The sequence below is a fragment of the Pseudomonas sp. 05N433 genome (assembly GCF_056396925.1).
Map to the genome: position 1 here is coordinate 49,248 of NZ_JBFTML010000037.1, position 48,002 is coordinate 97,249.

55 protein-coding genes, 4 tRNA genes and 1 rRNA gene are annotated in these 48,002 nt (G+C 56.0%); 8 read left to right on the forward strand and 52 right to left on the reverse strand.

Annotation, left to right across the window (positions count from 1 at the left end; all coding sequences use genetic code 11):
• Positions 1 to 115: 115 nt before the first annotated feature.
• The 7 genes from AC1DIS_RS19550 (at position 116) to AC1DIS_RS19580 (ending at position 7,132) form a co-directional block, all read left to right on the forward strand.
• Positions 116 to 679: a rhomboid family intramembrane serine protease gene (locus AC1DIS_RS19550; RefSeq protein WP_477744625.1), complete on the forward strand. Its 564-nt coding sequence runs from the start codon at positions 116 to 118 to the stop codon at positions 677 to 679.
• 71 nt (positions 680 to 750) lie between these two features.
• On the forward strand, positions 751 to 1,785 hold the full coding sequence (locus AC1DIS_RS19555) for an ion channel (protein ID WP_477744626.1): 1,035 nt from the start codon (positions 751 to 753) through the stop codon (positions 1,783 to 1,785).
• Positions 1,772 to 2,452 (forward strand): DUF2491 family protein, encoded by a 681-nt coding sequence (locus tag AC1DIS_RS19560; RefSeq protein WP_086945162.1) that lies wholly within the window; start codon positions 1,772 to 1,774, stop codon positions 2,450 to 2,452. Before AC1DIS_RS19555 ends, AC1DIS_RS19560 begins: the two co-directional genes overlap by 14 nt.
• Before the next feature lie 14 nt (positions 2,453 to 2,466).
• Positions 2,467 to 2,895, forward strand: coding sequence for a DUF350 domain-containing protein (locus AC1DIS_RS19565; RefSeq protein ID WP_007933682.1), 429 nt, complete (start codon positions 2,467 to 2,469; stop codon positions 2,893 to 2,895).
• 19 nt (positions 2,896 to 2,914) lie between these two features.
• Complete coding sequence (locus AC1DIS_RS19570; RefSeq protein ID WP_477748507.1) at positions 2,915 to 3,643, forward strand: DUF1190 domain-containing protein; 729 nt, start codon at positions 2,915 to 2,917, stop codon at positions 3,641 to 3,643.
• Between the two features lie 12 nt (positions 3,644 to 3,655).
• Positions 3,656 to 4,813, forward strand: a complete 1,158-nt coding sequence (locus AC1DIS_RS19575; RefSeq protein WP_086945160.1) for a glutathionylspermidine synthase family protein — start codon at positions 3,656 to 3,658, stop codon at positions 4,811 to 4,813.
• Positions 4,814 to 4,933: 120 nt separating this feature from the next.
• Positions 4,934 to 7,132 carry an OsmC domain/YcaO domain-containing protein gene (locus AC1DIS_RS19580; protein ID WP_477748506.1) on the forward strand — a complete coding sequence of 733 codons (2,199 nt, stop codon included), beginning with the start codon at positions 4,934 to 4,936 and terminating at the stop codon, positions 7,130 to 7,132.
• Between the two features lie 173 nt (positions 7,133 to 7,305).
• Here AC1DIS_RS19580 and AC1DIS_RS19585 read toward each other — a convergent pair whose 3' ends face one another.
• Together AC1DIS_RS19585 and AC1DIS_RS19590 are read right to left on the reverse strand one after the other, a co-directional pair.
• Complete coding sequence (locus tag AC1DIS_RS19585) at positions 7,306 to 7,824, reverse strand: single-stranded DNA-binding protein (protein ID WP_064620707.1); 519 nt, start codon at positions 7,822 to 7,824, stop codon at positions 7,306 to 7,308.
• Positions 7,825 to 7,833: 9 nt separating this feature from the next.
• Positions 7,834 to 9,231: an MFS transporter gene (locus AC1DIS_RS19590; RefSeq protein ID WP_019650831.1), complete on the reverse strand. Its 1,398-nt coding sequence runs from the start codon at positions 9,229 to 9,231 to the stop codon at positions 7,834 to 7,836.
• A gap of 191 nt (positions 9,232 to 9,422) precedes the next feature.
• Here AC1DIS_RS19590 and uvrA point away from each other — a divergent pair, with 191 nt between their 5' ends.
• Complete coding sequence (uvrA, locus tag AC1DIS_RS19595; protein ID WP_018925658.1) at positions 9,423 to 12,257, forward strand: excinuclease ABC subunit UvrA; 2,835 nt, start codon at positions 9,423 to 9,425, stop codon at positions 12,255 to 12,257.
• A 72-nt stretch (positions 12,258 to 12,329) separates the two neighbouring features.
• Here the strand turns inward: uvrA and bfr are convergent, their stop codons facing one another.
• The 50 genes from bfr to rrf form a co-directional block, all read right to left on the reverse strand.
• Positions 12,330 to 12,794: a bacterioferritin gene (gene bfr, locus AC1DIS_RS19600; protein ID WP_018925657.1), complete on the reverse strand. Its 465-nt coding sequence runs from the start codon at positions 12,792 to 12,794 to the stop codon at positions 12,330 to 12,332.
• A gap of 150 nt (positions 12,795 to 12,944) precedes the next feature.
• Entirely contained in the window at positions 12,945 to 14,399 is a 1,455-nt protein-coding gene (locus tag AC1DIS_RS19605; protein ID WP_477744629.1) for a catalase, read from the reverse strand.
• A gap of 238 nt (positions 14,400 to 14,637) precedes the next feature.
• Positions 14,638 to 15,024, reverse strand: a complete 387-nt coding sequence (gene rplQ, locus AC1DIS_RS19610; protein WP_007924175.1) for a 50S ribosomal protein L17 — start codon at positions 15,022 to 15,024, stop codon at positions 14,638 to 14,640.
• Between the two features lie 42 nt (positions 15,025 to 15,066).
• Positions 15,067 to 16,068 carry a DNA-directed RNA polymerase subunit alpha gene (locus AC1DIS_RS19615; RefSeq protein WP_003186012.1) on the reverse strand — a complete coding sequence of 334 codons (1,002 nt, stop codon included), beginning with the start codon at positions 16,066 to 16,068 and terminating at the stop codon, positions 15,067 to 15,069.
• 22 nt (positions 16,069 to 16,090) lie between these two features.
• Positions 16,091 to 16,711 carry a 30S ribosomal protein S4 gene (rpsD, locus tag AC1DIS_RS19620; RefSeq protein ID WP_003176404.1) on the reverse strand — a complete coding sequence of 207 codons (621 nt, stop codon included), beginning with the start codon at positions 16,709 to 16,711 and terminating at the stop codon, positions 16,091 to 16,093.
• An 18-nt stretch (positions 16,712 to 16,729) separates the two neighbouring features.
• Positions 16,730 to 17,119, reverse strand: coding sequence for a 30S ribosomal protein S11 (gene rpsK, locus AC1DIS_RS19625; RefSeq protein ID WP_002555466.1), 390 nt, complete (start codon positions 17,117 to 17,119; stop codon positions 16,730 to 16,732).
• 30 nt (positions 17,120 to 17,149) lie between these two features.
• Positions 17,150 to 17,506 (reverse strand): 30S ribosomal protein S13, encoded by a 357-nt coding sequence (gene rpsM, locus AC1DIS_RS19630; RefSeq protein WP_003186020.1) that lies wholly within the window; start codon positions 17,504 to 17,506, stop codon positions 17,150 to 17,152.
• Between the two features lie 130 nt (positions 17,507 to 17,636).
• On the reverse strand, positions 17,637 to 17,753 hold the full coding sequence (rpmJ, locus tag AC1DIS_RS19635; RefSeq protein WP_002555468.1) for a 50S ribosomal protein L36: 117 nt from the start codon (positions 17,751 to 17,753) through the stop codon (positions 17,637 to 17,639).
• Between the two features lie 27 nt (positions 17,754 to 17,780).
• Complete coding sequence (gene secY / locus AC1DIS_RS19640) at positions 17,781 to 19,109, reverse strand: preprotein translocase subunit SecY (RefSeq protein WP_003228718.1); 1,329 nt, start codon at positions 19,107 to 19,109, stop codon at positions 17,781 to 17,783.
• The gene (gene rplO / locus AC1DIS_RS19645) at positions 19,110 to 19,547 is read right to left on the reverse strand and encodes a 50S ribosomal protein L15 (RefSeq protein ID WP_003228720.1); all 438 of its coding nucleotides are present in this window, start codon (positions 19,545 to 19,547) and stop codon (positions 19,110 to 19,112) included. It lies immediately after the preceding gene.
• Positions 19,548 to 19,550: 3 nt separating this feature from the next.
• Positions 19,551 to 19,727, reverse strand: a complete 177-nt coding sequence (gene rpmD, locus AC1DIS_RS19650; RefSeq protein ID WP_003176408.1) for a 50S ribosomal protein L30 — start codon at positions 19,725 to 19,727, stop codon at positions 19,551 to 19,553.
• 2 nt (positions 19,728 to 19,729) lie between these two features.
• Complete coding sequence (gene rpsE, locus AC1DIS_RS19655; RefSeq protein ID WP_003186035.1) at positions 19,730 to 20,230, reverse strand: 30S ribosomal protein S5; 501 nt, start codon at positions 20,228 to 20,230, stop codon at positions 19,730 to 19,732.
• 3 nt (positions 20,231 to 20,233) lie between these two features.
• On the reverse strand, positions 20,234 to 20,584 hold the full coding sequence (rplR, locus tag AC1DIS_RS19660; protein ID WP_003186037.1) for a 50S ribosomal protein L18: 351 nt from the start codon (positions 20,582 to 20,584) through the stop codon (positions 20,234 to 20,236).
• Between the two features lie 10 nt (positions 20,585 to 20,594).
• A complete protein-coding gene (gene rplF, locus AC1DIS_RS19665; RefSeq protein ID WP_003176412.1) occupies positions 20,595 to 21,128 on the reverse strand; it encodes a 50S ribosomal protein L6 in 534 nt (177 codons plus the stop codon).
• A 12-nt stretch (positions 21,129 to 21,140) separates the two neighbouring features.
• Positions 21,141 to 21,533 carry a 30S ribosomal protein S8 gene (gene rpsH, locus AC1DIS_RS19670; protein WP_003186040.1) on the reverse strand — a complete coding sequence of 131 codons (393 nt, stop codon included), beginning with the start codon at positions 21,531 to 21,533 and terminating at the stop codon, positions 21,141 to 21,143.
• 210 nt (positions 21,534 to 21,743) lie between these two features.
• Positions 21,744 to 22,049, reverse strand: coding sequence for a 30S ribosomal protein S14 (gene rpsN, locus AC1DIS_RS19675; RefSeq protein WP_003176414.1), 306 nt, complete (start codon positions 22,047 to 22,049; stop codon positions 21,744 to 21,746).
• A gap of 13 nt (positions 22,050 to 22,062) precedes the next feature.
• A complete protein-coding gene (rplE, locus tag AC1DIS_RS19680; RefSeq protein ID WP_003210069.1) occupies positions 22,063 to 22,602 on the reverse strand; it encodes a 50S ribosomal protein L5 in 540 nt (179 codons plus the stop codon).
• A gap of 20 nt (positions 22,603 to 22,622) precedes the next feature.
• Positions 22,623 to 22,937: a 50S ribosomal protein L24 gene (gene rplX, locus AC1DIS_RS19685; RefSeq protein ID WP_007896770.1), complete on the reverse strand. Its 315-nt coding sequence runs from the start codon at positions 22,935 to 22,937 to the stop codon at positions 22,623 to 22,625.
• 11 nt (positions 22,938 to 22,948) lie between these two features.
• Positions 22,949 to 23,317, reverse strand: coding sequence for a 50S ribosomal protein L14 (gene rplN / locus AC1DIS_RS19690; protein ID WP_002555479.1), 369 nt, complete (start codon positions 23,315 to 23,317; stop codon positions 22,949 to 22,951).
• 23 nt (positions 23,318 to 23,340) lie between these two features.
• The gene (rpsQ, locus tag AC1DIS_RS19695; protein WP_003176419.1) at positions 23,341 to 23,607 is read right to left on the reverse strand and encodes a 30S ribosomal protein S17; all 267 of its coding nucleotides are present in this window, start codon (positions 23,605 to 23,607) and stop codon (positions 23,341 to 23,343) included.
• A gap of 2 nt (positions 23,608 to 23,609) precedes the next feature.
• A complete protein-coding gene (gene rpmC / locus AC1DIS_RS19700; protein WP_002555481.1) occupies positions 23,610 to 23,801 on the reverse strand; it encodes a 50S ribosomal protein L29 in 192 nt (63 codons plus the stop codon).
• The gene (gene rplP / locus AC1DIS_RS19705; protein ID WP_003228729.1) at positions 23,801 to 24,214 is read right to left on the reverse strand and encodes a 50S ribosomal protein L16; all 414 of its coding nucleotides are present in this window, start codon (positions 24,212 to 24,214) and stop codon (positions 23,801 to 23,803) included. The genes rpmC and rplP overlap by 1 nt, the downstream gene beginning before the upstream one ends.
• Positions 24,215 to 24,226: 12 nt before the next feature.
• Positions 24,227 to 24,913, reverse strand: coding sequence for a 30S ribosomal protein S3 (gene rpsC / locus AC1DIS_RS19710; RefSeq protein ID WP_003176422.1), 687 nt, complete (start codon positions 24,911 to 24,913; stop codon positions 24,227 to 24,229).
• Positions 24,914 to 24,926: 13 nt separating this feature from the next.
• Positions 24,927 to 25,259: a 50S ribosomal protein L22 gene (gene rplV / locus AC1DIS_RS19715; protein WP_003103908.1), complete on the reverse strand. Its 333-nt coding sequence runs from the start codon at positions 25,257 to 25,259 to the stop codon at positions 24,927 to 24,929.
• A gap of 11 nt (positions 25,260 to 25,270) precedes the next feature.
• Positions 25,271 to 25,546: a 30S ribosomal protein S19 gene (rpsS, locus tag AC1DIS_RS19720; protein WP_002555486.1), complete on the reverse strand. Its 276-nt coding sequence runs from the start codon at positions 25,544 to 25,546 to the stop codon at positions 25,271 to 25,273.
• 16 nt (positions 25,547 to 25,562) lie between these two features.
• On the reverse strand, positions 25,563 to 26,387 hold the full coding sequence (gene rplB / locus AC1DIS_RS19725; RefSeq protein ID WP_003186055.1) for a 50S ribosomal protein L2: 825 nt from the start codon (positions 26,385 to 26,387) through the stop codon (positions 25,563 to 25,565).
• Between the two features lie 14 nt (positions 26,388 to 26,401).
• Positions 26,402 to 26,701 (reverse strand): 50S ribosomal protein L23, encoded by a 300-nt coding sequence (gene rplW, locus AC1DIS_RS19730; RefSeq protein ID WP_002555488.1) that lies wholly within the window; start codon positions 26,699 to 26,701, stop codon positions 26,402 to 26,404.
• On the reverse strand, positions 26,698 to 27,300 hold the full coding sequence (gene rplD / locus AC1DIS_RS19735; RefSeq protein WP_003228735.1) for a 50S ribosomal protein L4: 603 nt from the start codon (positions 27,298 to 27,300) through the stop codon (positions 26,698 to 26,700). Before rplD ends, rplW begins: the two co-directional genes overlap by 4 nt.
• A gap of 12 nt (positions 27,301 to 27,312) precedes the next feature.
• Positions 27,313 to 27,948 (reverse strand): 50S ribosomal protein L3, encoded by a 636-nt coding sequence (gene rplC / locus AC1DIS_RS19740; protein ID WP_003186059.1) that lies wholly within the window; start codon positions 27,946 to 27,948, stop codon positions 27,313 to 27,315.
• Positions 27,949 to 28,028: 80 nt separating this feature from the next.
• Positions 28,029 to 28,340, reverse strand: coding sequence for a 30S ribosomal protein S10 (gene rpsJ, locus AC1DIS_RS19745; RefSeq protein ID WP_003186070.1), 312 nt, complete (start codon positions 28,338 to 28,340; stop codon positions 28,029 to 28,031).
• Between the two features lie 158 nt (positions 28,341 to 28,498).
• Complete coding sequence (gene tuf, locus AC1DIS_RS19750; protein WP_007933700.1) at positions 28,499 to 29,692, reverse strand: elongation factor Tu; 1,194 nt, start codon at positions 29,690 to 29,692, stop codon at positions 28,499 to 28,501.
• 30 nt (positions 29,693 to 29,722) lie between these two features.
• On the reverse strand, positions 29,723 to 31,828 hold the full coding sequence (gene fusA, locus AC1DIS_RS19755) for an elongation factor G (protein ID WP_007933703.1): 2,106 nt from the start codon (positions 31,826 to 31,828) through the stop codon (positions 29,723 to 29,725).
• Between the two features lie 30 nt (positions 31,829 to 31,858).
• Positions 31,859 to 32,329 (reverse strand): 30S ribosomal protein S7, encoded by a 471-nt coding sequence (gene rpsG, locus AC1DIS_RS19760; RefSeq protein ID WP_002555493.1) that lies wholly within the window; start codon positions 32,327 to 32,329, stop codon positions 31,859 to 31,861.
• 118 nt (positions 32,330 to 32,447) lie between these two features.
• Positions 32,448 to 32,819, reverse strand: a complete 372-nt coding sequence (rpsL, locus tag AC1DIS_RS19765; RefSeq protein WP_003186084.1) for a 30S ribosomal protein S12 — start codon at positions 32,817 to 32,819, stop codon at positions 32,448 to 32,450.
• A 218-nt stretch (positions 32,820 to 33,037) separates the two neighbouring features.
• A complete protein-coding gene (rpoC, locus tag AC1DIS_RS19770; protein WP_007933713.1) occupies positions 33,038 to 37,237 on the reverse strand; it encodes a DNA-directed RNA polymerase subunit beta' in 4,200 nt (1,399 codons plus the stop codon).
• Positions 37,238 to 37,301: 64 nt separating this feature from the next.
• Positions 37,302 to 41,375 carry a DNA-directed RNA polymerase subunit beta gene (gene rpoB, locus AC1DIS_RS19775; RefSeq protein ID WP_018925655.1) on the reverse strand — a complete coding sequence of 1,358 codons (4,074 nt, stop codon included), beginning with the start codon at positions 41,373 to 41,375 and terminating at the stop codon, positions 37,302 to 37,304.
• Positions 41,376 to 41,595: 220 nt separating this feature from the next.
• Entirely contained in the window at positions 41,596 to 41,961 is a 366-nt protein-coding gene (rplL, locus tag AC1DIS_RS19780; protein WP_018925654.1) for a 50S ribosomal protein L7/L12, read from the reverse strand.
• A gap of 78 nt (positions 41,962 to 42,039) precedes the next feature.
• Positions 42,040 to 42,540, reverse strand: coding sequence for a 50S ribosomal protein L10 (rplJ, locus tag AC1DIS_RS19785; RefSeq protein WP_018925653.1), 501 nt, complete (start codon positions 42,538 to 42,540; stop codon positions 42,040 to 42,042).
• Between the two features lie 198 nt (positions 42,541 to 42,738).
• Positions 42,739 to 43,434: a 50S ribosomal protein L1 gene (rplA, locus tag AC1DIS_RS19790; protein WP_007933725.1), complete on the reverse strand. Its 696-nt coding sequence runs from the start codon at positions 43,432 to 43,434 to the stop codon at positions 42,739 to 42,741.
• Complete coding sequence (gene rplK / locus AC1DIS_RS19795; RefSeq protein ID WP_007933726.1) at positions 43,434 to 43,865, reverse strand: 50S ribosomal protein L11; 432 nt, start codon at positions 43,863 to 43,865, stop codon at positions 43,434 to 43,436. Before rplK ends, rplA begins: the two co-directional genes overlap by 1 nt.
• Before the next feature lie 117 nt (positions 43,866 to 43,982).
• A complete protein-coding gene (nusG, locus tag AC1DIS_RS19800) occupies positions 43,983 to 44,516 on the reverse strand; it encodes a transcription termination/antitermination protein NusG (protein ID WP_007933727.1) in 534 nt (177 codons plus the stop codon).
• 9 nt (positions 44,517 to 44,525) lie between these two features.
• Complete coding sequence (gene secE / locus AC1DIS_RS19805) at positions 44,526 to 44,894, reverse strand: preprotein translocase subunit SecE (protein ID WP_007933728.1); 369 nt, start codon at positions 44,892 to 44,894, stop codon at positions 44,526 to 44,528.
• Positions 44,895 to 44,939: 45 nt separating this feature from the next.
• Positions 44,940 to 45,015, reverse strand: a tRNA-Trp gene (locus AC1DIS_RS19810).
• A 174-nt stretch (positions 45,016 to 45,189) separates the two neighbouring features.
• A tRNA-Thr gene (locus tag AC1DIS_RS19815) sits at positions 45,190 to 45,265 on the reverse strand.
• A gap of 26 nt (positions 45,266 to 45,291) precedes the next feature.
• Positions 45,292 to 45,365: transfer RNA gene (locus AC1DIS_RS19820), tRNA-Gly, on the reverse strand.
• A gap of 24 nt (positions 45,366 to 45,389) precedes the next feature.
• Positions 45,390 to 45,474: transfer RNA gene (locus AC1DIS_RS19825), tRNA-Tyr, on the reverse strand.
• 143 nt (positions 45,475 to 45,617) lie between these two features.
• On the reverse strand, positions 45,618 to 46,058 hold the full coding sequence (locus tag AC1DIS_RS19830; RefSeq protein WP_064620713.1) for a hypothetical protein: 441 nt from the start codon (positions 46,056 to 46,058) through the stop codon (positions 45,618 to 45,620).
• A gap of 7 nt (positions 46,059 to 46,065) precedes the next feature.
• Positions 46,066 to 46,815 carry a pantothenate kinase gene (locus AC1DIS_RS19835; protein WP_477744630.1) on the reverse strand — a complete coding sequence of 250 codons (750 nt, stop codon included), beginning with the start codon at positions 46,813 to 46,815 and terminating at the stop codon, positions 46,066 to 46,068.
• Entirely contained in the window at positions 46,805 to 47,764 is a 960-nt protein-coding gene (gene birA, locus AC1DIS_RS19840) for a bifunctional biotin--[acetyl-CoA-carboxylase] ligase/biotin operon repressor BirA (protein ID WP_477744631.1), read from the reverse strand. The genes AC1DIS_RS19835 and birA overlap by 11 nt, the downstream gene beginning before the upstream one ends.
• A 135-nt stretch (positions 47,765 to 47,899) precedes the next feature.
• Positions 47,900 to 48,002: ribosomal RNA gene (rrf, locus tag AC1DIS_RS19845) — 5S ribosomal RNA — on the reverse strand; the annotation flags it as partial.

Here is a 48,002-nt window from a genome sequence, read left to right on the forward strand (position 1 = left end):
TCGCGGCCCAGCGGGAGCAAGCTCCCTCGCCACAACTTTACTCAGTGCTTGTTCTATCTCTTAACTGGCAGGCATTAATTGATCGCCCTTCTTTACTGCCGAATTGAGGTCAAGGATGGATACCCTGAAGGGTTTCAAGACAGTCGCCGGCCTGGCCATCTTCATGGTTGCGCTGCAACTGCTCAATGTGGCGACCGGCTACAGCCTTAACGCCTTCGGCCTGGTTCCGAGAACCTTGCACGGACTGGTCGGCATCATCACCTCGCCTTTCTTGCACACATCCTTTGCGCACCTGAGTGCCAACCTGATTGCCTTTTTGATCCTCGGCACCCTGGTCATCGCCGAAGGGCTCAACCGGTTCATGGCCGTCAGCGCTATCATCATTTTGCTGGGCGGTTCGCTGATCTGGCTGTTCGGTTTTGCCGGCGTGCATATCGGTGCCAGCGGCTGGGTGTTCGGGCTGTGGGCGTATCTCCTGTCGCGCGCCTGGTTCCAGAGGAGCTGGAGCAACCTGATAACCGCCAGTGTCGTGGCCCTGCTCTATGGCGGGCTGGTTGTTGGCTTCCTTCCTCGCCGGGGCATTTCCTTCGAAGGGCATATTTTTGCTGCAATCGCCGGGTATATTGCAGCCAAGGTACTGTTATCTACGCCGCGCAGCAGGTTTAATGCCGCCCGGTAACCGCACTCGAGCACTTAGATGCCCGAGCGATTACGTCGCCAGGAATGAGCCCCCAAGGAGTCAGGGATGTAATGTCGATTTTCCTTTTATTGCGCGCGTACGCGGCGTCCTTCTTCCATCGGTTCGGCTGGGCAGGCCTGGCCATTGCACTGGGCGTGCACCTGACCACGGCCTGGCTGGGTCTGGTGCTTCTGGGCGAACAACACCTCACTACCCCCGCCACATTCACCTACTTCTATCTCACCACCACGCTCACCGTCGGCTACGGCGATCTTGCGCCACAGACAGCCGCGGGACGGATTTTCGTGGCTACCTGGGTCATGCTCGGGGGCATTGCGCTGCTGACGGCGGCCATCGGCAAAACCACCAGCAGTGTCATCGATGTATGGAGAAAAGGCATGAAGGGCAAAGGCGATTTCACCGGCAAGGTCGGCCATACCGTTCTCATCGGCTGGGAAGGCGCGTCCAGCGAGCGGGTTATTGAGTTGCTGCTGCAGGACGAAACGTCCAATGACAACCTGATCGTCATTTGCGATTGCGACCTCGAAGAAAACCCCATGCCGGGCAAGGCGGCCTTTATCAAAGGTGAAAGCCTGTCCTCTGTCGCGCTTTTGCTGCGTGCCGGCGTACCTGGCGCCGAACGCGTACTGGTGCGAACCCATTCAGACGATCTGACCCTGGCCACCGTACTGGCGGTCAATCAACTGAGCCCGGTCGGGCATGTGGTCGCCCACTTCAATGAAAGTGAAATCGCCGCGCTCGCCAGCGCCTACGCGCCCAGCCTGGAATGCACCTCAAGCATGGCCATCGAGATGTTGGTGCGCGCCTCCCAGGATCCGGGCTCGTCAGTGGTCATCAATGAATTGCTGTGCGTGGGCCAAGGCGCCACCCAATACCTGATGAGACTGCCCGAAACCTTTGAAGCAACGTTCGGCGATCTGTACGCACAGATGAAAGAACGCCATAACGCGACCCTTATCGGCTACCGCGCCAAAGGCGCCCGACAGCCTTCAATCAACCCGCCCGGCGCCACTCGCGTCAAGGGCGGCGAACTCTTCTACATCGCCTCTACTCGCCTCAAGGAAATCTCCAATGGGATGGTTTAAACAGTTGCTGGGGCTTGAGGCCCCGAACGCGGGCACGAATACCGATTCGAAATGGACAGCCAACGACAACCTGCCAGTCACCGGCCCGCTGGGCCTGGCAATGGGCAAGGGCGTGATGTTCGACACGACCCTGAAACTGTTGCTCGACGAAAAAACCGCGGTAACCATTCCCGGCTCCCAGCAAATCTGGAGCGCCGGCACCATTGAGCTCGGGCAGTCGACCTGGTTGTCGCGCTACTACATGAACGACGAAGACTACTGGCTGCAAGTGCACACCACCGGCGACATCGCCGGGCAGGTCGAGTCGGTGATCCTGTTCAACTACCTCAGTTACGTCACCATCAACAGTGAAGCGGAGCTGCGGCGGCTGGCCGGCCCTCAAAGCCTGATCGGGCTGCCGACCTACACCCTCAACGGTGTCGAATACACCCGCGAATGGGGCACCGAGAACGGCCAGACCGAACTGGTGCCGTTGAGCGAACACCTGAAGAATCCGGACGAAACATACAGCATCCAGCACTGTTCGATGTTGTACGCCCGCGAAACCGGCCTGACCGATCGCCGGGAATTCCTGCTGTTTTCCGTCGAAGAAGACGCCGAAGGCACCATCAGCTTGAGCACTTCGCTGGGTATTTCGCTGTACACCACCGACCTGAACACTTTTTAAAAAGGAAGAAGTCCATGCTTGAAGCGCTCTCTATCTCCCTGAACAAAGCCGCCGTGCTCGGGTTTGTTTTGTACATCCTCGGCGCCGCCGTGTTGTTCGCGCTGTTCCAGTTCATCTACACCCGCATCACACCGCACCGGGAATTCGAGTTGATCCGTGCGGGCAACGTTGCGGCCGCCATCGCCCTGGGCGGCGCCATCATCGGATTCGCCATTCCGGCCAGCAATGTGATCGCCTACTCGATCAGCATTCTGGACTTCGTCGTCTGGGCGGTGATCGCCGCTTTCGTACAACTGCTGGCGTTCCTGGTGACCAGCCTGGTGCTCAAAGGCGCCTCTGAACGCATCAAGAAAGGCGAAATCGCTGCGGGTATCTATGTCGCGGCAGTGGCCATCAGCGTCGGCATGTTGAACGCCGCGTGCATGACCCCTTCCCAGAACTGATTGCGTCACGGAGCCCCCCATGAAACGAAGCAAGTACGTTCAGCTCTCGCTGGCGGCGTCGGTCGCCATGGCGATATCCGGCTGCGGGCAGGCGGAAAAAACCTACGAGATACACAAAAAGTACAACTTCCAGTCCGTCCAGCAGTGCGCCGATGAAAAGCTCCCGGTCGACATCTGCTCTGACGCCTATATGAAGGCCATGGCCCAGCATCGAAGCATTGCGCCGGTGTATGACAACCAGGCTGATTGCGACGCCGACTTTGTCGCCGACTGGTGCCAGCAGGATTCCGCCGGCAAATTCATCCCCAAGCTCGGCGGTTTCGAACTGAGTGCCGATGGCGAGGTGACGCAGTCCGAAGTGGACGCGGCCAAGGCCAAATTGCCCGCATCGGAAGCGAATGCCGCAGGGTCGGGCTTCTCCGGCAGTAGCCTGCTGACGGGGCTGCTGATCGGCAACATGCTCAGCAGCAACCGCAACAGTTACTACTCCGAACCGGTCTACCGCTATCGCGATGATCGCGGTAACTACTCGTCCTCGACACTCAGTCAGCGGGTATCGTCAGGTTCAACCTTCAACAGGTCCAATCAGGCGCGCTACGGCAGCAGTGGCAGTTACACCGACACCATCACCCGCAGCAAGCCGGTGTCCGTTGCATCGTCCACCTCCCGCGGCGGGTTCGGCAGCCAGGCCAGCGCACGCAGTGGCTGGGGTGGATCAGGCAAGAGCTTTGGCGGTTCGAGTAGCTAAGGGAACAAGGCCATGAAGAAAATCCTCTGCGCAGAGCGTCATGACTGGAAACAGACCGCCGAAAGCCTCGGCTTCCTGTTCCATACCATCGACGACGAACCCTATTGGGACGAGAGCGCGTACTACCAGTTCACGCTCAAGCAGATCGAGAACGACCTCGAAGACCCGACCACCGAAGTTCATGAGATGTGCATGGACCTGGTGGCGCGAGTGGTGCAAAGCGAAGAGTTGTTGGAGCGCCTGAGCATCCCCGCGCCGTTCTTCGACATGGTTCGCACTTCATGGCTCGAAGGCCACCCGCACCTGTATGGGCGCATGGACTTCTCCTACAACGGCAGCGGGCCAGCCAAGCTGCTGGAACTCAACTACGACACGCCGACCAGCCTGTATGAGGCCGCGGCGTTTCAGTGGGGCTGGCTGGAACAATGCATCGAGCGTGGCTTGCTGCCCAGGCACGCCGACCAGTTCAACAGCATCGACACCAAGCTGCATCAGGCTTTTGCCCAACTGCAGCTCAAACAGCCCTTCTATTTCGCCTCGATGAAAGACTCGGTCGAAGACAAGGGCACCACCGATTACCTGCGCCTGGTCGCGGAAAAGGTCGGCATCGAATCGCGGCACATCGACATCGAAGACATTGGCCTCACCAGTGACGGACGTTTCGTTGACCTCGAAGATCGCTGGATCCCTCACCTGTTCAAACTGCATGCCTGGGAGTTCATCTTCCACGAACCCTTCGGCGCAGCGATTGCCCAGAGCGATACGCAGTTTTTCGAACCACCCTGGAAATCCATCATCTCCAACAAGGGCATCCTGCCGCTGCTGTGGGAGTTCAACCAAGGTCACCCGAACCTGCTCGCGGCGCACCTGGACTCCGATCCGAGTAAAGCGGTGCCCAAAGGTTGGGTGCGCAAGCCATTCTTCTCACGGGAAGGCGCGAACATTGAGCTGCAAACTGCCGATGGCCTGATCGTAAAAGAGGACGGCCCCTACACTGATGCGCCGTTTATCCTTCAGGAGTTTGCCCCGCTGCCGAAATTTGGCGACAGCTACACGCTGATCGGTTCCTGGGTGATCGGGGATCAGGCAGCCGGCATCGGCGTGCGTGAGGACAACAGTCTGATTACCAAGGATTCGAGCCGGTTCTTGCCGCATCTGATACTCGACTGAGCCCTCCATCGCCCACTAAAAAGGACTGGTGTCGACATATCGTCAGACACCCACAAGACTTACTGCGCAAATGCCGGATAATGGCGGCCATTCGTTTAGCCGTTATTCTGGTAATCCCCCATGGAAATCAAGGTCAACTTTCTCGACAACCTGCGACTTGAAGCCAAGTTCGATGACTTCACGGTGGTGGCCGATCAACCTATCCGCTACAAGGGCGATGGCTCGGCACCGGGGCCGTTCGACTACTTCCTGGCTTCGTCGGCGCTGTGTGCGGCGTATTTTGTGAAGTTGTACTGCAACACGCGCAATATCCCCACGGATAACATCCGCCTGTCGCAGAACAATATTGTTGACCCGGAAAACCGCTACAACCAGATTTTCAAGATCCAGGTCGAGTTGCCGGCGGATATCTCCGACAAGGACCGCCAGGGCATCCTGCGCTCCATCGACCGTTGCACCGTGAAGAAAGTGGTGCAAGCCGGGCCTGAATTTGTGATCGAAGAAGTGGACAACCTCGACGCCGACGCCCAGGCGTTGCTGATGCCTGCTTCCAGCTCAGAGGCGAGCACCTATATTGCCGGCAAGGATCTGCCGCTGGAGCAAACCATCGCCAACATGTCGGCCATTCTGGCGGACCTGGGCATGAAGATTGAAATCGCTTCCTGGCGCAATATCGTGCCCAATGTGTGGTCGTTGCATATCCGCGATGCGCACTCGCCGATGTGCTTTACCAACGGCAAGGGTGCGACCAAGGAAGGCGCGTTGGCGTCGGCGTTGGGCGAGTTTATCGAGCGACTCAACTGCAACTTCTTCTACAACGACCAGTTCTGGGGAGAAGACATCGCCGACGCAGCGTTTGTGCACTACCCGGACGAACGCTGGTTCAAGCCTGGCCGTAAAGATGCACTGCCGACCGAAATCCTCGACGAGTACTGCCTGAAGATTTACAACCGCGACGGCGAGCTGCGTGGTTCCCACCTGATCGACACCAACTCGGGCAATGAAGAGCGCGGCATCTGCTCGCTGCCTTACGTGCGCCAGTCCGACGGCGAGGTGGTGTATTTCCCGTCCAACCTGATTGAAAACCTGTTCCTGAGCAACGGCATGAGTGCCGGTAACACGCTGGCCGAAGCCCAGGTGCAGTGCCTGTCGGAGATTTTCGAGCGCGCGGTAAAACGCGAAATCATTGAAGGTGAATTTGCCCTGCCGGATGTGCCGGCTCACGTGCTGGCGAAGTACCCCGGAATACTGGCCGGGATTCAGGCACTGGAAGAGCAAGGGTTCCCGGTGCTGGTGAAGGATGCGTCCCTGGGAGGTGAATTCCCGGTGATGTGCGTCACGTTGATGAACCCGCGTACCGGCGGTGTGTTCGCCTCGTTCGGTGCGCACCCGAGCCTGGAAGTGGCGCTGGAGCGCAGCCTGACCGAATTGCTGCAAGGCCGCAGCTTCGAAGGCCTCAACGACCTGCCCCAGCCGACATTTGAAGGTCATGCGGTGACCGAGCCGAATAACTTCGTCGAGCACTTTATCGACTCCAGCGGCGTGGTGTCGTGGCGCTTCTTCAGCTCAAAATCGGATTACGAATTCGTGGAGTGGGACTTCTCCGGCCAGGGTGAAAACTCCAATGCCGAGGAAGCCGCGACCTTGTTCGGCATTCTCGAAGGCATGGGCAAAGAAGTGTACATGGCGGTCTACGAGCATATCGGTGCAACGGCCTGCCGCATCCTGGTGCCAGACTATTCGGAAATTTATCCAGTAGACGATCTGATCTGGGATAACACCAACAAAGCGCTGTTCTTCCGCGCCGACATCCTGAACCTGCATCGCCTGGACGAAGAAGAGCTGCAAGCGCTGGTTGAGCGTCTGGTGGAAAGTGAGCTGGACGACTACACCGACATCACCACCTTGATCGGCATCGAATTTGACGACAATACCGCCTGGGGTCAGCTGACGATCCTGGAGTTGAAGCTGCTGATCTATCTCGCCTTGCAACAATTTGAAGAAGCGAAAGAGGCGGTGGAAATGTTCCTGCAGTACAACGACAACACGGTTGAGCGCGGCTTGTTCTATCAAGCCGTGAATGTGGTGCTGGAGATGAAACTGGACGAAGACCTGGAACTGGAAGACTACGAGGCCAACTTCCGCCGGATGTTTGGCAACGAGCGGATGGATGCAGCGATCGGATCGGTGGACGGCAGCGTGCGCTTCCATGGCTTGACGCCGACCAGCATGAAGCTGGAGGGGCTCGATAGGCATTTGCGCTTGATCGAGAGCTACAAAAAACTGCACATGGCGCGGGCCAACATGACCGCCCTGTAGGAGCCGGCTTGCTGGCGATCCAGGCGCCGCGGTTAACCAGGCAAACCGAGTTATCGTTCATCGCCAGCAAGCCGGCTCCTACAATATGGTGCGCAAAAGAAAACCCCCGACCAGTCGAGAGGACTGATCGGGGGTTCCAGACCTAAACTTTACAAAAAAGTCTCAGGTAAGTCCTAGAACGGAATATCGTCATCAAAGCTGTCGAAATCCGGAGCCGGTTGCGGAGCAGCCTGCGGTGGAGCCGGGCGCGACTGTTGCGGTGCCGACTGCTGCGGACGCGGAGCCTGCTGGCGTGGGGCTGGAGCGGATTGCTGGTAGTTATTCCCGCCTTGTTGGTCGCCCTGTTGTGGACGGCCGCCCAGCAGTTGCATGGTGCCTTGCATGTCGACCACGATTTCAGTGGTGTAACGCTTGATACCGTCTTTTTCCCACTCGCGGGTCTGCAGCTTGCCTTCGATGTAGACTTGCGAACCTTTACGCAGGTATTCGCCGGCGATTTCGGCCACTTTGCCGAACATCGAAACACGGTGCCATTCGGTCTTCTCGACCTTCTGACCGGTTTGCTTGTCGGTCCACTGTTCGCTGGTTGCCAGACTCAGGTTGGTCACGGCGTTACCGTTAGGCAAGTAGCGAACTTCGGGATCCTGGCCGCAAGTGCCGACCAATATGACTTTGTTAACCCCACGGGCCATAACGTTCTCCTAGGCTACGCACGCTGCCTCGGCCGGGTTGTTCACCAGGCGCTCAAGGGTCGTGCGATCCAATAGTTCTGTGTCCAATTTGATGTAAATCGCCGCTTCATCAGCAACGATCACCGCATCTGTTACCCCTACGACGGCCTTCAGGCGCTCAACCAGACCCGCTTCGCGGATCGCCTCGGGCGACAACGGCAAGCGCAGGCTCGTGACGTAAGGTGGTTCACGCATGGTAACAGCAAAGGCCAGCCAAAGTGCAGCCAGCCCGGCACATCCCAGGAACACAACCGACAAACCGCCGTGCTGAAACAGCCAGCCGCCGAGGATCCCGCCCAGTGCCGAACCGAGGAACTGACTGGTGGAATAAACCCCCATCGCCGTGCCTTTGCCGCCTGCCGGTGAAACCTTGCTGATCAGCGACGGCAAGGACGCTTCCAGCAGATTGAACGCGGTGAAAAACACCACCGTGCCGATTACCAGAGCCCGCAAGCTGTCGCCGAACTGCCAGAAGAATAGCTCAGTGAGCATCAGCGTCAGCACCGCGCCCAATAAAACTCGTTTCATTTTGCGTTTCTTCTCGCCGTAGATAATGAACGGGATCATGGCGAAGAAGGAAATCAGCAGCGCAGCGAGGTACACCCACCAGTGCTGCTCCTTGGGCAAACCGGCTTTTTCGACCAGCGCCAGGGGCAATGCAACGAAGCTCGACATCAACATCGCGTGCAACACAAAAATGCCCAGGTCCAGGCGCAGCAGGTCCGGGTGCTTGAGCGTCGGGATCAGTGCCTGACGCGCGACACCAGACTCGCGGTGCTGCAATGGCCCGGTGGCGCGCGGCACCATGAACATCACGATGACGATACCGAGCAGCGCCATGCCGCCGGTGGCGAAGAACAGCCCCGAGAGGCCGAAGGCACGGGTCAGCAATGGCCCTACCACCATGGCAATCGCGAACGACAGACCGATCGTCATGCCGATCATGGCCATGGCTTTGGTCCGATGCTGTTCCCGGGTCAGGTCCGACAGCAATGCCATGACCGCCGCAGAAATCGCCCCGGCGCCCTGCAGGATGCGTCCGGCGATGACGCCCCAGATCGAATCGGCATTGGCCGCCAGCACGCTGCCCAGGGCGAAGACGATCAGCCCCAGGTAAATCACCGGACGACGACCGATGCGATCGGAAATGAAGCCAAAGGGAATCTGAAAAATCGCCTGGGTCAGGCCGTAAGCGCCAATCGCCAACCCGATGAGGGCCGGGGTCGCGCCTGCCAGGTCCATCCCATAGGTCGCCAGCACCGGCAACACCATGAACATGCCAAGCATACGGAAGGCGAACACTAGGGCCAGACCGCTTGCTGCGCGGGTCTCACTGCCACTCATGCGTTCGCTGTGGGGATCGTGCATGGAAAAACCTCATCTGAACCGGCGGCGATTCTACCAGTCCCATCGATTGACGGGGTATATAGCGACGCTATGACGCGCGCAGATGACGCAATCTTCATGCAAGGTTGCGCGCCCCTCATTTGATAGTGTGCATCCATCCAGTATTTGGCCGTATACTCCTACGTTTTCGACGCCCGCCGAGCGAGGCCACTTTGGACAAGATCCTGATTCGTGGGGCCCGAACCCACAACCTGAAGAACATCGACCTGACCCTGCCACGGGACAAACTGATCGTCATCACCGGCCTGTCCGGATCCGGCAAGTCGTCCCTGGCCTTCGACACGCTGTACGCCGAAGGCCAGCGCCGCTATGTCGAATCGCTGTCGGCCTACGCCCGGCAATTCCTGTCGATGATGGAAAAGCCTGACGTCGACACCATCGAAGGTCTGTCGCCAGCGATCTCCATCGAACAGAAGTCGACCTCGCACAACCCGCGCTCGACGGTTGGCACCATTACCGAAATCTACGATTACCTGCGCCTGCTCTACGCTCGCGTCGGTATTCCGCGCTGCCCGGACCACGACATTCCGCTGGAAGCCCAGACTGTCAGCCAGATGGTCGACCTGGTGCTGGCGCAACCGGAAGGCAGCAAACTGATGCTGTTGGCTCCGGTAATCCGCGAGCGCAAGGGCGAACACCTCTCGGTCTTCGAAGAACTGCGCGCCCAGGGCTTTGTGCGGGCCCGGGTCAACGGCAAGCTCTGTGAGCTGGACGAGTTGCCGAAGCTGGATAAACAGAAGAAGCACTCGATCGATGTCGTGGTCGACCGCTTCAAGGTCCGCGCCGATCTGCAACAACGCCTGGCCGAATCGTTCGAGACCGCGCTGAAACTGGCGGACGGCATCGCTCTCGTGGCGCCAATGGACGACGAGCCCGGCGAAGAAATCATCTTCTCCGCACGCTTCGCCTGCCCGATCTGTGGCCACGCCATCAGCGAGCTGGAACCCAAGCTGTTTTCCTTCAACAACCCGGCCGGCGCCTGCCCGACCTGCGATGGCCTGGGGGTTAAACAGTTCTTCGACACCAAACGATTGGTGAACGGTGAACTGACCCTGGCCGAAGGCGCGATCCGCGGCTGGGACCGGCGCAACGTCTATTACTTCCAGATGCTTGGCTCGCTGGCCGCCCACTACAAGTTCAGCCTCGAAGTGCCGTTCAACGAACTGCCGGCCGATCAACAGAAATTCATCCTGCACGGCAGTGGCTCGCAGAACGTCGACTTCAAGTACCTGAACGACCGCGGCGACATCGTCAAACGCTCGCACCCGTTCGAAGGCATCGTGCCGAACCTGGAACGCCGCTACCGCGAAACCGAATCGGCTTCAGTCCGCGAAGAACTGGCCAAATTCCTCAGCACCCAGCCTTGCCCGGATTGCCGTGGCACCCGTCTGCGTCGCGAGGCGCGACACGTGTGGGTTGGCGAGAAGACCTTGCCGGCGGTGACCAACTTGCCGATCGGCGATGCCTGCGAATACTTCGGCGTGCTGAAGCTGACCGGCCGCCGTGGCGAAATTGCCGACAAGATCCTCAAGGAAATCCGCGAACGCCTGCAGTTTCTGGTCAACGTTGGCCTGGACTATCTGTCACTGGATCGCAGTGCCGACACGCTGTCCGGCGGTGAGGCCCAGCGCATTCGCCTGGCCAGTCAGATTGGCGCCGGTCTGGTGGGGGTTCTGTACATCCTCGATGAACCGTCAATTGGCCTGCACCAGCGGGACAACGACCGATTGCTCGGCACACTCAAGCACCTGCGTGACATCGGCAACACGGTGATCGTGGTCGAGCACGATGAAGACGCGATTCGTCTGGCTGATTATGTGGTGGATATCGGCCCGGGCGCGGGTGTGCACGGTGGACATATCGTTGCCGAAGGCACGCCGGACGAAGTCATGGCTCACCCTGATTCGCTGACCGGCAAGTATTTGTCGGGCCGGGTGAAGATCGCCGTTCCAGCCAAACGCACACCCCGTAACAAGAAGCTGTCGCTGTCCCTCAAGGGTGCTCGCGGTAACAATTTGCGCAATGTCGATCTGGAGATTCCAATCGGCCTGCTGACCTGCGTGACCGGCGTGTCCGGCTCGGGCAAATCGACGCTGATCAACAACACGTTGTTTCCCTTGAGCGCTACCGCACTCAACGGGGCAACGACCCTGGAAGCGGCGGCTCACGACAGCATCAAGGGCCTTGAGCACCTGGATAAAGTCGTCGACATCGATCAGAGCCCGATCGGTCGCACACCGCGCTCCAACCCGGCGACCTACACCGGCTTGTTCACGCCAATTCGCGAGTTGTTCGCCGGCGTACCGGAATCGCGCTCCCGCGGTTACGGGCCGGGGCGTTTCTCCTTCAACGTGAAGGGCGGACGCTGTGAAGCCTGCCAGGGCGATGGCCTGATCAAAGTGGAGATGCACTTCCTGCCGGACATCTATGTCCCGTGCGACGTCTGCAAGAGCAAGCGCTACAACCGCGAAACCCTTGAGATCAAATACAAGGGCAAGAGCATCCACGAAACCCTCGAGATGACCATCGAGGAAGCCCGGGTGTTCTTCGACGCAGTTCCGGCCTTGGCGCGCAAGCTTCAGACGCTGATGGACGTAGGCCTTTCGTACATCAAGCTGGGACAATCGGCGACGACGCTGTCGGGCGGTGAAGCCCAGCGGGTGAAACTGTCCCGCGAGCTGTCCAAGCGCGATACCGGCAAGACCCTGTATATCCTCGATGAGCCAACTACCGGCCTGCACTTTGCGGATATCCAGCAACTGCTCGATGTTTTGCATCGCTTGCGCGACCATGGCAATACCGTGGTGGTGATCGAACACAACCTGGATGTGATCAAGACCGCCGACTGGTTGGTGGACCTGGGGCCGGAAGGCGGCTCCAAGGGCGGCCAGATTATTGCCGTCGGCACGCCGGAAGACGTGTCCGAGATGAAGCAGTCTCACACTGGCTACTACCTCAAACCACTGCTGGCTCGCGACAAGGCCTGAATCAGGCCCATGAAAAAGCCCCTGTCACTTTGTCGGTGACAGGGGCTTTTTTGTGCGTCGTCGGCCTAAAAATCAGAACTGCGATTGCAGGTAATTCTCCAATCCGATCAACTTGATCAAACCCAGCTGTTTCTCCAGCCAATAGGTGTGATCTTCCTCGGTGTCGTTCAGCTGAATGCGCAAGATCTCGCGGGTGACATAGTCCTTGTGCCGCTCGCAAAGCTCGATGCCTTTGCACAGAGCTGCACGAACTTTATATTCCAGACGCAGGTCAGCGGCGAGCATGTCCGGCACGGTGGTGCCGACATCGAGATCGTCCGGACGCATGCGCGGCGTACCTTCGAGCATCAGGATCCGACGCATCAGCGCATCAGCGTGCTGAGCCTCTTCTTCCATCTCGTGGTTGATACGTTCGTAGAGCTCGGTGAACCCCCAGTCCTCGTACATCCGCGAATGGATGAAATATTGATCACGCGCTGCCAGTTCGCCTGTCAGCAACGTGTTGAGGTAATCGATTACGTCTGGGTGACCTTGCATCGCCCTACATCTCCCTGCCTGAAAGTCTGTAGTTTGAACCAACCTGACCTGAAGGTCACTCGCCCGCCGCAATAAAAGCGAAGATATTCTGAGAAAATGGGTTCAAATAACGCAAAAAACCGCCCTAATGAGGGCGGTTCTGCTTCTCGTTTAGACTTCGTTAAGCTGTACGCCCAACGCCTTCGCGATGCCTTCTCCATAAGCCGGATCGGCCTTGAAGAAATGCTGTAGCTGACGATCAACCACGTCGCCGGAAACCCCAGCCATTGCACCGGCAATGTTGTTGATCAGCAGCGCTTTCTGCTCATCGTTCATCAGACGGAACAGCGCACCCGCGTGACTGTAGTAGTCGGTATCTTCGCGATGATCGTAACGGTCAGCCGCGCCGCTCAAGACCAAGGCAGGTTCCGCGTAGTGCGGTGCCTGTTTCGGTGATTCAACGTAGCTGTTCGGCTCGTAGTTCGGCGCCGCACCGCCATTACTGCCAAACGCCATCGAACCATCGCGCTGGTAAGTGTTGACCGGACTGCGAGGTGCATTCACTGGCAGCTGCTGGTGATTGGTGCCCACACGGTACCGGTGGGCATCCGCGTAAGCGAACACACGCCCCTGCAGCATGCGGTCAGGTGACAGGCCGACGCCTGGGACCATGTTGCTCGGACCGAACGCGGCCTGCTCGACTTCAGCGAAGTAGTTCAGCGGATTGCGGTTGAGCTCAAGCTCGCCCACTTCGATCAACGGGAACTCTTTCTGCGACCAGGTCTTGGTCACGTCAAACGGGTTCTCATAGTGAGTCGAGGCCTGAGCCTCGGTCATGATCTGAATGTTGACACTCCATTTCGGGAAGTCACCGCGCTCAATGGCGCCGAACAGGTCACGTTGTGCGTAATCCGGATCGGTGCCGGCCAGGCGCGCCGCTTCTGCCGGAGCGAGGTTCTTGATCCCTTGCTTGGTTTTATAGTGCCACTTCACCCAGTGACGCTCGCCATTGGCGTTGATCAAGCTGTAGGTGTGGCTGCCGAAGCCGTGCATGTGACGGTAACCGTCAGGGATGCCGCGATCCGAAAACAGGATAGTGACCTGGTGCAGCGCCTCAGGCGAATGCGACCAGAAATCCCACATCATCTGCGCGCTTTTCAGGTTGCTTTGCGGCAGACGCTTCTGGGTGTGGATAAAGTCAGGGAATTTCAGCGGATCACGGATGAAGAACACCGGCGTGTTGTTGCCGACGATGTCCCAGTTGCCTTCCTCGGTGTAGAACTTCAGGGCAAAACCACGTGGATCACGCTCGGTGTCAGCCGAGCCGCGCTCGCCACCCACGGTGGAGAATCGCAGGAAGGTCGGGGTTTGTTTGCCGACAGACTCAAACAGCTTGGCACTGGTGTATTGAGTGATATCGCGAGTCACAGTGAACGTGCCGTAAGCACCCGAGCCTTTGGCGTGTACGCGACGCTCCGGGATGTTTTCACGGTTGAAGTGGGCAAGCTTCTCGATCAGGTGGAAATCGTCGAGCAGCAGAGGGCCACGAGGGCCGGCGGAGCGGGAATTCTGGTTGTCGGCGACAGGAGCGCCACTGGCGGTCGTAAGTGTTTTGTTTTGGCTCATGCGATCTCTTCCTCTGTCAGTCTTGAACTGCCGGCTAAATCGGCTTGGTGGGAAGTATTGATCATCAACATGACAGTCACAAATTCATTAATTTGCAGACATCAATAGAAAATTACTAATGATCAACCCAAGCATATAGTGCCTATAGGGAAGGGTTTGAAGCTTGTACGCAGAGCGCATTTCTTGCAGGCACAAAAAACCGGGCACTAGGCCCGGTTCTTTGTTTCAGACTGACGTCTTACTCAGCGGATACAGCTTCACCGCCGACAGCACGATCAACCAACTCGACGTACGCCATAGGCGCGTTGTCGCCAGCGCGGAAACCGCACTTGAGGATGCGCAGGTAGCCACCCTCACGGGTAGCGTAACGCTTGCCCAGGTCGTTGAAGAGCTTACCAACGATAGCTTTCGAACGAGTACGGTCGAAAGCCAGACGGCGGTTAGCCAGGCTGTCTGTCTTGGCCAAAGTGATCAGCGGCTCAGCAACGCGGCGCAGTTCTTTGGCTTTTGGCAGTGTAGTTTTGATCAGCTCGTGCTCGAACAGCGACACCGCCATGTTTTGAAACATGGCCTTGCGGTGCGAGCTGGTGCGGCTCAGGTGACGACCACTTTTACGATGACGCATGGTTCATTCCTTACCAAACACAACGTTCGGTGATTACGACGATCAGGCAGTCGCCTTGTCGTCCTTCTTAAGACTTGCAGGCGGCCAGTTGTCGAGGCGCATGCCGAGGGACAGACCGCGGGAGGCCAGAACGTCCTTGATTTCAGTCAAGGATTTCTTGCCAAGGTTCGGAGTCTTCAACAGCTCTACTTCGGTACGCTGAATCAGGTCGCCGATGTAGTAGATGTTTTCCGCCTTAAGGCAGTTAGCCGAACGTACAGTCAGTTCCAGATCGTCAACCGGGCGAAGCAGGATCGGATCGATCTCGTCTTCCTGCTCGACAACCACTGGCTCACTGTCACCTTTGAGATCGACGAACGCAGCCAACTGCTGTTGCAGAATGGTTGCAGCACGGCGGATAGCCTCTTCAGGATCCAGGGTACCGTTGGTTTCCAGATCAATAACCAGCTTGTCCAGGTTAGTACGCTGTTCGACACGGGCGTTTTCCACCACGTATGCGATACGGCGAACCGGGCTGAACGAAGAGTCAAGCTGCAAGCGACCGATGCTGCGGCTTTCGTCTTCATCGCTCTGACGCGAGTCTGCCGGTTCATAACCACGACCACGAGCTACGGTGAGCTTCATGTTCAGGGCGCCGTTAGACGCCAGGTTAGCGATTACGTGATCGGGGTTAACGATCTCGACATCATGATCCAGCTGAATATCGGCAGCGGTAACCACCCCCGAACCCTTCTTCGACAAGGTCAGCGTAACTTCGTCTCGACCGTGCAGCTTGATAGCCAGACCTTTAAGGTTCAACAGGATTTCAATTACGTCTTCCTGTACACCTTCGATGGCGCTGTACTCGTGGAGCACACCGTCAATCTCGGCCTCGACTACTGCACAGCCGGGCATTGAGGACAACAGGATGCGGCGCAGCGCGTTGCCCAGGGTGTGGCCGAAACCACGCTCGAGAGGCTCGAGTGTGATCTTGGCGCGGGTTGGACTGACAACCTGCACATCAATATGGCGGGGTGTCAGGAACTCATTTACCGAAATCTGCATGGATGCACCTATTTTCTAGCCCTTACTTGGAGTAGAGCTCGACAATCAGGCTTTCGTTGATGTCGGCGGACAGATCACTGCGAGCAGGAACGTTCTTGAAAACGCCCGACTTCTTCTCAGTGTCTACTTCTACCCATTCTACGCGGCCACGTTGGGCACACAGATCGAGAGCTTGGACAATGCGAAGTTGGTTCTTTGCTTTCTCGCGAACTGCGACCACGTCACCAGCACGAACCTGGTAGGACGGAACGTTTACGGTCTGACCGTTAACGCTGATCGACTTGTGCGATACCAGCTGACGGGATTCGGCACGAGTAGAGCCAAAACCCATACGGTATACAACGTTGTCCAGACGGCATTCGAGCAGTTGCAACAGGTTTTCGCCAGTTGCGCCTTTCTTGCCAGCAGCTTCTTTGTAGTAGCCGCTGAATTGACGCTCGAGAACGCCGTAGATACGACGGACCTTCTGCTTTTCACGCAGTTGGGTGCCGTAGTCGGACTGGCGACCGCGGCGTTGGCCGTGGATACCAGGTGCTGCTTCGATGTTGCACTTCGATTCGATCGCGCGCACGCCGCTCTTCAGAAAGAGATCGGTGCCTTCGCGACGAGCGAGTTTGCATTTTGGACCAATGTAACGAGCCATTCTTTACAATCTCCTGGATTACACGCGGCGCTTCTTCGGCGGACGGCACCCGTTGTGCGGGATTGGCGTCACGTCGGTGATGCTGGCGATCTTGTAGCCACAGCCGTTCAAAGCGCGGACTGCGGATTCACGACCTGGACCTGGACCTTTGACGTTAACGTCGAGGTTTTTCAGGCCGTATTCCAGCGCAGCTTGACCAGCACGTTCAGCAGCTACTTGAGCAGCGAACGGGGTGGACTTGCGGGAACCGCGGAAACCCGAACCACCGGAGGTAGCCCAGGAAAGAGCGTTACCTTGACGGTCGGTGATGGTCACGATGGTGTTGTTAAAAGAAGCATGGATGTGGGCGATGCCATCAACCACTGTCTTTTTAACTTTTTTACGAGGACGAGCAGCAGGTTTTGCCATGATTAATTTCCTGTCGATTCGCTGGGGCGATTACTTGCGGATCGGCTTACGCGGACCTTTACGGGTACGCGCGTTGGTCTTGGTACGCTGACCGCGTACTGGCAGACCACGACGATGACGCAGACCGCGATAGCAACCGAGGTCCATCAAACGCTTGATTTTCATGTTGATTTCGCGACGCAGGTCACCTTCAGTGGTGAACTTCGCCACTTCGCCACGCAGCTGTTCAATCTGCTCGTCGCTCAGATCTTTGATCTTTGCCGCTGGGTTTACCCCAGTCACTGCACAAATTTTCTGTGCAGTAGTGCGACCAACACCATAGATGTAGGTCAGCGAGATAACAGTATGCTTGTTATCTGGAATGTTAACGCCTGCAATACGGGCCATTCAGTGGGACTCCAATTGACAGCTACCTACGCCCCGGAAGCCAAGAAATAGGGCGCGAGATAATATCGCTGTAATAACAAATAATCAACCCGGCAGCGCACTAGCTGCCGGGCTTGAAGCACAATCACACTCAGCCTTGGCGCTGTTTGTGACGCGGTTCCGCGCTGCAAATTACTCGAACAACACCTTCGCGGCGAATAATCTTGCAGTTACGGCACAGCTTTTTCACCGATGCACGAACTTTCATCACCAACTCCTCGAACCTTATGGGTACTCAGCGCAACATGCCGCTGCCGTAACCCTTCAGGTTGGCTTTCTTCATCAGGGATTCGTACTGGTGCGAAACGAGGTGCGATTGTACTTGGGACATGAAGTCCATCACAACCACGACCACGATCAGCAACGAGGTCCCGCCAAGGTAGAACGGTACGTTTGCTGCAACCACCAGGAACTGGGGCAACAGGCAGACGGCCGTCATGTAAAGAGCACCGAACATGGTCAAGCGAGTCAGAACGCCATCAATGTAGCGCGCAGACTGCTCACCTGGACGGATGCCCGGAATAAAGGCACCGGACTTCTTCAGGTTTTCCGCTACGTCTTTCGGATTGAACATCAACGCCGTATAGAAGAAGCAGAAGAAAATAATCCCTGCACTAAACAGCAGAATATTCAACGGCTGACCAGGAGCGATCGACTGCGAGATGTCCTGCAACCAGCCCATACCTTCAGACTGACCGAACCAGGCACCCAACGAAGCCGGGAACAGCAAAATGCTGCTCGCGAAAATAGCCGGAATAACACCGGCCATGTTCACCTTCAGCGGCAAGTGGCTAGTTTGCGCAGCGAAGACCTTACGGCCCTGCTGACGCTTGGCGTAGTGAACAGCAATACGACGCTGGCCACGCTCAATGAACACCACGAAACCGATAATCGCTACTGCCAGCAAACCGATGGCAACCAGGGCGAAGATGTTGATATCACCCTGACGTGCAGACTCGAAAGACTGCCCGATCGCTCTCGGAAGACCGGCGACGATACCCGAAAAAATCAACATCGAGATACCGTTGCCAACACCACGCTCAGTAATCTGCTCACCCAGCCACATCATGAACATCGCACCAGCCACAAAAGTGGATACCGCGACGAAATGGAAGCCAAAGTCACCAGTGAACGCAACGCCCTGCCCCGCCAGACCAATGGACATGCCAATAGCCTGGACGAGAGCGAGGACGACAGTGCCGTAGCGGGTGTACTGGCTGATCTTGCGACGGCCAGCTTCACCTTCCTTCTTCAACTGTTCCAGCTGCGGGCTGACGGCGGTCATCAGTTGCATGATGATCGATGCCGAAATGTACGGCATGATCCCCAGTGCAAAGATACTCATCCGCTCCAGCGCGCCGCCGGAAAACATGTTGAACAAGCTAAGAATGGTCCCCTCATTCTGTCGAAACAGGTCCGCGAGTCGGTCCGGGTTGATACCTGGAACCGGGATGTGTGCGCCTATTCGGTAGACGATAATCGCCAGGAACAGAAAACGCAGACGAGCCCAGAGTTCAGACATACCGCCTTTGCCGAGCGCAGAGAGAGCACCTTGCTTAGCCATTTATTCCTCGAACTTGCCGCCAGCTGCTTCGATAGCCGCACGCGCACCTTTGGTGGCGCCGATTCCCTTTCCGATGGTGACAGCGCGAGTAACTTCGCCGGACAGCATGATTTTCACACGCTGAACGTTGACGTTGATCACGTTGGCATCTTTCAGGGACTGCACGGTGACGATGTCGCCTTCCACTTTAGCCAGCTCGGACAGACGCACTTCTGCGCGGTCCATGGCTTTCAGGGAAACGAAACCAAACTTCGGCAGGCGACGATGCAGCGGCTGTTGACCGCCTTCAAAGCCTGGAGCAATGGTGCCACCGGAGCGGGAGGTTTGACCTTTGTGACCACGGCCACCAGTCTTACCCAAACCGCTACCGATACCACGGCCCGGACGATGCTTTTCGCGACGGGAACCCGGCGCTGGACTCAGATCATTGAGTTTCATCGATTAACCCTCGACACGCAGCATGTAGTAAGCCTTGTTGATCATCCCGCGATTCTCGGGAGTATCCTGGACTTCTACAGTGTGACCGATGCGACGCAGACCCAGACCCTTAACGCACAGTTTGTGGTTAGGGATGCGGCCGGTCATGCTTTTGATCAGCGTAACTTTAACGGTAGCCATGATCAGAAGATCTCCTTGACGCTTTTGCCACGCTTGGCGGCAATGGATTCAGGAGACTGCATTGCTTTCAAACCCTTGAAAGTGGCGTGAACCACGTTTACCGGGTTAGTCGAGCCGTAGCACTTGGCCAGAACGTTCTGAACGCCAGCAACTTCGAGGACAGCACGCATAGCGCCGCCAGCGATGATACCGGTACCTTCAGAAGCAGGCTGCATGTACACCTTCGAAGCGCCGTGGGCGGACTTCATTGCGTACTGCAGAGTGGTGCCGTTCAGATCAACCTGGATCATGTTGCGGCGAGCAGCTTCCATTGCCTTCTGGATCGCAGCAGGCACTTCACGCGACTTGCCACGGCCGAAGCCAACGCGCCCTTTACCATCACCAACCACGGTCAACGCGGTGAAAGTGAAGATACGGCCGCCTTTAACGGTTTTGGCTACGCGGTTAACTTGAACCAGCTTCTCGATGTAGCCTTCGTCGCGCTTTTGGTCGTTATTTGACATAACTTAGAACTCCAGCCCAGCTTCACGAGCAGCATCAGCCAGCGCCTTGACGCGGCCGTGGTACTTGAAGCCAGAGCGGTCGAAAGCCACCTGCGAGACGCCAGCGGCTTTAGCACGCGTAGCGACCAGCTGGCCAACCTTAGTGGCCGCGTCGATGTTGCCGGTGGCACCATCACGCAGTTCTTTATCCAAAGTCGAGGCACTTGCCAGGACTTTGTTGCCGTCGGCCGAAATGACCTGGGCGTAGATGTGCTGCGACGAGCGGAACACGCAGAGACGCACGACTTCGAGTTCGTGCATTTTCAGGCGTGCTTTGCGAGCGCGACGCAGTCGAGTAACTTTTTTGTCGGTCATTTGCTATGCCCTACTTCTTCTTGGCTTCTTTACGACGGACGACTTCGTCCGCGTAGCGCACACCTTTGCCTTTGTACGGCTCTGGTGGACGGAAGTCGCGGATCTCGGCGGCCACTTGACCTACCAGCTGCTTGTCGATGCCCTTGATCAGGATATCGGTCTGGCTAGGAGTCTCAGCGGTGATGCCTTCCGGCAGTTCATAATCCACTGGGTGCGAGAAGCCAAGAGCCAGGTTCAGCACTGTGCCTTTTGCTTGCGCTTTGTAACCAACACCGACCAGCTGGAGCTTACGCTCGAAGCCTTGGCTTACGCCTTGGACCATGTTGTTTACCAACGCACGAGTGGTACCAGCCATTGCGCGAGTTTGTTGATCGCCATTGCGAGCAGCGAAACGCAGCTCACCAGCTTCTTCAACGATCTCAACGGACGAATGGATGTTCAGTTCGAGAGTGCCCTTGGCACCCTTCACCGAAAGCTGTTGGCCTGCGAATTTGACTTCGACACCGGCTGGCAGCTTAACGGGGTTCTTAGCGACGCGTGACATGCTTATCCCCCCTTAGAACACAGTGCAAAGAACTTCGCCGCCGACACCGGCAGCGCGCGCAGCACGATCCGTCATCACACCTTTGTTGGTGGAGACGATAGACACACCGAGACCGCCACGAACTTTTGGCAGATCATCGACGGACTTGTACTGACGCAGGCCTGGACGGCTAACGCGCTTCACTTCCTCGATGACCGGACGGCCTTCGAAGTACTTCAGCTCGATGGACAGCAGTGGCTTGATTTCGCTGCTGATCTGATAACCCGCAATGTAACCTTCGTCCTTCAGGACTTTGGCAACAGCTACCTTCAAAGTAGAAGATGGCATGCTTACGACGGACTTTTCAGCCATCTGGGCATTACGGATTCGAGTTAGCATGTCCGCTAACGGGTCCTGCATACTCATGGGCTAGACGCTCCTAATACACAAAAAATTAGCCTTGCGGCTACTACGTGTCGCCGAGTACATCCGCGCAAAAAAAACACGGGCTCAGGCGAGCCGGGTATTCTAGACACACCCCACAAATGAATCAAGCCCCAATAGGGGCTTGATTCAAGTTCAAGGTCACCGATGGTCAGGATCTTGCGACCCCGAACACCGAGACTTCGACAGTGCTTACCAGCTGGCTTTAACCAGACCAGGTACGTCACCACGCATTGCAGCTTCACGCAGTTTGTTACGGCCAAGGCCGAACTTGCGGTAAACGCCGTGTGGACGACCGGTCAGGCGGCAGCGGTTACGCATGCGCGAAGCGCTTGCGTCACGTGGCTGCTTCTGCAGGGCTACTGTAGCTTCCCAACGCGCTTCTGGACTTGCGTTCAGATCAACGATGATAGCTTTCAGTGCTGCACGCTTTTTGGCGTACTTGGCAACCGTGAGCTGACGCTTCAGCTCGCGGTTTTTCATGCTCATCTTGGCCATTTTCCTACTCCAATCAGTTGCGGAACGGGAATTTGAAAGCACGCAACAGGGCGCGACCTTCATCATCGTTCTTGGCAGTGGTGGTCAGGGTAATGTCCAGACCGCGGAGAGCATCGATCTTGTCGTAGTCGATTTCCGGGAAGATGATCTGCTCTTTAACGCCCATGCTGTAGTTACCACGACCATCGAAGGACTTGGCATTCAGGCCGCGGAAGTCGCGAACCCGAGGCAGGGAGATCGACAGCAGACGATCCAGGAACTCGTACATACGCTCACGGCGTAGGGTCACTTTGACGCCGATCGGCCAACCTTCACGGACTTTAAAGCCAGCGATGGATTTCCGAGCGTAGGTCACAACGACTTTCTGGCCGGTGATCTTTTCCAGGTCAGCAACAGCGTGCTCGATGACTTTTTTGTCGCCGATCGCTTCGCCCAGACCCATGTTCAGGGTGATTTTGGTAACGCGCGGAACTTCCATCACGTTCGAAAGCTTAAGTTCTTCCTTAAGTTTCGGTGCGATTTCCTTCCGGTAAATCTCTTTTAGTCGTGCCATGGTCTTCTACCTAGCAGTGTTCAAGCATCAACCGCTTTTTGGGTCGACTTGAAGACACGAATTTTCTTACCGTCTTCTACTTTGAAACCAACGCGGTCAGCCTTGTTGGTTTCGCCGTTGAAGATGGCGACGTTGGAAGCGTGCAGTGGCGCTTCTTTCTCGACGATACCGCCCTGTACGCCCGACATCGGGTTAGGCTTGGTATGACGCTTGACCAGGTTCAGACCACCAACGACCAGACGGTCATCAGCAAGAACCTTCAGCACCTTACCGCGCTTACCTTTGTCTTTGCCGGCGATCACGATGATCTCGTCGTCACGACGAATCTTTTGCATGTCGGATCTCCTTACAGCACTTCTGGGGCGAGCGAGACGATCTTCATGAACTTCTCAGTACGAAGTTCACGGGTCACTGGCCCAAAGATACGGGTGCCGATCGGCTCTTGCTTGTTGTTCAGAAGAACAGCAGCGTTGCCATCAAAGCGGATAATGGAGCCATCTGCACGGCGAACGCCGTGACGAGTGCGGACTACAACAGCAGTCATCACTTGGCCTTTTTTCACCTTACCGCGAGGAATTGCTTCCTTCACGGTAACTTTGATGATGTCACCGATACCAGCGTAACGACGATGGGAGCCACCCAGCACCTTGATGCACATAACGCGGCGAGCGCCGCTGTTATCGGCCACATCGAGCATGGATTGAGTCTGAATCATATAATTTCTCCGACCCCTAGTCCTTAGACTTCCACAGCGCGTTCGAGAACATCAACCAGCGCCCAAGACTTGGTCTTGGCCAAAGGACGAGTTTCACGAATAGTGACTTTGTCGCCGATGTGGCACTGATTGGTTTCGTCGTGCGCGTGCAGCTTAGTCGAACGCTTAACGTATTTACCGTAGATCGGGTGCTTAACGCGACGCTCGATCAGAACGGTGATGGTTTTGTCCATCTTGTCGCTGACAACACGGCCAGTCAGCGTACGGACAGTTTTTTCGGCTTCAGCCATGATTACTTACCTGCCTGCTGGTTGAGCACAGTCTTCACGCGAGCGATGTCACGCTTAACTTGCGAGAGCAGATGAGACTGCCCCAACTGGCCAGTTGCTTTCTGCATACGCAGATTGAACTGGTCGCGCAGCAGGCCGAGCAGTTGCTCGTTCAGCTGCTGTGCGGATTTTTCACGAAGTTCATTCGCTTTCATCACATCACCGTCCGTTTAACAAAGGAGGTGGCGAGCGGCAGCTTTGCAGCAGCCAGGGCGAAAGCCTCACGCGCCAGCTCTTCAGAAACACCCTCGATTTCATACAGGACTTTGCCTGGCTGAATCTGGGCAACCCAGTATTCCACGTTACCCTTACCTTTACCCATCCGAACTTCGAGTGGCTTTTTGGAAATAGGCTTGTCCGGGAATACACGGATCCAGATCTTGCCGCCACGTTTAACGTGACGGGTCAGTGCACGACGCGCTGACTCGATCTGACGAGCGGTGAGACGACCACGAGCAACAGACTTCAGCGCGAACTCGCCGAAGCTGACTTTGCTACCGCGCAATGCCAGGCCACGGTTGTGACCAGTCATTTGCTTGCGGAACTTCGTACGCTTTGGTTGCAACATTTGGCGTACCCCTTACTTAGCAGCTTTTTTACGAGGCGCTGGTGCTTGTGGTTTCAGTTCTTCTTGGCGACCACCAATTACTTCGCCTTTGAAGATCCAAACCTTTACACCGATCACACCATAAGTGGTGTGAGCTTCGTAGTTGGCATAGTCGATGTCGGCACGCAGGGTGTGCAGAGGCACACGACCTTCGCGATACCATTCAGTACGTGCGATTTCAGCACCGCCGAGACGACCGCTCACTTGGATTTTGATGCCTTTGGCACCAATGCGCATGGCGTTCTGAACAGCGCGCTTCATAGCGCGACGGAACATTACGCGACGCTCCAGCTGCTGAGCTACGCTCTGCGCAACCAGCATACCGTCGAGCTCCGGCTTGCGGATCTCTTCGATATTGATGTGCACAGGCACACCCATTTGCTTGGTCAGGTCCTGACGCAGTTTCTCAACATCTTCACCTTTCTTCCCGATAACGATACCTGGACGAGCGGTGTGGATGGTGATACGTGCAGTTTGGGCCGGACGATGGATATCGATACGGCTTACGGACGCGCTTTTTAGTTTGTCTTGGAGATACTCACGCACCTTCAGATCAGCGAACAAGTAGTCCGCATAAGTCCGACCGTCTGCGTACCAGACGGAGGTGTGCTCCTTGACGATTCCCAGGCGAATGCCAATGGGATGTACTTTCTGACCCATCTCTTCGACTCCGTTACTTGTCAGCAACCTTGACAGTGATATGGCAAGACCGCTTGACGATGCGATCAGCACGGCCTTTGGCACGTGGCATGATGCGCTTCAGCGAACGCCCTTCGTTGACGAAAACGGTGCTGACCTTAAGGTCATCAACGTCTGCGCCTTCGTTATGCTCGGCGTTGGCTACGGCCGACTCCAGCACTTTCTTCATGATCTCGGCGGCTTTCTTACTGCTGAAAGCCAACAGGTTGAGCGCTTCGCCCACCTTCTTCCCGCGGATCTGGTCGGCGACCAAGCGGGCTTTCTGGGCGGAGATTCGAGCGCCCGACAACTTAGCGGCTACTTCCATTTCCTAACCCCTTAACGCTTGGCTTTCTTGTCTGCCACGTGCCCACGATATGTGCGGGTACCGGCGAACTCGCCCAGTTTGTGGCCGACCATGTCTTCGTTAACGAGAACTGGGACGTGTTGACGACCGTTGTGTACTGCGATGGTCAGACCGACCATTTGTGGCAGGATCATCGAGCGACGCGACCAGGTTTTAACTGGTTTGCGATCGTTCTTTTCCGCCGCCACTTCGATCTTCTTCAGTAGGTGAAGATCGATAAAAGGACCTTTTTTCAGAGAACGTGGCACTGTCGTATCCCTCTATTTACTTGCGACGACGGACGATCATTTTGTCGGTACGCTTATTACCACGAGTCTTCGCGCCCTTAGTCGGGAAGCCCCATGGCGATACCGGATGACGACCACCAGAGGTACGACCTTCACCACCACCATGTGGGTGGTCAACCGGGTTCATGGCAACACCACGAACGGTTGGGCGAACGCCACGCCAGCGTTTGGCACCAGCTTTACCCAGCGAACGCAGGCTGTGCTCGGAGTTCGAGACTTCGCCCAGGGTCGCGCGGCATTCAGCCAGCACTTTACGCATCTCACCAGAACGCAGACGCAGGGTCACGTAGACACCTTCACGAGCGATCAGCTGAGCCGAAGCACCAGCGGAACGAGCGATTTGCGCGCCTTTACCTGGCTTCAATTCGATGCCGTGTACGGTGCTACCAACTGGAATGTTACGCAGTTGCAGAGCGTTGCCCGGCTTGATCGGTGCCAGAGCACCTGCGATCAGCTGGTCGCCAGCACTCACGCCTTTAGGCGCAATGATGTAGCGACGCTCGCCATCTGCGTACAGCAGCAGAGCGATGTGAGCAGTACGGTTTGGATCGTATTCGATACGCTCAACAGTGGCAGCGATGCCATCTTTGTCGTTGCGACGGAAATCGACCAGACGATAATGCTGCTTATGGCCACCACCGATGTGACGAGTGGTAATACGACCATTGTTGTTACGACCACCAGACTTCGACTTTTTCTCGAGCAGCGGTGCGTGAGGAGCGCCTTTATGCAGCTCCTGGTTGACCACCTTGACCACAAAACGGCGGCCAGGGGAAGTCGGTTTGCATTTAACGATTGCCATGATGCACCCCTTCCTTACTCAGCACTGCTGCTGAAATCGAGATCTTGGCCTGGCTGAAGGGAGATAACTGCCTTCTTCCAGTCATTACGCTTGCCCAGACCGCGAGCAGTGCGCTTGCTCTTACCCAGAACATTCAGGGTAGTAACACGCTCTACTTTCACGCTGAACAGGCTTTCGACGGCCTTCTTGATTTCCAGCTTGGTTGCGTCAGTGGCAACCTTGAAAACGAACTGGCCTTTCTTGTCTGCCAGAACCGTAGCCTTCTCGGAAACGTGCGGGCCAAGCAGAACTTTAAATACGCGTTCCTGGTTCATCCCAGCAGCTCCTCGAATTTCTTCACGGCCGACACGGTGATCAACACCTTGTCGTATGCGATCAGACTAACTGGATCGGAACCTTGCACATCACGTACATCAACGTGCGGCAGGTTACGAGCAGCCAGGTACAGGTTCTGATCAACAGCGTCCGACACGATCAGAACGTCGGTCAGGCTCATGTTGTTCAGTTTGCCCAGCAGGTCTTTGGTTTTCGGCGTTTCAACAGCGAAATCCTGAACCACGACCAGACGATCAGTACGCACCAGCTCAGCAAGGATGGAACGCATTGCTGCGCGATACATCTTCTTGTTCAGCTTCTGGGAGTGATCCTGAGGACGAGCTGCGAAAGTGGTACCGCCGCCACGCCAGATTGGGCTACGGATAGTACCGGCACGAGCACGGCCAGTACCTTTCTGACGCCATGGGCGCTTACCGCCACCACGAACGTCGGAACGGGTCTTTTGCTGCTTGCTACCTTGACGGCCGCCGGCCATGTAGGCCACGACTGCTTGGTGAACCAGCGTCTCGTTGAATTCGCCGCCAAATGTCAGTTCGGAAACTTCGATCGCTTGAGCGTCATTTACATTTAATTGCATGTCAGCTTCCCCTTAACCGCGAGCCTTGGCTGCTGGACGTACAACCAAGTTGCCGCCAGTAGCGCCAGGAACAGCGCCCTTGACCAACAACAGATTGCGTTCAGCGTCCACGCGCACTACTTCGAGGGACTGCACGGTCACGCGCTCAGCGCCCATATGACCGGACATTTTTTTGCCCTTGAATACACGACCAGGAGTCTGGCACTGGCCGATAGAGCCTGGAACGCGGTGGGATACGGAGTTACCGTGGGTGTTATCTTGCCCGCGGAAATTCCAACGCTTGATCGTACCCTGGAAGCCTTTACCTTTGGACTGACCGGTTACATCAACCAGTTGACCAGCAGCGAAGATTTCAGCATTGATCAGATCGCCGGCCTGGTACTCGCCTTCTTCAAGGCGGAATTCCATCACGGTACGACCAGCGGCAACGTTCGCCTTAGCGAAGTGGCCAGCTTGCGCAGCTGTAACACGCGAAGCACGACGCTCGCCTACAGTGACTTGCACTGCACGATAGCCATCGGTCTCTTCAGTTTTGAACTGGGTGACGCGATTCGGCTCGATCTCAATGACCGTGACCGGAATGGAGACACCTTCTTCGGTGAAAATACGGGTCATACCGCATTTACGACCGACTACACCAATAGTCATGTTGTAAACCTCATGAGTGTACGGGGCTTTCACCCGCTATGGCCGCCCATTTCAGAGCGTTACACGACTAAGACCGAGTCTTAGCCGAGGCTGATCTGCACTTCCACACCGGCCGCAAGATCAAGCTTCATAAGAGCATCAACGGTTTTATCCGTTGGCTGGACGATGTCCAGAACGCGCTTATGAGTACGGATCTCGTACTGGTCACGCGCGTCTTTGTTGACGTGCGGGGAGACCAGAACGGTGAACCGCTCTTTACGGGTAGGCAGTGGAATTGGACCACGCACTTGAGCACCAGTACGTTTCGCGGTTTCCACGATTTCCTGGGTGGATTGGTCGATCAGGCGATGGTCAAAAGCCTTCAACCTGATACGGATTTGCTGATTTTGCATTGGATTTCAGACTCCGGCTGCTATTCCCACCGGGCGCAATACGCCCGTTAAAAGGAGGCGCAATTCTATAGACGCCCCCGATAGGTGTCAACCCAATAAAAAAGCCCCCGCTGAGCGGGGGCTTTTTCAAAGCATCGAAGCTATCTCAGAAGAGAAGCTTACTCGATGATTTTAGCTACAACGCCAGCACCAACGGTACGGCCGCCTTCGCGAATAGCGAAACGCAGACCGTCTTCCATTGCGATGGTTTTGATCAGGGTAACAGTCATTTGAATGTTATCGCCTGGCATTACCATTTCAACGCCTTCTGGCAGCTCGCAGTTACCAGTCACGTCAGTAGTACGGAAGTAGAACTGTGGACGGTAGCCTTTGAAGAACGGAGTGTGACGACCGCCTTCTTCTTTGCTCAGAACGTAAACTTCTGCGGTGAACTTGGTGTGCGGCTTAACGGTACCTGGCTTAACCAGAACCTGACCACGCTCCACGTCATCACGCTTGGTGCCGCGCAGCAGCACGCCGCAGTTCTCGCCAGCACGACCTTCGTCGAGCAGTTTGCGGAACATTTCAACACCGGTGCAGGTGGTGACGGTAGTGTCACGCAGACCAACGATTTCCAGTGGATCCTGAACGCGAACGATACCGCGCTCGATACGACCAGTCACAACAGTACCGCGACCCGAGATCGAGAATACGTCTTCGATTGGCATCAGGAACGGCTTGTCAGTCAGACGAACTGGTTCTGGGATGTAGCTGTCCAGAGTTTCAACCAGTTTCTTGACGGCAGTGGTGCCCATCTCGTTATCGTCCAGACCATCCAGCGCCATACGAGCGGAGCCGATGATGATTGGAGTGTCGTCGCCTGGGAAGTCGTAAGTGCTCAGCAGATCGCGCACTTCCATCTCAACCAGTTCCAGCAGCTCAGCGTCGTCTACCAGGTCAGCCTTGTTCAGGAAAACCACGATGTACGGAACGCCTACCTGACGGGACAGCAGGATGTGCTCACGGGTTTGCGGCATCGGACCATCAGCGGCCGAGCAAACCAGGATAGCGCCGTCCATTTGAGCAGCACCGGTGATCATGTTCTTCACATAGTCAGCGTGACCTGGGCAGTCAACGTGAGCGTAGTGACGGATCTTCGAGTTGTACTCAACGTGAGCGGTGTTGATGGTGATACCGCGAGCTTTCTCTTCTGGTGCGCTGTCGATCTTGTCGAAGTCAACACGAGCCGAACCGAAAACTTCGGAGCAGACGCGAGTCAGAGCAGCGGTCAGAGTGGTTTTACCGTGGTCAACGTGACCGATAGTGCCAACGTTGACGTGCGGTAGGGAACGATCAAATTTTTCTTTAGCCACGACAATTAACTCCTTGCCTAAAGGACTGAATCAGCCTTGTTTTTTGGTAACGGTTTCGACGATGTGCGACGGAGCCGTATTGTATTTTTTGAATTCCATAGAGTAGCTTGCGCGACCCTGAGACATGGAACGAACGTCGGTCGCATAACCGAACATCTCGCCCAACGGAACCTCGGCACGAATTACTTTACCGGAAACCGTATCTTCCATACCCAGAATCATGCCGCGACGACGGTTAAGGTCGCCCATCACGTCACCCATATAGTCTTCAGGCGTAACAACCTCTACCGCCATGATCGGCTCAAGCAACTCACCACCACCCTTCTGGGCCAGTTGCTTGGTCGCCATGGAAGCAGCCACCTTAAACGCCATCTCGTTCGAGTCGACGTCGTGGTAAGAACCATCAAACACGGTAGCCTTCAGGCCGATCAGCGGATAGCCGGCAACAACACCGTTCTTCATCTGCTCTTCGATACCCTTCTGGATAGCCGGGATGTATTCCTTAGGAACCACACCACCCACTACTTCGTTCAGGAATTGCAGACCTTCCTGACCTTCGTCAGCAGGTGCAAAACGGATCCAGCAATGACCAAACTGGCCACGACCGCCGGACTGACGAACGAACTTGCCTTCGATTTCGCAGCTCTTCGTGATGCGCTCACGGTACGAAACTTGAGGCTTACCGATGTTGGCTTCGACGTTGAACTCACGGCGCATCCGGTCAACCAGGATGTCCAGGTGCAGCTCGCCCATGCCGGAGATGATCGTTTGACCAGTCTCTTCATCAGTTTTGACGCGGAAAGACGGGTCTTCCTGAGCAAGCTTGCCCAGAGCGATACCCATTTTTTCCTGGTCATCCTTGGTCTTAGGCTCTACGGCAACCGAAATAACCGGCTCCGGGAAGTCCATGCGAACCAGGATGATTGGCTTGTCAGCGTTGCACAAAGTTTCACCAGTGGTGACGTCCTTCATGCCGATCAAGGCCGCGATGTCACCAGCGCGTACTTCCTTGATTTCTTCACGGGCGTTTGCGTGCATTTGCACCATACGACCCACGCGCTCTTTCTTGCCTTTTACCGAGTTGATCACGCCGTCGCCGGAGGCCAACACGCCCGAGTAAACCCGAACAAAGGTCAAGGTACCCACGAATGGGTCGGTAGCGATCTTGAACGCCAGAGCCGCGAAAGGCTCGTCGTCGCTTGCATGACGCTCCATTTCCTCTTCCTCGTTATCCGGGTTGGAACCCTTGATAGCAGGAATGTCGGTAGGAGCAGGCAGGAAGTCGATAACGGCGTCGAGAACCAGGGGAACACCCTTGTTCTTGAAGGAAGAACCGCAAACAGCCAGAACGATCTCACCAGCGATAGTACGCTGACGCAGAGCGGCCTTGATTTCCTCGATGGAGAGCTCTTCCCCTTCGAGATACTTGTTCATCAGCTCTTCGTTGGCTTCGGCCGCAGCCTCGACCATGTTGCTGCGCCACTCCTCAGCCAGCTCTTGCAGCTCGGCAGGAATGTCCTTGCGAACAGGGACCATACCCTTGTCAGAGTCATTCCAGTAGACAGCTTGCATGTTGATCAGATCGATCTGACCCTGGAAGTTGTCTTCGGAACCGATAGCCAACTGGATTGGCACCGGAGTGTGACCCAGACGCTGCTTGATCTGACCGATCACGCGCAGGAAGTTAGCGCCAGCACGGTCCATCTTGTTTACGTAAACAAGACGTGGAACGCCGTACTTGTTGGCCTGACGCCATACGGTTTCCGACTGAGGCTCAACACCCGAAGTACCGCAGAACACAACGACAGCGCCGTCGAGTACGCGCAGGGAGCGTTCAACTTCAATAGTGAAGTCTACGTGGCCCGGGGTATCGATAACGTTGAAACGGTGTTCGTGCGAGTACTGCTTCTCAGAACCTTTCCAGAAGGCGGTGATAGCAGCAGAAGTAATGGTAATACCACGCTCCTGCTCCTGCACCATCCAGTCTGTGGTCGCGGCGCCGTCATGCACCTCGCCCATTTTGTGACTTTTGCCAGTGTAAAAAAGGACGCGCTCGGTGGTGGTGGTTTTACCAGCATCCACGTGAGCAACGATACCGATGTTACGGTAGCGGCTAATCGGAGTAGTACGAGCCATAAAGCCCTCGCAAAATTAGTGAAGCTAAAATTAGAAGCGGTAGTGCGAGAAAGCCTTGTTGGCTTCAGCCATACGGTGCACGTCTTCACGCTTCTTAACAGCAGCACCTTTACCTTCAGCAGCGTCCAACAGTTCGCCAGCCAAACGCAGAGCCATAGACTTCTCGCCGCGCTTACGGGCGAAGTCTACCAACCAGCGCATTGCCAGCGCGTTACGACGGGACGGACGAACTTCGACCGGAACCTGGTAAGTAGCACCGCCTACACGGCGCGACTTTACTTCGACCAGCGGAGCGATGGCGTCGAGAGCTTTCTCGAAGATTTCCAGGGGGTCGCTGTTCTTGCGTTCTTTAACCTTTTCCAGCGCGCCATAAACGATACGCTCGGCAACGGCTTTTTTGCCGCTTTCCATCACGTGGTTCATGAACTTGGCCAGGATTTGGCTTCCGTATTTTGGATCGTCAAGCACTTCGCGCTTGGCTGCTACGCGTCTTCTTGGCATGGATAAGCCCTCAAACGGTCTTCAGGTTCGCTCGGAATCGGTGCCCTTTCGGGACGCCTCCGACCTTACTCTTATCGACTCAGAAAAATAGAAATCGGTTTTTTGCTGCAAGCGACTATTACTTCGGACGCTTGGTACCGTACTTCGAACGACCTTGGTTACGACCTTTAACGCCGGAAGTATCCAAAGAGCCGCGAACGGTGTGGTAACGAACACCTGGCAAGTCTTTTACACGACCGCCGCGGATCAGTACCACGCTGTGCTCTTGCAGGTTGTGGCCTTCACCGCCGATGTACGAGGAAACCTCGAAACCGTTGGTCAGACGCACACGGCATACTTTACGCAGTGCCGAGTTAGGTTTTTTCGGCGTAGTGGTATACACACGGGTGCATACGCCACGACGTTGCGGGCAGTTCTGCAGCGCAGGCACGTCGGATTTCTCGACGATACGCTTACGCGGCTGACGTACCAGCTGGTTGATAGTTGCCATCTACTAGCTCCACTGTTGTCTTGCGACGCTATTGTCTTGCAAGAAAAGCAAAATGGCAGGAACGAATCCCCGCCAAATTTAGGGGTACAAGAGTCTAAAGAGGATCTTGCCCCCAGTCAAGGCAAGGCCCCGACCTCTCCCCCCATCCAACCTCGACAAATTGTCTCGACTGGATGAACGGAGCGATCAGGGCCTGCACTCATTTACTACCGCAGAACTCAGTTACCGCTCGAGTTCAGCGCTTCGGTCAGTGCAGCTTCCACTTCACTGGCGCTCACGCGCAACGGTTTGTCAGCATCACGGCGGCGCTTGCGCTCGCTGTGATAAGCCAGACCGGTACCGGCCGGGATCAGACGACCCACGACCACGTTTTCTTTCAGGCCGCGCAGGTAATCGCGCTTGCCGGTTACCGCCGCCTCGGTCAGTACGCGAGTGGTTTCCTGGAAGGAAGCCGCCGAGATGAACGATTCGGTGGACAACGACGCCTTGGTGATACCCAGCAGAACACGAGTGAACTTGGAGACAAATTTGTCTTCATTGCTCAGACGCTCGTTCTCTACCAGCACGTGAGTCAATTCCATCTGGTCGCCCTTGATGAAACTGGAATCGCCGGATTCAGCGATCTCAACTTTACGCAGCATCTGACGCAGGATGGTCTCGATGTGCTTGTCGTTGATCTTCACGCCTTGCAGACGGTAAACGTCCTGGATCTCGTTCACGATGTACTTGGCCAGCGCACTCACACCCAGCAGACGCAGGATGTCGTGTGGATCGCTCGGACCGTCGGAGATAACTTCGCCGCGGTTTACCTGTTCGCCTTCGAAGACGTTCAGGTGACGCCACTTCGGAATCAGCTCTTCGTACGGATCGCTACCGTCGTTCGGGGTGATAACCAGACGGCGCTTGCCTTTGGTCTCTTTACCGAACGCGATGGTGCCGCTGACTTCAGCCAGAATCGAGGCTTCTTTCGGACGACGGGCTTCGAACAAGTCGGCAACACGCGGCAGACCACCGGTGATGTCACGGGTCTTCGAAGTCTCTTGCGGAATACGAGCGATAACATCACCGATCGCGATTTTCGCACCGTCCGCTACACCGACCAGGGCGTTAGCAGGCAGGAAGTACTGAGCAATTACGTCGGTACCCGGCAGCAAGAGATCCTTGCCGTTGTCATCAACCATCTTCACAGCAGGACGGATATCTTTACCGGCAGCTGGACGGTCTTTGGCGTCGAGTACTTCAATGTTGGTCATACCGGTCAATTCGTCAGTCTGACGCTTGATCGTGATGCCTTCTTCCATACCCACGTAGGTCACGGTACCTTTCATTTCGGTAACGATTGGGTGAGTGTGCGGATCCCACTTGGCCACGATTGCGCCAGCGTCGACCTTGTCACCTTCTTTAACCGAAATCACAGCACCGTACGGCAGCTTGTAGCGCTCACGCTCACGACCGAAGTCATCAGCGATTGCCAGCTCACCGGAACGGGACACAGCAACCAGGCAACCGTCCACTCGCTCAACGTGCTTCAGGTTATGCAGACGGACGGTACCGCCATTCTTCACCTGAACGCTGTCGGCTGCGGAGGTCCGGCTTGCCGCACCACCGATGTGGAACGTACGCATGGTCAGCTGGGTACCCGGCTCACCGATGGACTGGGCAGCGATAACGCCGACCGCTTCACCGATGTTCACCTGGTGACCACGAGCCAAGTCACGGCCGTAGCACTTGGCGCAAATGCCGTAGCGGGTTTCGCAGCTGATCGGCGAACGCACGATCACTTCGTCGATGCTGTTCAGCTCGATGAACTCGACCCACTTCTCGTCTACCAGAGTGCCGGCAGGAACGATAACTTCCTCGGTACCTGGCTTGAATACGTCACGGGCGATGACACGACCCAATACGCGCTCACCCAACGGCTCAACAACGTCACCGCCTTCAATGTGCGGAGTCATTACCAGGCCATGTTCGGTACCGCAATCGATCTCGGTCACAACCAGATCCTGCGCCACGTCTACCAGACGACGAGTCAGGTAACCGGAGTTCGCAGTTTTCAACGCGGTATCCGCCAGACCTTTACGAGCACCGTGAGTAGAGATGAAGTACTGAAGTACGCTCAAACCTTCACGGAAGTTCGCAGTAATCGGCGTTTCGATGATGGAACCGTCCGGCTTGGCCATCAGGCCACGCATACCGGCGAGCTGACGGATCTGCGCAGCAGAACCCCGTGCGCCCGAGTCGGCCATCATGTACATCGAGTTGAAGGATTCCTGGTCAACTTCGACGCCATGGCGGTCAATGACTTTCTCTTTCGAGAGGTTGGCCATCATCGCCTTGGATACTTCGTCGTTCGCCTTGGACCAAAGGTCGATCACTTTGTTGTACTTCTCGCCCTGGGTTACCAGGCCGGAGGCGTACTGACTTTCGATCTCTTTCACTTCGTCGGTGGCGGCACCGATGATGCGGGCTTTTTCATCCGGGATAACGAAGTCGTTAACACCGATGGAAACGCCGGAGATGGTCGAATAGGCAAAACCGGTGTACATCAACTGGTCAGCGAAGATCACGGTCTCTTTCAAACCAACCACGCGGTAGCACTGGTTGATCAGCTTGGAGATCGCTTTCTTTTTCATCGGCAGGTTGACGACGTCGAAGGACAGACCTTTTGGCACAACCTGGAACAACAGCGCACGGCCGACGGTAGTGTCGACGATACGAGTGTTGGTCACGCTGCCGCCATCACGATCGTTCACGGTTTCGTTGATCCGCACCTTGACCTTGGCGTGCAGCGCGGCTTCGCCGGCACGGAACACACGGTCAACTTCCTGCAGATCCGCGAACACACGACCTTCGCCTTTGGCGTTGATCGCTTCACGAGTCATGTAGTACAGACCCAATACAACGTCCTGCGAAGGAACGATGATTGGCTCACCGTTGGCTGGCGACAGAATGTTGTTGGTCGACATCATCAACGCACGCGCTTCCAGCTGGGCTTCCAGCGTCAGCGGTACGTGCACGGCCATTTGGTCGCCGTCGAAGTCGGCGTTGTACGCAGCACAGACCAGAGGGTGCAGCTGGATAGCCTTACCTTCGATCAGTACAGGTTCAAACGCCTGGATACCCAGACGGTGAAGGGTCGGTGCACGGTTGAGGAGAACCGGGTGTTCGCGAATCACTTCAGCGAGAACGTCCCAAACCTCTGGCAGCTCACGCTCAACCATCTTCTTGGCCGCTTTGATGGTGGTAGCAAGACCACGCATTTCCAGCTTGCCGAAAATGAACGGCTTGAACAGCTCGAGAGCCATCTTCTTCGGCAGACCGCACTGGTGCAGACGCAGGGTCGGACCTACGGTAATTACCGAACGACCGGAGTAGTCAACACGCTTACCGAGCAAGTTCTGACGGAAACGACCTTGCTTACCCTTGATCATGTCAGCCAGGGATTTCAGAGGACGCTTGTTGGAACCGGTGATAGCGCGGCCACGACGACCGTTGTCGAGCAGTGCGTCGACGGCTTCCTGCAACATACGCTTTTCGTTGCGCACGATGATGTCCGGAGCGGACAGATCAAGCAGGCGCTTCAAACGGTTGTTACGGTTGATCACTCGACGATACAGATCGTTGAGGTCGGAAGTCGCGAAACGACCGCCATCCAATGGGACCAGTGGACGCAGATCTGGCGGCAGAACCGGCAGAACGGTCAGCACCATCCACTCTGGCAGGTTGCCGGAACCCTGGAAGGCTTCCATCAACTTCAGACGCTTGGACAGCTTTTTGATTTTGGTTTCGGAGTTGGTTTGCGGAATCTCTTCACGCAGACGGCCAATCTCGTGTTCCAGGTCGATAGCGTGCAGCAGTTCACGGACAGCTTCGGCACCCATGCGGGCATCGAAATCGTCGCCGAACTCTTCCAGCGCTTCGAAGTACTGCTCGTCGTTGAGCAGCTGACCCTTTTCAAGGGTGGTCATGCCTGGATCGATAACGACGTAGCTCTCGAAGTAGAGAACGCGCTCGATATCACGCAGGGTCATGTCCATCAGCAAGCCGATACGGGACGGCAGCGATTTCAGGAACCAGATGTGGGCTACTGGCGAGGCCAGCTCGATGTGCGCCATGCGCTCACGACGAACTTTTGCCAGCGCGACTTCAACGCCGCACTTCTCGCAGATCACACCACGGTGCTTCAAGCGCTTGTACTTACCGCACAGGCACTCGTAATCCTTTACCGGGCCAAAGATCTTGGCGCAGAACAGGCCGTCACGCTCAGGTTTGAACGTACGGTAGTTGATGGTTTCCGGCTTTTTAACTTCACCGAACGACCACGAACGGATCATCTCAGGCGATGCCAATCCAATACGGATGGCGTCGAACTCTTCGACTTGACCCTGGTTTTTCAGCAAATTCAGTAGGTCTTTCAAGGCCTTTCCTCCTGGCGGAGCAGAGAGCGGGCAATCCTGCCCCGCTCTCGATTCGCGTCACGTGTTATTCGGTTTCCAGATCGATATCGATGCCGAGGGAACGAATTTCCTTGATCAACACGTTGAAGGACTCGGGCATGCCCGGCTCCATACGGTGATCGCCGTCCACGATGTTTTTGTACATCTTGGTCCGGCCGTTCACATCGTCCGACTTCACTGTGAGCATTTCTTGCAGAGTGTAAGCAGCACCGTATGCTTCCAGTGCCCAGACCTCCATCTCCCCGAAACGCTGACCACCGAACTGCGCCTTACCACCCAGCGGCTGCTGGGTAACCAGGCTGTACGAACCGGTAGAACGAGCGTGCATCTTGTCGTCTACCAAGTGGTTCAGCTTCAGCATGTACATGTAGCCAACAGTAACCGGGCGCTCGAACTTGTTGCCGGTACGGCCGTCGGTCAGCTGCATCTGGCCGCTTTCTGGCAGGTCTGCCAGTTTCAGCATGGCCTTGATTTCGCTTTCCTTGGCGCCGTCGAACACTGGAGTGGCCATTGGAACGCCGCCACGCAGGTTCTTCGCCAGATCCAGAATTTCCTGGTCGGAGAAGCTATCCAGATCTTCGTTACGACCGCCGATCTGGTTGTAGATCTCGTCCAGGAAGGTGCGAAGTTCAGCAACCTTACGCTGCTCTTCGACCATCCGGTTGATCTTCTCGCCCAGACCTTTGGCCGCGAGGCCCAGGTGGGTTTCAAGGATCTGACCAACGTTCATACGCGAAGGTACGCCCAACGGGTTGAGGACGACGTCGACCGGGGTGCCATTGGCATCGTGCGGCATGTCTTCAACCGGCATGATCACGGAGACCACACCCTTGTTACCGTGACGACCGGCCATCTTGTCGCCCGGCTGGATGCGGCGACGGATTGCCAGGTAAACCTTGACGATTTTCAGCACGCCTGGAGCCAGGTCATCGCCCTGCTGCAGCTTGCGCTTCTTGTCTTCGAACTTGTCGTCCAGCAGACGGCGGCGATCAACGATGTAGGCCTGAGCCTTCTCGAGCTGCTCGTTCAGAGCATCTTCAGCCATGCGCAGCTTGAACCACTGGCCGTGCTCAAGACCGTCGAGAACTTCGTCGGTGATTTCCTGACCTTTCTTCAGACCGGCGCCGCCTTCGGCTTTGTGGCCGACCAGAGCGGAACGCAGACGTTCGAAAGTAGCGCCTTCAACGATACGGAACTCTTCGTTCAGGTCCTTGCGGATCTCGTCGAGTTGAGTCTTCTCGATCGACAGTGCACGAGCATCACGCTCAACGCCGTCACGAGTGAAGACCTGTACGTCGATGACAGTACCCTTGGTGCCGGTAGGCACACGCAGGGAGGTGTCTTTAACGTCGCTGGCTTTTTCACCGAAGATCGCACGCAGCAGTTTTTCTTCCGGAGTCAGTTGGGTCTCACCTTTCGGAGTGACCTTACCTACCAGGATGTCGCCTGCGCCTACTTCAGCACCTACGTAAACGATACCGGCTTCGTCCAGCTTGTTCAGTGCAGCTTCACCCACGTTCGGGATGTCTGCAGTGATTTCCTCTGGCCCAAGCTTGGTGTCACGCGCCACACAGGTCAGTTCCTGGATGTGGATCGTGGTGAAACGGTCTTCCTGAACAACACGCTCGGACAGGCAGATGGAGTCTTCGAAGTTGAAGCCGTTCCATGCCATGAACGCGATGCGCATGTTCTGACCCAGAGCCAGTTCACCCATATCGGTGGACGGACCGTCGGCCATGATGTCGCTGCGCTGAACCCGATCACCTTTGCTCACCAGCGGACGCTGGTTGATGCAGGTGTTCTGGTTGGAGCGGGTGTACTTGGTCAGGTTGTAGATGTCGACACCAGCTTCGCCGGTTTCAACTTCATCATCAGCAACACGAACCACGATACGGCTGGCGTCGACGGAATCGATCACGCCGCCACGACGAGCCACGACGCAAACGCCGGAGTCGCGAGCCACGTTACGTTCCATGCCGGTACCTACCAGCGGCTTGTCAGCACGCAGGGTTGGTACAGCTTGACGCTGCATGTTCGAACCCATCAACGCACGGTTGGCGTCGTCGTGCTCGAGGAACGGGATCAGCGACGCAGCAACCGAAACTACCTGCTTCGGCGACACGTCCATCAAGGTGACATCTTCCGGCGCCTTGACGGTGAACTCGTTCAAGTGACGAACAGCTACCAGCTCGTCGATCAGGACTTTCTTGTCGTTCATCGTGGCCGAAGCCTGAGCGATCACGTGATCAGCTTCTTCGATGGCGGACAGGAAAACGATCTCGTCGGTGACCAGAGCGTCTTTCACCACGCGGTACGGGCTCTCGAGGAAGCCGTACTGGTTGGTGCGCGCATAGGCGGCCAGGGAGTTGATCAGACCGATGTTCGGACCTTCCGGCGTTTCAATCGGGCATACACGACCGTAGTGAGTCGGGTGTACGTCACGGACTTCGAAGCCTGCACGTTCGCGAGTCAAACCGCCTGGGCCGAGTGCAGAGACACGACGCTTGTGGGTGATCTCGGACAGCGGGTTGTTCTGGTCCATGAACTGGGACAGCTGACTGGAACCGAAGAACTCTTTCACCGCCGCAGCCACTGGCTTGGCGTTGATCAGGTCTTGCGGCATCAGGCCTTCGCTTTCAGCCATCGACAGACGCTCTTTGACCGCACGCTCAACACGTACCAGGCCAACGCGGAACTGGTTCTCGGCCATTTCGCCTACGCAGCGAACACGACGGTTACCCAGGTGGTCGATGTCATCGACGATGCCTTTACCGTTACGGATGTCGACCAGAGTCTTCAGAACCGCGACGATGTCTTCTTTGCACAACACGCCCGAACCTTCGATCTCGGTACGACCGATACGACGGTTGAACTTCATCCGGCCGACCGCAGACAGGTCATAGCGCTCAGGACTGAAGAACAGGTTGTTGAACAGTGTCTCGGCAGCGTCCTTGGTTGGCGGCTCGCCTGGACGCATCATGCGATAGATCTCGACCAGCGCTTCCAATTGGTTGCTGGTGGAGTCGATCTTCAGGGTGTCGGAGACGAACGGACCGCAGTCGATATCGTTGGTGTACAGAGTTTCGATGCGAACAACGCCCGCCTTGGCAATTTTTGCCAGGATTTCGGTGTTCAGCTCGGTGTTGCACTCTGCCAGGATTTCGCCGGTAGCCGGATGCACGATGACCTTGGCGGTAGTGCGACCCAGGACGTAGTCCAGAGGCACTTGCAGCTCTTTGATCCCGGCTTTTTCCAGCTGGTTGATGTGGCGAGCGGTAATACGACGACCTTGCTCGACAATAACCTTGCCTTTGTCATCCTGAATATCGAGGACAGCAATTTCACCACGCAGGCGCTGAGGCACCAGTTCCAGGCTGAGGTTTTCACCCTGCACATGGAAGACGTTGGTGGTGTAGAACGCGTCCAGCACTTCTTCAGTGGTATAGCCCAGCGCGCGCAGCAGTACCGATGCAGGCAGCTTGCGGCGACGGTCGATACGCACAAATACGCAATCTTTCGGGTCGAACTCGAAGTCCAGCCACGAACCGCGGTAAGGAATGATGCGCGCGGAGTACAGCAGTTTGCCGGAGCTGTGCGTCTTGCCACGGTCGTGGTCGAAGAACACGCCCGGGGAACGGTGCAGCTGGGAAACGATTACACGCTCGGTACCGTTGATTACGAAGGTACCGTTCTCAGTCATCAGGGGGATTTCACCCATGTAGACTTCTTGCTCTTTGATGTCCTTGATCGCTTTGTTCGACGATTCTTTGTCGAAAATGATCAGGCGCACTTTTACCCGCAAAGGTACGGCATAAGTTACACCGCGCAATACGCATTCTTTGACATCAAATGCCGGTTCGCCCAGGCGATAACCGACGTACTCCAGCGCAGCATTGCCGGAGTAGCTGATGATCGGGAAAACGGATTTGAAGGCCGCATGCAGGCCCACGTCGCGGAACTGATCTTTAGTCGCTCCCGCTTGCAAGAATTCACGATACGAATCCAGCTGGATGGCCAGGAGGTACGGCACATCCATGACGTCCGGCAACTTGCTAAAGTCCTTGCGGATACGTTTTTTCTCAGTATATGAGTAAGCCATCAGCGTTCCCCAGCTTGGTCACCTGCTTGTTTGGCCCCTCCCGACGGGAGCAGCCAGAAAATCGTGCAAACCCCATGGTTTGCGCCACCACATCGGGTGGATACAGCTCGTTACCAGCACCGACCCAGTCGGCTGCCAATAACGGAAAAAGGCCGGTGGCAAGAGCCACCAGCCATCAGCCTTTCGCTTAACGCTCGGGCTGGAGGAGCAAAGTCGATGCTTATTTCAGCTCGACTTTAGCGCCTGCTTCTTCCAGAGCTGCTTTGGCTTTGTCAGCTGCGTCTTTGGCAACAGCTTCCAGAACCATGGCAGGAGCGCCGTCAACTACAGCCTTGGCTTCTTTCAGGCCCAGACCGGTCAGTTCACGTACAGCCTTGATCACGTTAACTTTCTTCTCGCCAGCTTCGGTCAGCATGACGTTGAATTCAGTTTGCTCTTCAACAACAGCGGCAGCAGCAGCTGGACCAGCAGCAGCAACAGCAGCGGTAACGCCGAAGGTTTCTTCCATTGCTTTGATCAGCTCAACAACTTCCAGAACGGTTTTCTGGCCGATTGCTTCGATGATTTGTTCGTTAGTCAGAGACATGACTTGAATCCTGTATTGGGGTGACAGCTTACGCAGCCATCAAATTAAACATATGATTTTGAAAGGTCTCGCTGTGCCTTAGGCAGCAGCAGCTTCTTTCTGGTCGCGAACGGCTGCCAGGGTACGAGCCAGCTTGCTGGTAGCGCCTTGGATCACGCTCATCAGTTTCGCAATAGCTTCGTCGCGGGTCGGCAGGGTAGCCAACACGTCGATCTGGTTAGCGGCAAGGAACTTGCCATCAAACGCAGCTGCCTTGATCTCGAACTTGTCCTGACCCTTGGCGAACTCTTTGAAAATCCGGGCAGCAGCGCCTGGATGTTCTTTGGAGAATGCAATCAGGGTAGGGCCGGTGAACACGTCGTTGAGGACACTGAATTCAGTGTCAGCAACAGCGCGCTTGAGCAGGGTGTTACGTACGACACGTACATAAACGCCAGCTTCACGAGCCTCTTTACGGAGTCCGGTCATCGCGCCTACTGTTACGCCACGGGCATCAGCCACGACAGCGGACAGAGCGACTTTGGCAGCCTCGTTGACTTCAGCGACGATGGCCTTCTTGTCTTCGAGTTTAATTGCCACGGGTTTAACTCCTGCTTGTTACCGTTTCATCCAGTCGAAACCGGATGTCGTTTTGGTGTCTGATTCGGTAAGGAACCGGGAGCACCATCTGCGTAGGCTTGAGGTTTAAGACTTGCGTCGCCTACGGTCTTGGATAGCCCCCGCCAGGCAGGGACCCCAATCTTTCAATTGGCGCAATTACTTGCGCCAACCTGCGTCTTACGCGTCGAGCGAACCCTGGTCGATGACCAGACCTGGGCCCATAGTAGTGCTCAGGGTAACGCGCTTGACGTAAATACCTTTCGAGGAAGCTGGCTTGATACGCTTCAGATCAGCGATCAGGGCTTCAACGTTTTCCTTCAGCTTGACGGCATCGAAGCCGACTTTGCCAACGGAAGTGTGGATGATGCCGTTTTTGTCGGTGCGATAACGAACCTGACCAGCCTTGGCGTTTTTAACCGCGGTAGCTACGTCAGGAGTTACTGTGCCGACTTTAGGGTTAGGCATCAGACCACGTGGACCGAGGATCTGACCCAACTGACCTACAACGCGCATTGCATCCGGGGATGCGATCACTACGTCATAGTTCAGGTCGCCGCCTTTCATTTCGGCAGCCAGGTCGTCCATACCTACACGGTCAGCGCCGGCAGCCAGAGCGGCCTCGGCAGCTGGACCCTGAGTGAACACAGCAACGCGAACGGTCTTGCCGGTACCGTGCGGCAGCACGGTAGCGCTACGAACGACCTGGTCGGATTTACGCGGGTCAACACCCAGGTTCACAGCTACGTCGAACGACTCGCTGAACTTGACAGTCGACAGCTCGGACAGCAGAGCAGCAGCGTCTACAAAGTTGTAGGCCTTGCCTGCTTCGATTTTGCCGGCGATAGCCTTTTGACGCTTGGTCAGCTTAGCCATTACACACCCTCCACGTTAAGGCCCATGCTACGAGCAGAACCGGCGATAGTACGCACGGCTGCTTCCATATCAGCTGCAGTCAGATCCGCGTTTTTGGTTTTCGCGATTTCTTCCAGCTGAGCACGAGTCACAGTGCCAACCTTAACGGTGTTCGGACGAGCGGAACCGCTAGTCAGACCAGCAGCCTTCTTCAGCAGAACCGAAGCAGGAGTGGATTTGGTTTCGAACGTGAAGCTACGGTCGCTGTAGACAGTGATGATCACTGGAGTCGGCAGACCTGGCTCAAGACCCTGAGTACGGGCGTTGAAAGCCTTGCAGAATTCCATGATGTTCACGCCGTGCTGACCCAGAGCAGGACCAACAGGTGGGCTTGGGTTAGCCTGAGCGGCCTTCACTTGCAGCTTGATGTAAGCGGTAATCTTCTTGGCCATGAGGCACTCCAATTACGGGTTCAAACGCCTCGAAAGGCTCCCCGGTTACTTGCGCGTTTATCCCAGTGACGACAAAACCCCACAGCCTAGGGCTGCGGGGTTGGGATGCTTGCTCAGCTAGACCTTTTCGACCTGACTGAACTCCAACTCTACCGGAGTAGAGCGACCGAAAATGAGCACCGCCACTTGGATCCGGCTCTTTTCGTAGTTAACCTCTTCAACCGTGCCGGTAAAATCGGCAAACGGCCCGTCGTTGACACGTACCGACTCACCCGGCTCGAACAACGTCTTCGGCTTCGGCTTGTCGCTACCATCAGCAACGCGACGCAGAATCGCTTCTGCTTCTTTATCTGTGATTGGTGCAGGCTTGTCGGCAGTACCACCGATGAAGCCCATCACCCGAGGAGTATCCTTGACCAAGTGCCAAGTACCCTCGTTCATGTCCATCTGAACCAGCACATAACCAGGGAAGAATTTGCGCTCGCTTTTGCGCTTCTGGCCATTACGCATCTCAACCACTTCTTCAGTGGGAACCAGAATTTCGCCGAAGCCATCTTCCATGCCAGCCAGCTTTACGCGCTCGATCAACGAACGCATGACATGCTTCTCGTAACCGGAGTAAGCATGCACAACGTACCAACGCTTAGCCACGGGACACCCTTAGCCGACGATCAAGGAAACAAGCCAACCGAGCAGGGAATCAAGCCCCCACAACAGCAACGCCATAACCAGAACAACAGCCACAACGATCAACGTGGTCTGCGTAGTTTCTTGGCGAGTTGGCCAAACGACTTTACGAATCTCGGTGCGCGCTTCCTTAACCAGTACAAAGAAAGACTTGCCCTTAACCGTCTGCAGGCCTACAAAGGCAGCTACAGCAGCAATGACCAGCAAAGCGAGCACGCGGTACAGGATCGGCGAAGCAGAGTAATACTGATTGCCAACAACGCCAACAATCACCAAAGCAACTACTACCAGCCACTTGAGTAGATCGAAGCGAGAGCCTTGAGCTTCAGCTTTAGGAGTCATCTATGAAGATCCTGTGAAAAGAAAGCCAGACACACCTGGTGAATCTGGCAGGTCAGGAGGGAATCGAACCCCCAACCTACGGTTTTGGAGACCGTCGCTCTGCCAATTGAGCTACTGACCTAAAACAAAATCAGGCCGACCATTATGCCGGCCCGAAAAAGACTTTACAACAATTTACTCATCGATCCTGGCCATGCACACCAGCACCAAAGATGCACAACACCTTCTCAGGCAACGACGCGCATCTACAAGCCATTAAAACAAAGGCAGATATTTTCATATCTGCCTTGTTATATGGAGCTCTTGAGCGGATTTGAACCGCTGACCTCACCCTTACCAAGGGTGTGCTCTACCAACTGAGCTACAAGAGCGTAACACTTTGCAGGACCTGCAAACCTGGAGCGGGTAGCGGGAATCGAACCCGCATCATCAGCTTGGAAGGCTGAGGTTCTACCACTAAACTATACCCGCGGAGCTTGCAGCTCTCGCTAAAAATGGTGGAGGGGGAAGGATTCGAACCTTCGAAGTCGTAGACGTCAGATTTACAGTCTGATCCCTTTGGCCGCTCGGGAACCCCTCCTAAGCGAGCCGGCATTCTATACTATGCCAGCCTTCTGTCAAGCATTTTCTCATTAAAAACCTGAGGTTAGCTGCGTTGACCTCGCTTCGCACCGTCAACCTTTAAAAGGTCTTCACTGCGAAGCGGGCGCCATTCTATGCAAACTATTCGACAGGTGCAACCCCCTCACACGGCATTATTTTATGTTTTAACTCATTGAATTCTTTAGAAAGGCTTTGCAACTGCAAGTCATCCAGCAAACGCCGGCTTTCCGGCGCCACACGCACCCAGTAACCCGCATATTCAGGGAGATCCTTCGGCAAGGGCTGAAACTTGATGTCCATGCCACTCAATCGATGCTCGATTGCCTGAGCGACTTCCTGCCGGGCAGAACCGCCCAGATAGAGACAACTGCTTTCTGTCTGCGTGGATTTTCCTTTATCTCGGGTCGTATCAGTCGCCTCACTCAACAAACGAATGTCCTGCTGAGAGCCCCGATACATACTCAAGGGGGTCACATCCTTCGCGCGAAGCGGGGCCTCCTGTTGGTGCCAGACGTAATAGAACACATTGAGAACAAGCAGCAGCAGGAACAACCAACGCATAAAAACCTCAAGACAAGGGACACGCCATAGCCAACCCTACAAACACCAGATCTGGAACCACCCTGGCCCCAGGCACAATCTCGGAGACCAGATCAGCATCTCCTCCTGTGAGGAATACAGCGAAATCCTCCCCCCAATAACTGCGCGCCAAATCTAGCTGAGCCTGAACAAAGCCCCTCAACATCAGCACACAACCTCGCTCGACCGCCTCGACGGTAGTACGCCCAGGAATAAGACTCTCCAAAGCACGCTCGGCAGCAAGGTCGCCATAGCGGATTCTACGGGTATGAGTACGCAACTGGTTACGCATTAAGGGCATTCCCGGACAGATGAAGCCTCCAAGATGCTCGCCATCCCTAGCGACAAAATCAGCAGTGACCGCGGTACCGAAGTCGAGCACCAGACAAGCACCTGAAGCCAGGTGAAATCCTCCGAGCATTGCAAGCCAGCGATCAAGTCCTAGCCGCTCGAACTCTTCATAGCCATTACGAACCCCGGACATTTCGCGAGCCGGTGTGGCGCACACCACGGAAACGCCGAAAGCCTCTGTCAACGAAGAGATCAAGGCTCCGGTTTCTTCAGCGGTTCTGACACTCACTAACCGACAATGCTTGAGAGCGAGCCCCTTGAGCCCCTTCAAACTCTCAAGCAGCGCGAGATCCGAATCAACGACACCCTCACCAACCACCCGCCCGACATCCGCGCCGAGCACACGCCACTTGATGAAACTGTTTCCACAATCGAGCTCAAGTATCATCACGCAACCTCAGGCTGAGCTCACCACCACTAAAGACTTTTTCCACGCCATCCACCTTCAAGCGCAAGGCACCCTGACCATCGATACCCAACACCTCTCCATCTATCTGACTAGCTCCAGCAATCAACGACACGGCGCGCCCCTGCCATAGATGATTTTGCTCCCACTCCGCCCGGATAGCCGGAAATCCGTCGACCTGGTGGCGACTCAAGTAGGCCCGGAGCATCACCCCCAACTTCGCAACCAGGTGATTGCGATCAACCGCCTTACCCGACTCGAGCCGCACGGACGTCCACTGCTGGTCAACCTCATCAGTCATCTGCATGTTCACATTGATCCCGACACCGATCACTACGTGACACACATCTGCAGGATCACCCACTAATTCGAGCAATATTCCAGCAATTTTTTTCTGACCAACCAGAACATCATTAGGCCACTTCAAACCCGCGCCTGAAATACCAAGCTCTCGCAAGGCCTGCAGTACGGCGAGCCCAACAACTAGACTCAAGCCTTCCAGTTGCCGCATCCCACCCTCAATGCGCAACACCAGGCTGTAATAGATGTTTTCTGCGAACGGACTCACCCACTTGCGTCCACGCCGTCCGCGACCGGCCGTTTGCCGCTCGGCAAGCACCAGAAATGGCGCGATCTGGCCACGCTCGATAGCGCGCAAGGCTTCAGCATTGGTAGAGTCAATTGAGTCGAGGACCAGGATGGGCCACTCACAGGAAGGCTCACGCGCGCATATCTCGACAGGGTCAAGCAGCGTCAATGGCGCAGCCAGCTGATAGCCGCGACCGCGCACTTTATGAATGGATAAGCCGAGCTCAGCCTCCAAATGCTGAAGCTGCTTCCATACAGCGCTACGACTGACGCCCAAGGCGACGCCCAGGGCCTGGCCCGAATGGAATCGGCCATCCTTAAGAAGCTTTAACAACGTCAGCATGCAAGTCTCGCCTCACAATGAGGCCCGCATGATAGCCATGCACCGAGCAGTTGCATAGAAACCCTAAACGTCAGTTTTCCTGCGGACAAAAAAAAACCCCTACCTGCATACGCAGATAGGGGTTTCGGAATTTAATCTTGACGATGACCTACTCTCACATGGGGAAACCCCACACTACCATCGGCGATGCATCGTTTCACTTCTGAGTTCGGGATGGGATCAGGTGGTTCCAATGCTC

Excerpts from the sequence above, each read along its gene's own strand:
- AC1DIS_RS19550 (WP_477744625.1), top strand. The coding sequence starts at position 116 with ATGGATACCCTGAAGGGTTTCAAGACAGTCGCCGGCCTGGCCATCTTC.
- AC1DIS_RS19555 (WP_477744626.1), top strand. The coding sequence starts at position 751 with ATGTCGATTTTCCTTTTATTGCGCGCGTACGCGGCGTCCTTCTTCCAT.
- AC1DIS_RS19560 (WP_086945162.1), top strand. The coding sequence starts at position 1,772 with ATGGGATGGTTTAAACAGTTGCTGGGGCTTGAGGCCCCGAACGCGGGC.
- AC1DIS_RS19565 (WP_007933682.1), top strand. The coding sequence starts at position 2,467 with ATGCTTGAAGCGCTCTCTATCTCCCTGAACAAAGCCGCCGTGCTCGGG.
- AC1DIS_RS19570 (WP_477748507.1), top strand. The coding sequence starts at position 2,915 with ATGAAACGAAGCAAGTACGTTCAGCTCTCGCTGGCGGCGTCGGTCGCC.
- AC1DIS_RS19575 (WP_086945160.1), top strand. The coding sequence starts at position 3,656 with ATGAAGAAAATCCTCTGCGCAGAGCGTCATGACTGGAAACAGACCGCC.
- AC1DIS_RS19580 (WP_477748506.1), top strand. The coding sequence starts at position 4,934 with ATGGAAATCAAGGTCAACTTTCTCGACAACCTGCGACTTGAAGCCAAG.
- AC1DIS_RS19585 (WP_064620707.1), bottom strand. The coding sequence starts at position 7,824 with ATGGCCCGTGGGGTTAACAAAGTCATATTGGTCGGCACTTGCGGCCAG.
- AC1DIS_RS19590 (WP_019650831.1), bottom strand. The coding sequence starts at position 9,231 with ATGCACGATCCCCACAGCGAACGCATGAGTGGCAGTGAGACCCGCGCA.
- bfr (WP_018925657.1), bottom strand. The coding sequence starts at position 12,794 with ATGCAAGGTCACCCAGACGTAATCGATTACCTCAACACGTTGCTGACA.
- AC1DIS_RS19605 (WP_477744629.1), bottom strand. The coding sequence starts at position 14,399 with ATGAGCCAAAACAAAACACTTACGACCGCCAGTGGCGCTCCTGTCGCC.
- rplQ (WP_007924175.1), bottom strand. The coding sequence starts at position 15,024 with ATGCGTCATCGTAAAAGTGGTCGTCACCTGAGCCGCACCAGCTCGCAC.
- AC1DIS_RS19615 (WP_003186012.1), bottom strand. The coding sequence starts at position 16,068 with ATGCAGATTTCGGTAAATGAGTTCCTGACACCCCGCCATATTGATGTG.
- rpsD (WP_003176404.1), bottom strand. The coding sequence starts at position 16,711 with ATGGCTCGTTACATTGGTCCAAAATGCAAACTCGCTCGTCGCGAAGGC.
- rpsK (WP_002555466.1), bottom strand. The coding sequence starts at position 17,119 with ATGGCAAAACCTGCTGCTCGTCCTCGTAAAAAAGTTAAAAAGACAGTG.
- rpsM (WP_003186020.1), bottom strand. The coding sequence starts at position 17,506 with ATGGCCCGTATTGCAGGCGTTAACATTCCAGATAACAAGCATACTGTT.
- rpmJ (WP_002555468.1), bottom strand. The coding sequence starts at position 17,753 with ATGAAAGTTCGTGCATCGGTGAAAAAGCTGTGCCGTAACTGCAAGATT.
- secY (WP_003228718.1), bottom strand. The coding sequence starts at position 19,109 with ATGGCTAAGCAAGGTGCTCTCTCTGCGCTCGGCAAAGGCGGTATGTCT.
- rplO (WP_003228720.1), bottom strand. The coding sequence starts at position 19,547 with ATGAAACTCAATGATCTGAGTCCAGCGCCGGGTTCCCGTCGCGAAAAG.
- rpmD (WP_003176408.1), bottom strand. The coding sequence starts at position 19,727 with ATGGCTACCGTTAAAGTTACGCTGATCAAAAGCATGACCGGCCGCATC.
- rpsE (WP_003186035.1), bottom strand. The coding sequence starts at position 20,230 with ATGTCAAATAACGACCAAAAGCGCGACGAAGGCTACATCGAGAAGCTG.
- rplR (WP_003186037.1), bottom strand. The coding sequence starts at position 20,584 with ATGACCGACAAAAAAGTTACTCGACTGCGTCGCGCTCGCAAAGCACGC.
- rplF (WP_003176412.1), bottom strand. The coding sequence starts at position 21,128 with ATGTCACGCGTCGCTAAGAACCCCGTTAAGCTGCCAGCCGGTGTCGAA.
- rpsH (WP_003186040.1), bottom strand. The coding sequence starts at position 21,533 with ATGAGTATGCAGGACCCGTTAGCGGACATGCTAACTCGAATCCGTAAT.
- rpsN (WP_003176414.1), bottom strand. The coding sequence starts at position 22,049 with ATGGCCAAGATGAGCATGAAAAACCGCGAGCTGAAGCGTCAGCTCACG.
- rplE (WP_003210069.1), bottom strand. The coding sequence starts at position 22,602 with ATGGCACGACTAAAAGAGATTTACCGGAAGGAAATCGCACCGAAACTT.
- rplX (WP_007896770.1), bottom strand. The coding sequence starts at position 22,937 with ATGCAAAAGATTCGTCGTGACGACGAGATCATCGTGATCGCCGGCAAA.
- rplN (WP_002555479.1), bottom strand. The coding sequence starts at position 23,317 with ATGATTCAGACTCAATCCATGCTCGATGTGGCCGATAACAGCGGCGCT.
- rpsQ (WP_003176419.1), bottom strand. The coding sequence starts at position 23,607 with ATGGCTGAAGCCGAAAAAACTGTCCGTACGCTGACTGGCCGTGTTGTC.
- rpmC (WP_002555481.1), bottom strand. The coding sequence starts at position 23,801 with ATGAAAGCGAATGAACTTCGTGAAAAATCCGCACAGCAGCTGAACGAG.
- rplP (WP_003228729.1), bottom strand. The coding sequence starts at position 24,214 with ATGTTGCAACCAAAGCGTACGAAGTTCCGCAAGCAAATGACTGGTCAC.
- rpsC (WP_003176422.1), bottom strand. The coding sequence starts at position 24,913 with ATGGGTCAGAAAGTACATCCCATTGGCATTCGCCTGGGAATCGTCAAG.
- rplV (WP_003103908.1), bottom strand. The coding sequence starts at position 25,259 with ATGGAAGTAGCCGCTAAGTTGTCGGGCGCTCGAATCTCCGCCCAGAAA.
- rplB (WP_003186055.1), bottom strand. The coding sequence starts at position 26,387 with ATGGCAATCGTTAAATGCAAACCGACTTCCCCTGGCCGCCGTTTTGTG.
- rplW (WP_002555488.1), bottom strand. The coding sequence starts at position 26,701 with ATGAACCAGGAACGCGTATTTAAAGTTCTGCTTGGCCCGCACGTTTCC.
- rplD (WP_003228735.1), bottom strand. The coding sequence starts at position 27,300 with ATGCAATTAAATGTAAATGACGCTCAAGCGATCGAAGTTTCCGAACTG.
- rplC (WP_003186059.1), bottom strand. The coding sequence starts at position 27,948 with ATGACTATTGGTGTAGTCGGTCGTAAATGCGGTATGACCCGTATTTTC.
- rpsJ (WP_003186070.1), bottom strand. The coding sequence starts at position 28,340 with ATGCAAAATCAGCAAATCCGTATCAGGTTGAAGGCTTTTGACCATCGC.
- fusA (WP_007933703.1), bottom strand. The coding sequence starts at position 31,828 with ATGGCTCGTACTACTCCGATTAGCCGCTACCGTAACATCGGTATCGTT.
- rpsG (WP_002555493.1), bottom strand. The coding sequence starts at position 32,329 with ATGCCAAGAAGACGCGTAGCAGCCAAGCGCGAAGTGCTTGACGATCCA.
- rpsL (WP_003186084.1), bottom strand. The coding sequence starts at position 32,819 with ATGGCAACTATCAACCAGCTGGTACGTCAGCCGCGTAAGCGTATCGTC.
- rpoB (WP_018925655.1), bottom strand. The coding sequence starts at position 41,375 with ATGGCTTACTCATATACTGAGAAAAAACGTATCCGCAAGGACTTTAGC.
- rplL (WP_018925654.1), bottom strand. The coding sequence starts at position 41,961 with ATGTCTCTGACTAACGAACAAATCATCGAAGCAATCGGCCAGAAAACC.
- rplA (WP_007933725.1), bottom strand. The coding sequence starts at position 43,434 with ATGGCTAAGCTGACCAAGCGTCAAAAGGCTATCGCCGGCAAAATCGAA.
- rplK (WP_007933726.1), bottom strand. The coding sequence starts at position 43,865 with ATGGCCAAGAAGATTACCGCTTACATCAAGCTGCAAGTGAAGGCCGCT.
- secE (WP_007933728.1), bottom strand. The coding sequence starts at position 44,894 with ATGACTCCTAAAGCTGAAGCTCAAGGCTCTCGCTTCGATCTACTCAAG.
- AC1DIS_RS19830 (WP_064620713.1), bottom strand. The coding sequence starts at position 46,058 with ATGCGTTGGTTGTTCCTGCTGCTGCTTGTTCTCAATGTGTTCTATTAC.
- AC1DIS_RS19835 (WP_477744630.1), bottom strand. The coding sequence starts at position 46,815 with ATGATACTTGAGCTCGATTGTGGAAACAGTTTCATCAAGTGGCGTGTG.
- birA (WP_477744631.1), bottom strand. The coding sequence starts at position 47,764 with ATGCTGACGTTGTTAAAGCTTCTTAAGGATGGCCGATTCCATTCGGGC.